This window comes from Natronoarchaeum philippinense (genome assembly GCF_900215575.1).
Lineage (GTDB): Archaea > Halobacteriota > Halobacteria > Halobacteriales > Natronoarchaeaceae > Natronoarchaeum > Natronoarchaeum philippinense.
On the sequence record NZ_OBEJ01000009.1, the window covers coordinates 1 to 45,294 of the forward strand.

Annotated in this window: 65 protein-coding genes and 1 pseudogene; 53 read left to right on the top strand and 13 right to left on the bottom strand. The window is 64.8% G+C overall.

What is annotated here, in order from left to right:
• The 28 genes from CRO01_RS16765 to CRO01_RS15925 all read left to right on the top strand — a co-directional run.
• Window positions 1–199 (top strand): hypothetical protein (locus CRO01_RS16765; protein WP_179747512.1); only part of this gene is annotated, 199 nt, incomplete at its 5' end.
• 20 nt (window positions 200–219) lie between these two features.
• The gene (locus tag CRO01_RS15795; RefSeq protein WP_097010138.1) at window positions 220–564 is read left to right on the top strand and encodes a hypothetical protein; all 345 of its coding nucleotides are present in this window, start codon (window positions 220–222) and stop codon (window positions 562–564) included.
• Between the two features lie 441 nt (window positions 565–1,005).
• Window positions 1,006–1,338 carry a hypothetical protein gene (locus CRO01_RS15800; RefSeq protein WP_097010139.1) on the top strand — a complete coding sequence of 111 codons (333 nt, stop codon included), beginning with the start codon at window positions 1,006–1,008 and terminating at the stop codon, window positions 1,336–1,338.
• Window position 1,339: 1 nt separating this feature from the next.
• Window positions 1,340–1,588 (top strand): hypothetical protein, encoded by a 249-nt coding sequence (locus CRO01_RS15805; RefSeq protein ID WP_097010140.1) that lies wholly within the window; start codon window positions 1,340–1,342, stop codon window positions 1,586–1,588.
• 159 nt (window positions 1,589–1,747) lie between these two features.
• Window positions 1,748–2,149 (top strand): hypothetical protein, encoded by a 402-nt coding sequence (locus CRO01_RS15810; RefSeq protein ID WP_097010141.1) that lies wholly within the window; start codon window positions 1,748–1,750, stop codon window positions 2,147–2,149.
• 14 nt (window positions 2,150–2,163) lie between these two features.
• Complete coding sequence (locus CRO01_RS15815) at window positions 2,164–2,802, top strand: hypothetical protein (RefSeq protein WP_097010142.1); 639 nt, start codon at window positions 2,164–2,166, stop codon at window positions 2,800–2,802.
• Window positions 2,799–4,418 (top strand): hypothetical protein, encoded by a 1,620-nt coding sequence (locus CRO01_RS15820; RefSeq protein ID WP_097010143.1) that lies wholly within the window; start codon window positions 2,799–2,801, stop codon window positions 4,416–4,418. Before CRO01_RS15815 ends, CRO01_RS15820 begins: the two co-directional genes overlap by 4 nt.
• A 6-nt stretch (window positions 4,419–4,424) precedes the next feature.
• Window positions 4,425–6,380 (top strand): anti-CBASS protein Acb1 family protein, encoded by a 1,956-nt coding sequence (locus CRO01_RS15825; protein ID WP_097010144.1) that lies wholly within the window; start codon window positions 4,425–4,427, stop codon window positions 6,378–6,380.
• Window positions 6,380–7,318: a minor capsid protein gene (locus CRO01_RS15830; protein ID WP_179747513.1), complete on the top strand. Its 939-nt coding sequence runs from the start codon at window positions 6,380–6,382 to the stop codon at window positions 7,316–7,318. Before CRO01_RS15825 ends, CRO01_RS15830 begins: the two co-directional genes overlap by 1 nt.
• A 4-nt stretch (window positions 7,319–7,322) precedes the next feature.
• The gene (locus CRO01_RS15835; RefSeq protein ID WP_097010146.1) at window positions 7,323–9,143 is read left to right on the top strand and encodes a hypothetical protein; all 1,821 of its coding nucleotides are present in this window, start codon (window positions 7,323–7,325) and stop codon (window positions 9,141–9,143) included.
• Window positions 9,143–9,649, top strand: a complete 507-nt coding sequence (locus CRO01_RS15840; protein WP_097010147.1) for a hypothetical protein — start codon at window positions 9,143–9,145, stop codon at window positions 9,647–9,649. Before CRO01_RS15835 ends, CRO01_RS15840 begins: the two co-directional genes overlap by 1 nt.
• A 3-nt stretch (window positions 9,650–9,652) precedes the next feature.
• Window positions 9,653–10,789 (top strand): major capsid protein, encoded by a 1,137-nt coding sequence (locus tag CRO01_RS15845; RefSeq protein ID WP_097010148.1) that lies wholly within the window; start codon window positions 9,653–9,655, stop codon window positions 10,787–10,789.
• 2 nt (window positions 10,790–10,791) lie between these two features.
• Window positions 10,792–11,037, top strand: coding sequence for a hypothetical protein (locus tag CRO01_RS15850; RefSeq protein WP_097010149.1), 246 nt, complete (start codon window positions 10,792–10,794; stop codon window positions 11,035–11,037).
• Window positions 11,037–11,396: a hypothetical protein gene (locus CRO01_RS15855; protein ID WP_097010150.1), complete on the top strand. Its 360-nt coding sequence runs from the start codon at window positions 11,037–11,039 to the stop codon at window positions 11,394–11,396. Before CRO01_RS15850 ends, CRO01_RS15855 begins: the two co-directional genes overlap by 1 nt.
• A gap of 12 nt (window positions 11,397–11,408) precedes the next feature.
• Window positions 11,409–11,786, top strand: coding sequence for a DUF4054 domain-containing protein (locus tag CRO01_RS15860; protein WP_097010151.1), 378 nt, complete (start codon window positions 11,409–11,411; stop codon window positions 11,784–11,786).
• Window positions 11,783–12,268, top strand: a complete 486-nt coding sequence (locus tag CRO01_RS15865) for a hypothetical protein (protein WP_097010152.1) — start codon at window positions 11,783–11,785, stop codon at window positions 12,266–12,268. The genes CRO01_RS15860 and CRO01_RS15865 overlap by 4 nt, the downstream gene beginning before the upstream one ends.
• 1 nt (window position 12,269) lies before the next feature.
• Complete coding sequence (locus tag CRO01_RS15870) at window positions 12,270–12,656, top strand: hypothetical protein (protein ID WP_097010153.1); 387 nt, start codon at window positions 12,270–12,272, stop codon at window positions 12,654–12,656.
• 124 nt (window positions 12,657–12,780) lie between these two features.
• A complete protein-coding gene (locus CRO01_RS15875; RefSeq protein WP_143824976.1) occupies window positions 12,781–13,314 on the top strand; it encodes a hypothetical protein in 534 nt (177 codons plus the stop codon).
• 197 nt (window positions 13,315–13,511) lie between these two features.
• Entirely contained in the window at window positions 13,512–14,765 is a 1,254-nt protein-coding gene (locus tag CRO01_RS15880; protein ID WP_097010155.1) for a hypothetical protein, read from the top strand.
• On the top strand, window positions 14,765–15,166 hold the full coding sequence (locus CRO01_RS15885) for a hypothetical protein (protein ID WP_097010156.1): 402 nt from the start codon (window positions 14,765–14,767) through the stop codon (window positions 15,164–15,166). The genes CRO01_RS15880 and CRO01_RS15885 overlap by 1 nt, the downstream gene beginning before the upstream one ends.
• Before the next feature lie 62 nt (window positions 15,167–15,228).
• Window positions 15,229–15,414 carry a hypothetical protein gene (locus CRO01_RS15890; RefSeq protein ID WP_097010157.1) on the top strand — a complete coding sequence of 62 codons (186 nt, stop codon included), beginning with the start codon at window positions 15,229–15,231 and terminating at the stop codon, window positions 15,412–15,414.
• A 21-nt stretch (window positions 15,415–15,435) separates the two neighbouring features.
• On the top strand, window positions 15,436–17,733 hold the full coding sequence (locus tag CRO01_RS15895) for a phage tail protein (protein WP_097010158.1): 2,298 nt from the start codon (window positions 15,436–15,438) through the stop codon (window positions 17,731–17,733).
• A gap of 2 nt (window positions 17,734–17,735) precedes the next feature.
• A complete protein-coding gene (locus tag CRO01_RS15900; RefSeq protein ID WP_097010159.1) occupies window positions 17,736–19,571 on the top strand; it encodes a hypothetical protein in 1,836 nt (611 codons plus the stop codon).
• 30 nt (window positions 19,572–19,601) lie between these two features.
• A complete protein-coding gene (locus CRO01_RS15905; protein ID WP_097010160.1) occupies window positions 19,602–20,057 on the top strand; it encodes a hypothetical protein in 456 nt (151 codons plus the stop codon).
• Between the two features lie 3 nt (window positions 20,058–20,060).
• Window positions 20,061–20,612, top strand: coding sequence for a hypothetical protein (locus tag CRO01_RS15910; protein ID WP_097010161.1), 552 nt, complete (start codon window positions 20,061–20,063; stop codon window positions 20,610–20,612).
• A gap of 55 nt (window positions 20,613–20,667) precedes the next feature.
• The gene (locus CRO01_RS15915; protein ID WP_097010162.1) at window positions 20,668–20,970 is read left to right on the top strand and encodes a hypothetical protein; all 303 of its coding nucleotides are present in this window, start codon (window positions 20,668–20,670) and stop codon (window positions 20,968–20,970) included.
• Window positions 20,967–22,298 carry a hypothetical protein gene (locus CRO01_RS15920; protein WP_097010163.1) on the top strand — a complete coding sequence of 444 codons (1,332 nt, stop codon included), beginning with the start codon at window positions 20,967–20,969 and terminating at the stop codon, window positions 22,296–22,298. Before CRO01_RS15915 ends, CRO01_RS15920 begins: the two co-directional genes overlap by 4 nt.
• 77 nt (window positions 22,299–22,375) lie before the next feature.
• Entirely contained in the window at window positions 22,376–23,443 is a 1,068-nt protein-coding gene (locus CRO01_RS15925) for a hypothetical protein (RefSeq protein ID WP_097010164.1), read from the top strand.
• A 17-nt stretch (window positions 23,444–23,460) separates the two neighbouring features.
• On the opposite strand, the gene CRO01_RS15930 is transcribed toward CRO01_RS15925, so the two are convergent.
• The 12 genes from CRO01_RS15930 to CRO01_RS16850 all read right to left on the bottom strand — a co-directional run bounded on the left by CRO01_RS15930 (window position 23,461) and on the right by CRO01_RS16850 (window position 31,581).
• Window positions 23,461–24,381: a tyrosine-type recombinase/integrase gene (locus CRO01_RS15930; RefSeq protein WP_097010165.1), complete on the bottom strand. Its 921-nt coding sequence runs from the start codon at window positions 24,379–24,381 to the stop codon at window positions 23,461–23,463.
• Window positions 24,378–24,515, bottom strand: a complete 138-nt coding sequence (locus CRO01_RS16770) for a hypothetical protein (protein WP_179747514.1) — start codon at window positions 24,513–24,515, stop codon at window positions 24,378–24,380. Before CRO01_RS16770 ends, CRO01_RS15930 begins: the two co-directional genes overlap by 4 nt.
• Window positions 24,512–24,883, bottom strand: a complete 372-nt coding sequence (locus tag CRO01_RS15935) for a DUF7344 domain-containing protein (RefSeq protein ID WP_245838564.1) — start codon at window positions 24,881–24,883, stop codon at window positions 24,512–24,514. Before CRO01_RS15935 ends, CRO01_RS16770 begins: the two co-directional genes overlap by 4 nt.
• Complete coding sequence (locus CRO01_RS15940) at window positions 24,880–25,182, bottom strand: hypothetical protein (RefSeq protein ID WP_097010167.1); 303 nt, start codon at window positions 25,180–25,182, stop codon at window positions 24,880–24,882. Before CRO01_RS15940 ends, CRO01_RS15935 begins: the two co-directional genes overlap by 4 nt.
• A gap of 175 nt (window positions 25,183–25,357) precedes the next feature.
• Window positions 25,358–26,686 carry a tyrosine-type recombinase/integrase gene (locus tag CRO01_RS15945; protein ID WP_097010168.1) on the bottom strand — a complete coding sequence of 443 codons (1,329 nt, stop codon included), beginning with the start codon at window positions 26,684–26,686 and terminating at the stop codon, window positions 25,358–25,360.
• A gap of 656 nt (window positions 26,687–27,342) precedes the next feature.
• Complete coding sequence (locus CRO01_RS15950) at window positions 27,343–27,801, bottom strand: hypothetical protein (protein ID WP_143824977.1); 459 nt, start codon at window positions 27,799–27,801, stop codon at window positions 27,343–27,345.
• 5 nt (window positions 27,802–27,806) lie between these two features.
• On the bottom strand, window positions 27,807–28,619 hold the full coding sequence (locus CRO01_RS15955; protein ID WP_179747515.1) for a ParA family protein: 813 nt from the start codon (window positions 28,617–28,619) through the stop codon (window positions 27,807–27,809).
• Window positions 28,620–28,941: 322 nt separating this feature from the next.
• The gene (locus CRO01_RS15960) at window positions 28,942–29,721 is read right to left on the bottom strand and encodes a hypothetical protein (protein ID WP_097010171.1); all 780 of its coding nucleotides are present in this window, start codon (window positions 29,719–29,721) and stop codon (window positions 28,942–28,944) included.
• A 128-nt stretch (window positions 29,722–29,849) separates the two neighbouring features.
• Window positions 29,850–30,374: a hypothetical protein gene (locus tag CRO01_RS15965; protein WP_097010172.1), complete on the bottom strand. Its 525-nt coding sequence runs from the start codon at window positions 30,372–30,374 to the stop codon at window positions 29,850–29,852.
• A complete protein-coding gene (locus CRO01_RS15970; RefSeq protein ID WP_097010173.1) occupies window positions 30,371–30,646 on the bottom strand; it encodes a hypothetical protein in 276 nt (91 codons plus the stop codon). Before CRO01_RS15970 ends, CRO01_RS15965 begins: the two co-directional genes overlap by 4 nt.
• Window positions 30,636–31,253 carry a DnaJ domain-containing protein gene (locus CRO01_RS15975; RefSeq protein ID WP_097010174.1) on the bottom strand — a complete coding sequence of 206 codons (618 nt, stop codon included), beginning with the start codon at window positions 31,251–31,253 and terminating at the stop codon, window positions 30,636–30,638. Before CRO01_RS15975 ends, CRO01_RS15970 begins: the two co-directional genes overlap by 11 nt.
• Window positions 31,246–31,581: a hypothetical protein gene (locus tag CRO01_RS16850; RefSeq protein ID WP_218839224.1), complete on the bottom strand. Its 336-nt coding sequence runs from the start codon at window positions 31,579–31,581 to the stop codon at window positions 31,246–31,248. Before CRO01_RS16850 ends, CRO01_RS15975 begins: the two co-directional genes overlap by 8 nt.
• Before the next feature lie 228 nt (window positions 31,582–31,809).
• Between CRO01_RS16850 and CRO01_RS15985 the strand changes: the two genes are divergently transcribed.
• Genes CRO01_RS15985 through CRO01_RS16000 form a run of 4 tightly spaced genes read left to right on the top strand, consistent with a single transcriptional unit; the run spans window position 31,810 to window position 33,329 of the window.
• Entirely contained in the window at window positions 31,810–32,199 is a 390-nt protein-coding gene (locus CRO01_RS15985) for a hypothetical protein (RefSeq protein WP_097010175.1), read from the top strand.
• A 5-nt stretch (window positions 32,200–32,204) separates the two neighbouring features.
• Window positions 32,205–32,627 carry a hypothetical protein gene (locus tag CRO01_RS15990; RefSeq protein WP_143824978.1) on the top strand — a complete coding sequence of 141 codons (423 nt, stop codon included), beginning with the start codon at window positions 32,205–32,207 and terminating at the stop codon, window positions 32,625–32,627.
• Window positions 32,624–32,944, top strand: coding sequence for a hypothetical protein (locus CRO01_RS15995; RefSeq protein ID WP_097010177.1), 321 nt, complete (start codon window positions 32,624–32,626; stop codon window positions 32,942–32,944). The genes CRO01_RS15990 and CRO01_RS15995 overlap by 4 nt, the downstream gene beginning before the upstream one ends.
• Window positions 32,934–33,329, top strand: a complete 396-nt coding sequence (locus CRO01_RS16000; RefSeq protein ID WP_097010178.1) for a hypothetical protein — start codon at window positions 32,934–32,936, stop codon at window positions 33,327–33,329. The genes CRO01_RS15995 and CRO01_RS16000 overlap by 11 nt, the downstream gene beginning before the upstream one ends.
• Window positions 33,330–33,528: 199 nt before the next feature.
• Here the strand turns inward: CRO01_RS16000 and CRO01_RS16775 are convergent, their stop codons facing one another.
• Window positions 33,529–33,696 (bottom strand): hypothetical protein, encoded by a 168-nt coding sequence (locus CRO01_RS16775; RefSeq protein ID WP_179747516.1) that lies wholly within the window; start codon window positions 33,694–33,696, stop codon window positions 33,529–33,531.
• Window positions 33,697–33,805: 109 nt separating this feature from the next.
• On the opposite strand from CRO01_RS16775, the gene CRO01_RS16005 reads away from it, so the two are divergent.
• The 21 genes and pseudogenes from CRO01_RS16005 to CRO01_RS16095 all read left to right on the top strand — a co-directional run.
• Window positions 33,806–34,003: a hypothetical protein gene (locus tag CRO01_RS16005; RefSeq protein WP_097010179.1), complete on the top strand. Its 198-nt coding sequence runs from the start codon at window positions 33,806–33,808 to the stop codon at window positions 34,001–34,003.
• A 286-nt stretch (window positions 34,004–34,289) separates the two neighbouring features.
• Window positions 34,290–34,562, top strand: coding sequence for a hypothetical protein (locus CRO01_RS16010; protein WP_245838565.1), 273 nt, complete (start codon window positions 34,290–34,292; stop codon window positions 34,560–34,562).
• A 225-nt stretch (window positions 34,563–34,787) separates the two neighbouring features.
• Entirely contained in the window at window positions 34,788–35,177 is a 390-nt protein-coding gene (locus CRO01_RS16015; RefSeq protein ID WP_097010180.1) for a PadR family transcriptional regulator, read from the top strand.
• Window positions 35,177–35,743 (top strand): DUF7344 domain-containing protein, encoded by a 567-nt coding sequence (locus tag CRO01_RS16020; protein ID WP_097010181.1) that lies wholly within the window; start codon window positions 35,177–35,179, stop codon window positions 35,741–35,743. The genes CRO01_RS16015 and CRO01_RS16020 overlap by 1 nt, the downstream gene beginning before the upstream one ends.
• A complete protein-coding gene (locus CRO01_RS16025; protein WP_097010182.1) occupies window positions 35,740–36,018 on the top strand; it encodes a winged helix-turn-helix domain-containing protein in 279 nt (92 codons plus the stop codon). The genes CRO01_RS16020 and CRO01_RS16025 overlap by 4 nt, the downstream gene beginning before the upstream one ends.
• Window positions 36,018–37,652 carry a hypothetical protein gene (locus CRO01_RS16030; RefSeq protein ID WP_097010183.1) on the top strand — a complete coding sequence of 545 codons (1,635 nt, stop codon included), beginning with the start codon at window positions 36,018–36,020 and terminating at the stop codon, window positions 37,650–37,652. Before CRO01_RS16025 ends, CRO01_RS16030 begins: the two co-directional genes overlap by 1 nt.
• The gene (locus CRO01_RS16035) at window positions 37,649–38,446 is read left to right on the top strand and encodes a hypothetical protein (protein WP_097010184.1); all 798 of its coding nucleotides are present in this window, start codon (window positions 37,649–37,651) and stop codon (window positions 38,444–38,446) included. The genes CRO01_RS16030 and CRO01_RS16035 overlap by 4 nt, the downstream gene beginning before the upstream one ends.
• Window positions 38,443–38,682, top strand: coding sequence for a hypothetical protein (locus tag CRO01_RS16040; protein WP_097010185.1), 240 nt, complete (start codon window positions 38,443–38,445; stop codon window positions 38,680–38,682). Before CRO01_RS16035 ends, CRO01_RS16040 begins: the two co-directional genes overlap by 4 nt.
• Window positions 38,672–38,845, top strand: coding sequence for a hypothetical protein (locus CRO01_RS16780; protein ID WP_179747517.1), 174 nt, complete (start codon window positions 38,672–38,674; stop codon window positions 38,843–38,845). Before CRO01_RS16040 ends, CRO01_RS16780 begins: the two co-directional genes overlap by 11 nt.
• Entirely contained in the window at window positions 38,845–39,426 is a 582-nt protein-coding gene (locus CRO01_RS16045) for a hypothetical protein (protein WP_097010186.1), read from the top strand. Before CRO01_RS16780 ends, CRO01_RS16045 begins: the two co-directional genes overlap by 1 nt.
• Window positions 39,419–39,880 carry a hypothetical protein gene (locus CRO01_RS16050; protein ID WP_097010187.1) on the top strand — a complete coding sequence of 154 codons (462 nt, stop codon included), beginning with the start codon at window positions 39,419–39,421 and terminating at the stop codon, window positions 39,878–39,880. The genes CRO01_RS16045 and CRO01_RS16050 overlap by 8 nt, the downstream gene beginning before the upstream one ends.
• A gap of 68 nt (window positions 39,881–39,948) precedes the next feature.
• On the top strand, window positions 39,949–40,140 hold the full coding sequence (locus CRO01_RS16055; RefSeq protein ID WP_097010188.1) for a hypothetical protein: 192 nt from the start codon (window positions 39,949–39,951) through the stop codon (window positions 40,138–40,140).
• Window positions 40,140–40,619, top strand: a complete 480-nt coding sequence (locus CRO01_RS16060; RefSeq protein WP_097010189.1) for a hypothetical protein — start codon at window positions 40,140–40,142, stop codon at window positions 40,617–40,619. The genes CRO01_RS16055 and CRO01_RS16060 overlap by 1 nt, the downstream gene beginning before the upstream one ends.
• Window positions 40,616–40,915 (top strand): hypothetical protein, encoded by a 300-nt coding sequence (locus tag CRO01_RS16065; RefSeq protein ID WP_097010190.1) that lies wholly within the window; start codon window positions 40,616–40,618, stop codon window positions 40,913–40,915. The genes CRO01_RS16060 and CRO01_RS16065 overlap by 4 nt, the downstream gene beginning before the upstream one ends.
• Entirely contained in the window at window positions 40,908–41,573 is a 666-nt protein-coding gene (locus CRO01_RS16070; RefSeq protein ID WP_143824979.1) for a hypothetical protein, read from the top strand. The genes CRO01_RS16065 and CRO01_RS16070 overlap by 8 nt, the downstream gene beginning before the upstream one ends.
• Window positions 41,574–42,161: 588 nt before the next feature.
• Window positions 42,162–43,367, top strand: a complete 1,206-nt coding sequence (locus CRO01_RS16075; protein ID WP_143824980.1) for a hypothetical protein — start codon at window positions 42,162–42,164, stop codon at window positions 43,365–43,367.
• Window positions 43,360–43,578, top strand: coding sequence for a hypothetical protein (locus tag CRO01_RS16400; RefSeq protein ID WP_143824981.1), 219 nt, complete (start codon window positions 43,360–43,362; stop codon window positions 43,576–43,578). The genes CRO01_RS16075 and CRO01_RS16400 overlap by 8 nt, the downstream gene beginning before the upstream one ends.
• A gap of 159 nt (window positions 43,579–43,737) precedes the next feature.
• Window positions 43,738–43,929 carry a hypothetical protein gene (locus tag CRO01_RS16080; RefSeq protein WP_097010193.1) on the top strand — a complete coding sequence of 64 codons (192 nt, stop codon included), beginning with the start codon at window positions 43,738–43,740 and terminating at the stop codon, window positions 43,927–43,929.
• Between the two features lie 181 nt (window positions 43,930–44,110).
• Window positions 44,111–44,434, top strand: a complete 324-nt coding sequence (locus CRO01_RS16085; RefSeq protein ID WP_097010194.1) for a hypothetical protein — start codon at window positions 44,111–44,113, stop codon at window positions 44,432–44,434.
• Window positions 44,427–44,660: a hypothetical protein gene (locus CRO01_RS16090; RefSeq protein WP_097010195.1), complete on the top strand. Its 234-nt coding sequence runs from the start codon at window positions 44,427–44,429 to the stop codon at window positions 44,658–44,660. The genes CRO01_RS16085 and CRO01_RS16090 overlap by 8 nt, the downstream gene beginning before the upstream one ends.
• Window positions 44,661–44,933: 273 nt before the next feature.
• Window positions 44,934–45,294: pseudogene (locus CRO01_RS16095) on the top strand (hypothetical protein); the annotation flags it as partial.

A 45,294-nucleotide genomic window follows, 5' to 3' on the forward strand; every position in this document is an offset into this window, starting at 1 on the left:
CGCCCACCAGCATGCAGAGGACGCCATCCGCAACCGCGAACCGTTCACGACGGCCTATTACGTACTTCGAGCGGCACGCATCTTCCGCGCGGAAGGCAAGCACGACGTCGAACTCGACCACCACCGACTGTTCGACGAGGTCGTCGATCGAACTCCCATCCGCGATGCGCTCACGCAGGCCGTGATCCTCGACGACTGACGGCGCCGGCCCACCCTAACATGTCCTCGGAGAACATCCCCAGAGAGCCGAGTGCGTACCGCCCGACGCTGCATTTCAAGGAACGCTTCGAGGACGCGTTCGACGACCACCGGCGCCACTTGGACGGCGACATCGTCCGGCGCTGTATCACGGACGGCGAGGTCGTCACGCAGGGCCGCAACGCCGCTCGGTTCGTCGAGGACATCGAGGGCGTCACGTACGCGATCGTCGTCAACCCGCGTTCTCGCTGTGTCGCCAGCGGGTACCCGGTCTCGTTGGACTGGGACAGCGCCGCCGAATCGGGGCGCTGGACCGAGTCGCAGTTAGAAGACATCAACGCGTTTCTCACGGACACATCCCGATGACGTCGTAAGTCCCAGACGGGCAGATCGAGGGCACTGCATCGCTTCGGGACCCGCTGACCCACCCAACCAGTCTCCCCGTGGTACCGGCCAAACTGTCACAGTTCTCGGTGGGATGACGCGGCGTCCTGACTCTGCCGGGCACTGTCCGCCGGCCCGATCACTCGTGGCACAACCGCGAGCCGGGCGCAGCGGCGGTCGCGGTACCCAATCCGTCCCGGTCACATGCTCCACCGAGCATCCCCTTTCGATACTGACTGCCCGACGCTGAGAAGGACAACCACCGCGAGCGCACAATCCGTTAGTTGTGGACCGCCGCGGCGATCGTCGGTTCAAATCCGACCTCGGGCGTTTTATCATGCACCTACCAGACGATGCGCGAGCCACTCGACCCGCTTGCGCACGATACGACCACCGCGTCGGCGTCGACGCCAACGATGCATCATGAGCACGACAACTCCCAGCCGGCCATGGTACTGCGTCGACAGGCTCGTCGACGAGTACGTCCGGATCGCGGTCTCGCAGGACGGAGGCAATGATCTTCGGATGCTTAAGGCGCTCAAGATCGTCCGCAGCATCCTCGTCATCGCGGCGATCGGCACGATCTCCATCTACGCGCTGTACCTCGGCGCCGACCCGACACTCGTCGCCGGCCTCAGCCTCCCGTCGCTCGCGGCCTACGCCGGCGTCGAGGCAGCCGACTACGGTGCGCTCGTCCAAGGCTTCCGCGAGGCACAGGCCAAATCGCAGTCCACCGACGACACGGAGGGGTCCTAAGATGCCAGATCTTCCTGACGGCGCCACCGAGGACGAGACCGAGCGTGACGGGTTCTTATCGTATGCCATCGAGTGGCACGCATTCGCCCACGGCGTCTACGACGGGATGCGGACGCCCAAAGCCCGCCCGGGCGAGCTCCCCGACATCGAGGACGTCCAGCAGGAACCGCACTACTTCAAGGGCGGCTACGTCATCGGGACGCTGCTCCAGCTCCTGATCCTCGCCGCCTTCGGCTCCGCACTGTTCTGACCATGACCTTCCGCTGTGTCGGCTGTGATCAAGACGTGCCCTTCGACCCTGCGGGCGAGACCGAGGACGGCGAACCGCTGTGTAACCCTTGCGACACAACACGCCCACGAGTTCGGACGCCGTGGGGGTGGACAGACTGACCAACGGCATCCTGCACGCATGACTAATGTCTTCGTCGAACCGGACGACACGGCAGCGCAGCTACGCGAGTACGTCCGGTCGAACCCCGGCGTCCGAAAGGACGAGTACGACTACGACGACGTCGACCCTGTCGAAGGCGCGTGCTACCTGCTCGCCGAGGCCTACTTCCATGCCACCAGTGGGCGCGACGCCTTCGATGTCTACCGCCTCGACTGGAGCGAGGTATCCCCGGACTACGAGGGCGCCCACTGGTTTCTCCGTCGCACCGCGGACGACATCGTCGTCGACCTCTCGCTCCCGACGCCGGAGGACGGCGTCGATGTGCCCTGGGACGTGGCGCGACACCGTGCGTTTATCACCGGCTACACGCCCTCGAACCGCACGCAAACCGCGCTCTCGGCTCTCGGACTGGAATCCTAGATGCAATCAACCCCATGAACGACGAGAGTGACGATGCTGAGCGCTGTCCGGGAACGAACCGGGAAGGCGAGCCGTGCGGCCATCCAGCCGGCTGGGGCACCGACAACGACTCGGGACCCTGCAAGTTCCATGGCGGCGCCGGCGGCTCCGGTGGCGCACGCGAAGGCGCCGGCGCACCCGAGGGCAACACGAACGGCGTCACGCACGGCGCCTACGCCGATCACAACTCGTACTACCAAGATGTCCTCGACGACGACCTCCGGGAGTTCGTCGACGACGTCTTCGCGGACTACCTCGACCGCTACCGTGATCTCCATGGAGACCCCCCGCTGGGGATCGAGTCGGAGCTCTTCCGTATCGCCGTCACGCACGCGAAGGACATCGGCCTCGATCGGTGGGCCGACGAGAAGCCCGAGGGACTAGAGAGCGGCCACCCGCTCGTTGACGAGGAGACCGAGATCGTGCCGATCGGCGAGGGCGAGATCGAGAGCCAACGACGGTACCGCGAGTCGGTCGTGCTGGCCGCGCAAAAGAAGCTCTCGAACGACCGCAGGATGTGGCTGAAAGACCTCGGGCTCCTGGAAGACCCTGACTCGCAGGACGCCCAAGCAAAGGAAGACGTTGCTGATGCCCTGCGCGATGTGTTGCAATGAGCACGACTACCAGCTCCGACGCCGGCGTCGACGTCGACACGATCCGCGAGGTTATGGCGCAGTACGCGCCGTCGACGGGCCCGGATCGCTACGCCCGGTTCATCGAGGACCTGCTCGACCTGGAGCGGACGTTCGTTCAGGACCACATCCTCGCAGCGCTCCACGAACACGAGCAGGTGGTTGTCTCGGCGGCCAACGGCGTCGGGAAGAGCTATATCGCAGCGGCGGGCGGTGTCGCCGGGCTGCACTGCAACCCGGACACGATCGTCAACGTCACCGCGGGGACGAGCGGGACGCTGAAGACGAACATCTGGAAGCCCGCCCGCAGCCTCTACCGTGACAGCCCGCTTCCCGAGATGTTCGGCGGGCGCACGATGGACGGCGACCGCGAGATCCGCACCGGTTTGGACGACGAGTGGTTCTTCGAGTGCGTCTCCCCGCGATACCCCGATGACCTTCAGGGCCCGCACAACGACCACGTCATCTATATCGTCGAGGAAGCGGACAAGCCCGGCGTCACGGCTGACCACATCGAGAGTGTCCGGTCGACTGCGACGGACGCTGACGACCGCGTCCTCGTCATCTCAAACCCGCCGGACGGGTCGGGAAACATCGTCCACCAACTGATCGAGAACGACGAGTGGCACCACCTCCAGTTCCCGACCTGGGAGTGCCACAACGTCCGCATCGACCGCGGCCTTGATCAGGGTGAGGAGATTGGCGGGCTCGCCACCACTCACAAGCTGCGGAAGGACTGGCGTGAGTACCACGACGAAGAGTGGCCCGGGCTGGAGCAGGCGATCCGCTGGTCGGATCCGTGGCTCGGCGCCGATCCCGAAAATCGCAGCGCTGTCCTCCCTGAGAACCTCAACGAACTCCCGAACGACGAGTTCCGCGAGGATCTCCACTCGTTGTGGTATCGCCGGCGCTGCGGGATCGTCCCGCCGGGCGGCGCCAGCGTGCTCCGGCCGATCGAGCCCGGCGATGTCCGTTCGGCGTACGACCGAAAGCCCGGCCAGGTCAGGGAGACGCCCCAGGCGGTCGGGATCGACGTTGCCCGGACGACGGACAGCACCGTGATGATCGGACTGCACGATCTCGAGCTGCGTGTCCACTACGCCGAGCAGGGCGACAACCACGAGCAACAGAAGCCCGAGGTCGTCGACGGGACGGCGTCGACGCCCGGGCTGAGCGAGTGGCCGAATCCCGATGTCGCCGTGGACAAGGGCTACGCACCCGGCTTCCACGACTACGTCAACGACCGGTGCCCGAACGTGACGGGGTTCCAGAACGGCACGAAGCCCGTGGCGATGACACGCTGGAAAGACAAGTGGGCAGAGGCGCTCCACCACTTCGGCGAGTTCCTCGAACAGGGCGGCAGTATCGCCAACTCAGAGCTTCGGAAAGAGGCACTGGCCGCGGCTCGCGTCATCCAGTACGAGGAACGAACGCTCGACAGCCGTGGGAAGAATGGCGCCGAAGTCTATCAGGCGACGTCGAAGGACGCGATCAAAGAGGAGCTCGGTCACTCGCCGGACTACCTCGACGCCGCGCTGATGGCGCTGTGGGTCGACCGCGTCGACTTCGAGGAAGAGAAGCCCTCACCAACTTGGTAACTTTTCATGAGTTCAAACACACAGAACGGCGAGCAGCCGGACGCTGGCGAGATCGCCGTCCGGGCGAACGCCGTCATCGACGGTCTGCGGTGGTCGCTCGCAAACGAGCTCGGCGATTCCGGGCATGACGACCGTGACTGGTACGACACCTTCGGCTGGCCGAACCGCGGCAACAACGCCGACTGGGACGCCGACAACTACTACGCGCTCTACCTGCGCAACGCCTACGCGTACGCCGTCGTCGCCCAGAAGCCGAAGACGACGTGGAAGCACGCGCCGGAGGTCCGCGATCGCGCCGATCAGGACGAAGACGCCCAGCGCGACCCGACCGAGTTCGAGCGGTCGATCACCAAGCTCGATCGAGAGCACGATCTCTGGCACTACGCCCACCGGGTCGACCGGATGGCCGGGATCGGCCGGCACGGGCTGCTGGTGATCGACTACGCTGACACGAACGGTCCGGAGGACTTCGAGGCGCCGTTCACTGGCGTCGAGAACGCGTCGGGCCTCGACATGATCAACGGCTACCGGGTCTACCCGGAGCCGATGATCGAGGACATCGAGTGGGGCGCGCCCGGCTCGGACCGCTGGGGTAAGCCGGTCGAGTACCAGATCGACCTCGGCGACGACGCCGACGCCGGCACGCAGGATGAGGAGAACACGACGCTCACCATCCACCACTCGCGGGTGATCGACGTCCCGGCGCGCGTCTTGGACGACGACGAGACGCGTGCCCGACCGCGACAGGAGCCCGTCGTCAACAACATCCTCGACATCGAGAAGGCGCTCGGCTCGACGGCCGAGCTGTCCTACCGTGCTGCCGACTACGGCCTGAACGTCAACCTCGACCCGGACAAGGTCGACACGTCGGGCGACGCGCTCGACATGATGGAGGAGGACCTACAGGACTGGTATCACGGTCTGCAGCCGTTCCTTCGCACAACCGGCGCCGAGGTCAACCGCCTTGGCGGCGAGGTGAAGGACCCGACTGGGATCGTCGACAACGAAGTGCGCGCGATCTCGACGCAGACGGGCATCCCGCAGCGCGTCCTCGAGGGCGCATCGCTGGGCGAGCTCGCCAGCGCCGAGAAAGACGAGCGGCAGTACCTCAGCATGATCGGCGAGCGCCAGCAGCAGTACGCCGAGCCCTACATCGCCCGGGCGGTCATCAACCACCACATCGACGACGGCGTCCTGCCGGAGCCTGCTGGCGAGTGGTTCGACTTCATCTGGCCGGACCTCACCGAGCTCTCCGAACAGGAGGAAGCCAACATCCAAGAGACGCGGTCATCGACGGTGGCCAACCTGCAGGCGGCGGTCCCGGGCCTGAGTGGCGAGCGCGCCGAACGGTTCGTCGAGAAGGGCGAGTTCCCCGAGCGCGAGGACACCACCAGTAACGCACCGCTCGACGAGGACGACCCGCGCGTCCAGCAGTCGTTCCAAGCGCTCACCGGCACGGCGAACGCCACTCGCTACGAGGCCGGCGGCTGGGTTGCGACGCCTGACGGGAAGGGCCTCGTCGACGACGCCGTCCAAGAGGGCACCGTCGACGGGATGGAGGCCAGCAGCGAGTCGCCCGTGTACGCCGTGATCATGCTCGATGAGACGGCGGTCAACTTCTACCATGCCGGTGACCTCGAGGCGGCCGAGGGGCCGGACGTCGACGTTGCGGACCCGGCGGCCGATGTCGTAGAGGCGAACAGCACCACCAGCACGCTGGCCGCGTGGCTGGATGTTCTCGGCGCCGACATCACGGCCAACGACTGGTCGATGCCGCCGTCTTGGCGACAGTCCGAGACGCCGGCGCGCGTGATCCTGCTGGATGCGTGGTCGTCGATGGGTGCGCAGTTCGACTGCGGCGGCGCGTGCTGCATGGGCGAACTGAAGGATGAGGAATTGTGTGCCTCAATGAAAGATTCCGCGTTGGGGACCACTGCTTGGAGAGGGGGATGGGCCGACTGATGGCCGCCACGCACACCCACCCGCCGACGGCCAACCGACGAGGGCGGGCGACGTCGACGGTCGTTGAGGAGCAGTTCCTCGACGAGATGCGGCGGCGCTGGCGTCGCGTCCGTGGCCTCGTCCGGCGGACGATCGGCTACGAGAACGACGCCCTCGGACTGCGTGCGAACGCCGACGAGCGCGAGGCGTTCGACTTCCCGACTGACCGCGGGAAGACCGAGCAGTTCGTCCGGTGGCTGCGCCGGGCGCTGCGCGACGAGATCCTCGCGCCGATCGACGCCGACGCGGTCGCCGATGGCAGTCACTGGACGGCGGCGTACATCCGGTCTGCGGTCACCCGAGGCGCCAACCAAGCGACGGGGTTGCTCTTCCAGCGCGGCGCCAGCGTCGAGAACATCCCCGACGCGGAGCTGCCCGAGCGCCCGATCTACGCCAAGACGCTCCGCGATCTCTACACGCGGACCTACGAGAACCTCGAATCGATCACCGATGAGGCGGCGCCGCAGGTTCGGGAGATCGTCACGCGGGGGTTCGCCGAGGGGTGGCACCCGCGGAAGATGGCGCGTGAGGTGACCGGCGAACTACGCGACATCCAGCGGACGCGTGCCGAAACCTTCTGCCGGACGGAGACGATCCACGCCCACAGCGAGTCGACGCTCACGACCTACGAGCGCGCCGGCGTCGACACCGTCAGTCACGGCGAGTGGCAGGCGACCCAGGACGACCGGACGTGCTCGTTCTGCCGGCGGCTCTCCGGCGCCGCGCTCGCGATCGACGAGATGCGATCGGGCGCCGTCGAGTGGCGCGGCCAGGTCTACCGGCTGCAGCCGCCGGCGCACCCGAACGGTCGGTGTGTGATCCTGCCGAGCGTCGGTGGCGAGCCGCCGACGTCGCCGCTGGCCGAGCGCGTTCCGGGAACTGTGCTTTCAGGAGCCTGATACCATGCACTACACACTCATCGCGAACAGCGTCGACCCCGAGCAGGTGGAAGAGCGGACGATCGACGGCGATCGCCACCTGGTCGCGAAGAACGTCACCTTCATCCGGCCGATGGAGCTGGCCGGCGGGTACGTCCCCGAGCAGTCGGTCGCCAACTCGGCGCCGGCGTGGGACGAGCAGCCGCTGACGATCAACCACCCGAAGAACCTCCCCGACCGGCCGTGGTACGACGACGATCACGGCGGCTTCTACGTCTCGGCCAACGACGAGGAGGTCCGCCGTCGGAAAGTCATCGGCCACGCCGAGAACCCGTCGCTGAACGACGACGGGTCGGTCTCGGCCGACCTCGCGCACAACGCCGATCGCCTCGAGGCGATCGCGAACGGCGAGGCCGTGGCCCGCGAGGACGCCGAGGCGGCGACCGAGCTCCTGGAGGCGCTCGAGAACGGCGACCCGTTCGACGTCTCCAGCCAGTATTTCCCGCAGCCGCTCCCGCCGGGCGAGTACGACGGCGAGCACCGGGAGGAGGTCGAGGCGATCGCGAACGCCGACAGCATCGCGATCCTCCCGACCAAGCCCGGCGTCTGTTCGCTCGAGGATGGCTGTGGGTTCAAGCCCCAGCAGGCGACGGCCAACGCGGGCGTCGTCCGGGCGCCGGTCGCGAACGCCGACCAGGCCGATGACCCTCACGGCGAGGACCTGGGCCGCGACTCCACCGGCAACGCGACCAACTACTCCCTGACCGACGTCAGCCCCGACGACGTCGACGAGTGGACGGATGACGAGTGGGACGGCAGCGACGCGATCGCCGGCCTGCCCAACCCATCCGAGGACAACGAGGCGGGTGATCTCCTCGACGCAACGCACGCCGTCCACCCGACCGGCGAGAGCAACCGCGATGCGAAGGCCAACTGGAAGCTCCCCTTCCGGACGGCGCCGGACGCCCCGGTCAACACGCGGGCACTGGTCGCGATCGACGCGGCGCTCTCTGGCGGTCGGGGTGGCGTCGAAGGGCTCGGCCAAAACGTTGCGGACGACGTCTCCGAGTGGGTCGGCGAGATGCTGGAGGCGGCGCCGGACGACATCTTCGGGTCGACCGATGACGGCGAGCCCTCGGCGAACACGCTGCTCTCACTCGGGAAGCGGGTCGCGTCGACGATCGGGCTGACAGGATCGAGCGGAGACGAGCCGGCGGAATCCGGTACGGAATCTGGCGTCCCGGAAGGTGGCTACGAAACAGCCCCGACCGACAGCAACCCAGATCGCGGCAGTTCTGACCCGGGCGACGACCCGGGAGCTACCATGGAACGAGACACTCTTATCAAGCAGATCACGGCGAACAGCGAGATCAAGCGCGAGTCGCTGGAGGGCATGGGCGACGCCTGTCTCCAGTCGACTCACGAGCACATCGTCGCCAACGCCGGCGGAGACGGTAACGGCGACGACGATGACGATAACGGACAGGCAACGAACACTGGCGGGCAGACGATCGCCGACCTGACCGTCGACGAGCTCGGAAACGAACTCGCCGACCAAGGCTTCGTCACCGAGGACAGCCTCGAGGACGTCGTCGCCAACGCCCAACAGCAGACCGAGAAGGAACAGCGCGTCGAGCGGATCGTCGCCAACTCGGCCGAGTACGACGAGGACGACAAGGACGATCTCATGGACACGCCCGAGTCGGTCCTCGCAGACATCGAGACCGGGCTGTCGAGCAACAGCACACTGCCCGGCGCGACCGGTGCAGCCGACCGTGCGACCGCGAACGCTGGTGGCGACGACGCTGACGAGTACCCTGACGGTACCATCGGAGGTGGTGCCTGATGGCGAAGTCGATCACCGATGTCGCGGGCCGCACCTACGGCGAAGCGCGGTACAAGGAGGGCGAAGCGGGCAGCGATCTCACGCCCGGCGAGCTGCTCGTCCAGACCGGGACGAACGCGGACGGCGAGCCGATCTACGACGCCGTCTCGACGGTCGACAAGCTGGGGCCGGAAGCGCAGTTTGCGATGGTCCCGTCGACGCCGCCGGCGCGCGACGTCTCCGACGCAGACCCGATCGAACAGACGATCCCCAGCGGAACCCTCGTCGAAGTCCGGGTTTTCACCGCCGGCGAGACCGTGCAGAACGCACTGCTCGCCTCCGGGTCGGACCTTGCGACGGCGTCGAACGCGAACGTCTCGCCGGGTGACCGACTCGGCTCCAACGACGACGGGTCGCTGAAGATCACGACGACCGGCGGCGCTGCCGTGGCCGTCGCGCGCGAAGCGAACGACAACTCTGGCGCGGCCGCGGGAGAGCGTGCCCGCCTCAACGTGGAGGTGCTCTAAATCATGCAGGCTAACACTGGAACGCCGAACGATCTCGAACCGCCGACGCAACTGCATCGGACCGCACTGTTCGGGCAGACGCCCCAGCAGCGACAGCAGGCGCGCAAGCAGATCCGCGCCAACTCCGAACGCGGCCCGTCGTTCTGGGAGACGCTCGACGGCGCGTTCACGATGGGCTACCTCAACCCGCAGCCCCAAGCCAACGCGTCGCCGCGGGCCAACGCCCAGCTCTTCGACTACGACGAGTGGGCGAACCGCTCCGACGAGATCATCGACGAGGTCGACCTCGAGCTCACGCTGCTGGACGACGCCCTCGGCATCGACACGGTCAACAGCGACCTGTCGTTCACCGTCTACACCGAGCAGGCCGAGTCGAACATGCAGACCGAAGCCGAGGTCAGCATGGACGGCCAAGCGAAGGGTGACGAAGACGGCACCGCGACGCTGCCAGTCGGCGTCGCCCAGCCGATCATCCACGTCGACTACTCGATCGGCGCCCGCGATCAGGCGCAGTCCCAGAACATGGGCTCGGACAAGGAGGCGCGGAAGGCCGAAGAGGCCGGCCGCCTCATCCGCGAGAAGGAAGACGAGATCATGCTGAACGGCTGGGGCATCGACGTCCAAGGCCCGAACGGCGGGACGTTCTCCGTCGACGGCTACCTCACCACCGACGCCCGGATCACGGGCTCGGCACCGGGCACGTGGACCAGCTCGTCGCTGTCGAACGTGCAGGACACCGTCGAGCAGATGGTCGAAGAGCTCGAGACGCTCGGCCCGAACAACGACCGCAACCTGATGCCGCGGTCCCGAGGCGTCTACCTCTACTACAACCAGACGCACAACAGCGTCCTCGACAAGGCCGACCCGCGCGGCGACGGCAACCAGTCCGTCCGCCAGCGCCTCCAGCAGGACCATCCGTACGTCACGCTGCGTGAGACGCCCTTCATCCCCGACGGCGAGGCAGTCATGGTCGTGCGCGACTCGCGCGTCATGTCGGTCGTCAACGCGCAGGGTCCGACCAACCTCAGCTGGGAGCCCGGCCCGATGGCGACCCGGTACAAGGCCCTGTCGAGCCGCGTGCCGTTCTTCCGGTCGACCTACGACGACATCCTCGGCGTCGTCAACTACGACGGGATCTGACGATGACGCTCTACCACAGTGACGTCGACGACGGCGTCAACGGTGACGAGGGCGTCGAGCAGATCATCGAGAACCACCCCGACTACGCAGAGTTCGACGAGGAGGGCCGTCTCGTCCTCACGCTCGACGATCTCCAGCGCGAAGAAAAGCGGAAGTCGCTGCTCTTCGCCGCTGCTGCGGCAATCGAGGCGTCGGACGAGTACGACCTCGCCACCGAGCCCGAAGTCGAATGGGTAGGTGGTGAGTGATGGCGGACTACCGCTGGGTGGGCGCTCACGCCTACCGCGATCACCGGAATGATCGCGTCATCGAGCCCGGCGAGGAGATCGGCGACGACGCCGAACGGATCGTCGCTGCTCACCCGCACGATGTCGAGCAGATCGACGCGGACGACGCCGGCTTCGAGTCGTTCGAGGACGGCATCGAGACGGTGCGCGACGCCGTCAGCTTCGATCCCGCCGAGCGCACGAACGACGAGATCGCCGACCTCGTCGAGGACATCGACAACCGCGAGGAACTCGCCGCGATCCGCGACCTCGAGCAGCACGAGCAGAACCGCTCGGGCGCGCTGGACGCGATCAACGACCGACTCGACGAACTCGAGTAACAACGTTACAGCATGGCAGTCCAACCTGACGACGTAGCCGACGCACTCGGATCGACAGACCTCGCAGACAGCCAGCTACAGGCGCTCATCGACGCCGCCGGCCGGATGTACGACCGGCGGATCGAGGGCAAGACCGTCGACGCCGAGGCGCGTGACGACGTCGTCACGCAGCTGGCCGCCCACTTGGTCGCCAGCGGTCCAGAACGCCAAGTCAGCTCTGCTGGCGAAGGCGGCGGGAACGTCTCTTTCGAGGGCGAGACCGGCGAAGGACTGTCGGGAACGACCTACGGCCAGACGGCTGTACTGCTCGACCCGACGGGGTCGCTCGCCGGCGCCGACAAACCGAGCGCCTCGATCGACGTGCCCAACGCGAAAGGTCTTGACCGATGACCAACTTCGACTTCGACATCCGTGGCGTCGGGGCCCACAAGCGCGAGCTCCAGGACGAAGCAGCGGACTGGAGCAAGCCCTCGGGGACGTGGCACGTTGGCACCGCGGTTGAGTACGGCGTGTTCCTGGAGTTCGGCACCTCAAAGATGGATCCGAAACCGTTCTTCCGGCCGGCGTTGGCGGAAGCCGAGCGTGACCTCTCGGCGTTCGTTCGTGATAACACGGAGACGTCGCTGGAGCAGATCGACGGGCCACGAGAGCTCGTTCGCGTCATCGCGCTCGCACTCGAGCGCCGCGTGAAGGAGATCATCACTGAGAAAGGACTGGTCGACACCGGCGTGCTCCGTGCGTCAGTGCTTGCGGTGCCGTCGTCGCCGAGTTCGTTGCCAGACGCTGAGGATTTCGACCCGCCCGAAACCGGGTCGTTGCCGGCAAACGCCGGGCAGGATCTCGTCCAGCGCAACATCGAGGTGAGTGCCTGAGATGGCTGGCGACCGTATCGCCGACGCGCTGCGGCGCGTCCACTCCACCGAGCTCGCGAACACCTCGATCGAGGTGTACGAGCCTACGACCACCTACAGCCAGGGCGACGGCTGGACCGTTTCCTATCCCGATCTCCCGAACGCAGCATACGACGCCCGCATCGACTCGCCGAGTGCGGACAGCGACCGGGACCGATCCGGCACCACGTCGGAGATCGACGTCATCGTGCGCGTCCGCGACGACACCGGCCAGCAGTGGACTGGCTGGGGAGAGGAAACCGAGGCCCCGGTTCGGATCCGGGATGCCGCCGACCAGACCATGTACGAGGTCCAGGACGACATCGACCAGCACAACGGCACGATCGAGCTTGAGGCGGTGGGGGTCTAACCCGGATGCCAGACACAACCCTCACCGTCCACAGTTGCACGGAGTGCGGCGCTAAACCGATGAACTGCAACTGCGTCGCCGCCGGTGCATGGAGATCCGTCACGGTAACAGCGGTGATCGGCCGATGACGAAGACACGACTCTCTGACAGCGCCGAGCAGGTCTTCATCGACCAGGCGCTGCTCGAAGACTGGGATCCTGCCGGCGCCGTCGGCTACGACGTCCACGCGAGTCCCGGTGAGGAGGCGTTCATCCCGGTCGGCGAGTCTCTCGAGGACGTCGGCGAGACCTACCCGTCGCTGACAGTGCAGCGGACGAACGAGACGGCGCCCGGCAGCACTGGCTACAATTTCATCACGGCCGAGGGGCCTGGCCAGGATCGCACTGGCCAGCTGCTCGTTACGGCGCGGGCCGAAGCCAGCCAGGAGGGCTACACCGGTAACTCGTCCCAGCATGATCCCGTCGACGCAGAGGATGTCGTCGACGAGCTCATCAACGAGGTCGAAGACGTCTGCCTCGCGAACGCCACGCCGCTGGACACCGAGTTCAATAGCCTCGGCTCGTACCGCGGCGCCGATGCACCGGACGACTACGACGCGACGCCGACGGTGTTCCTCGAGCAGTGCGTCGTCCTCTATTCCTGGAGTCGGCTACCCTGACTCCGTTTCCAACCATGTTCATCCAGACCAGCAATCAGCAGCTCCAGAGCCTCTACAACGAGGACCTGATGGGAGACGACTACGACCCCCCCGGGCGTCGAATTCTCGTCGAACGGCGTGGCGCAGGTCACCCAGGAGGTCGGCGAGCGGCTCGTGGAGCACTACGACGACATCACCCCGAAGGAGACCGATAACGAATGAGCCTATCTGAATCACAGAGCGGCACGACAGCAGAGTCTGGCGCGCTTCCCGGGCGCTACGAGTGGGTCGAAGAGCCCTCGCCCGGCGCAGTACCAACCGATCCGGAGTGGAACCGATTCTCCGACGTCATCCGGACGTTCGAAATGGACGTCGGCGCGACGCTTGCCCGACAGGATAGCCTCGGGACGCCCGACGCGGTCGACCATAATCGCGGGCCAGAAGAGCCGGAGGCGACGGTCGGCTACGACCTCCAGCAGTTCCCCGTCGACGGCAGCGGCAACCCCGTCGACGCATCGGCGTACGGCATCCTTCGCGACCAGTACAACGACCTGCTCGGGACACTGCTCGCGGTCGGCCGTCGCGAGTACGGCGGCGGGAACGACGGCGCCGGCGTTCGCGAGTACTCTGTCGTCCGCGGCGCCGGCGTCGACTCTGTCTCCCCGACGCTCGACCCGTCCGGCGAGCAGCCGATCCTGATGGAGCTCGGCCTGACCACGCGGAAGAATCGTTCCTACAAGATCCACCAGCCGAGCGCAGGGACGACGCTCGACATCGTGTCGACAAACGCAAACGACACGATGGACATCACGATCGAGAGCGAGGACGGCAGTACGACCGAGACGATCGCCCTGACCGGTGATACGGCGGTCACGACGACGTCGACGTTCAGCGACATCGACGCGATCTGGCTCGCCGACAACCCGGAGGGCAACGTCACGATCTCCGACGGGTCCGGTACGACGCTCTGCGAGCTGACCGGCGGCCTGGAGTACAGCGACGATGACCAGCCGGTCGACGGCGACCGGGGCGTCCCGCCGACCGGCGCCGGCAGTCACGCCAGTGCCATCGGCTCGAGCTTCGAGCACTTCGTCGGCGACCGTTTCGAGCGGCCGGCTGGCGAGGCGGTCCGGGCGCGGATCAACTCGGCGTCCTGGACGGTGGAGAACAACATCAACACACAGGCGCTCCACCAGACGCGCGCGCCGGCGCTCGACGCTGGGAACCGCGATGTCTCCGTCGACGCCGACGCAGCTGGCCCGTACGTCAGCCACAAATCGATGATGGAGAGCCTGCAGAAGGTCCAGCAGGATATCGAGCACGAACTCTCGGGTGGAACCGTCCGGTTCAAGAACGGCGTCCCGACCGACTCCGCAACGCGGACCATCGAAGCCGAGCAGGCCGTCGCGAGCGTCTCGGAGACGTTCGGTTGCTCGGGCGATCCCGCGATCGAACTGGAGGCGAGTAACTGATGTCTGAACAGGACACAACCCCGTCGATCACGGAGGTAGCGCACGACCGCGACGGCGATGGCGAGCTCATGGCCGTCACGGAGGACGTCGAGATCCACGGCCAGGAGTACGAGGCCGAGATCTATCCGGCGACGACTGGCCAGCGGAACGAATGGACGCAGCGCCTCGAGGGCGAGGACGAAGAGCTCTCCGATGAGCTGACCGCCGAACTCCTCGACGAGTTTGCTACACACGAGCCCGAGGACTTCGGCGCCGACTCGTGGGACGACGTCCGCCCGGCCGTCACCGACGCTCTCGGGAACGCCATCCTCGCGAAGATGTTCGATGCCGAAGACACCGACGAGTTCGTCGAGGCACTCGAGGAGGCCGCCCAGGGAGCGACCGAGGGAAATCAGGACTGAGCCGCGTCGAACTCCGAGCGAGCTTCGACGCGTGGCTCCACAAGGAGTGCGGGCTCACGTTCATGGACGTCGCCGAGTACACGCCCCAAGAACTCGCCCGGCTCCAGTTAGGCTTCATCATCAGGGAACAGCCGCAACAGAACGCCGACCACTCTGGGACGCACGCCAGTTCGCGGAAACGCGAACTGCAACGCGGCCAGCAGAAGGCCCGCCAAGAGATGCTTGACGATCTCGGCGTCGAGGCCTGACCGACACGACCACCTTTTATCATGCCCGGAAATCCACTCCACGCAGAAGTTACTGCAGATAGCGCCGACTACGTGAGCGCAGTTGAGGCCGCGGTCCAGAGCTCGGAACGACTCAGTGACGAAGCAACCGAGACAGCGGCCGCCATGCATCTCCTGCAAGGCCGCGTCGAGAAGGCCGGCAACGAGGCGCTGGCTGCCGGCGCGAAAGCAGGCGCGTCGAGCAGCGGCTTCTCGTCGCTCGCGGCGTCGGCGGCCTCGACGCAAGTGTCGTTCAACAGCTTGAGCGCCGCCACGCTGACGACGCTGATCCCGGCGCTGCTGGCGCTCTCGACCGTGATGGCGCCACTGCTGGCCGCGATGGGCGGCTTCATCACCGTCGCCGGCTCGATCGCCGGCCTCGGCCTCGCCGGCTTCATCGGCGCCGTCGCAACGAACGGCGAACAACTTCAGTCCACGTTCGACCAACTCACGGCGACGATCCGATCGGAGTTCGCTCCAGTCTTCGATGAGTTCGCTCGCGTGCTCGACACGCTGATGCTGTCGCTGATCGACACCATCCCCGAGCTCGTCCCGGCCCAAGACGTGGTTCGGGAGCTGGCGAATCAGTTCCTCGCGCTCGGCGAGTCGATCATCGGCTCGTTGCCGGCCTTCGCGGAGATGGCCACCACGCTGGCAACGCGATTCTTGCCGCCGTTCGTCGAGTGGACCGAGGGAGTCCTCCCGCGCGTGCCCGGGATGCTGCAGAACCTGATCCCGGTGATGCTTGAGGTCGGCGCGACGCTCGGCCCACTTGCCCAGTCGTTCGTCGAGATCGCGCCGACGATGACAGAGTTCGGGACGCGCGTCCTGAACATCGTCACGCCGGCGCTCACGATGGCCGTCCAAGCCTTTGATCGCGCGATGGACGCGGTCAACAGCCTCGACAACAACGTCGCTTCGTTCGTCTCGACGATGACACTGGTCTCGCCGGTTTTGGCGAAGGCGGCGCTCGCGCTCGCCAGCATCAGCAACCCGGCGGCCGCGGCGGCGGTGGCGATCGGGACGCTCGGCGCTGCGTGGGCGACCAACGTCTACGGCATCCGCGACGCCACCAGCGAGGCGCTCGAAGAGACCCAAGGCGTGGTCACATCGCGCTTCGAGGCCATCGCTGAGGCCGTCCAAGATGTCGGCAGCCGACTCTGGAGCGGTATCCTGAAACCGGTGCTGTCGCTGATCGAGCGCCAGTGGAGCGTCCACGGCCGGACGCTCATCCGTGAGGCCCAGCAGACGTTCGGGACGATCCAGCGGACGATCAGCCGCATCCTGCGCGGCATCTACCGCACCACGGTCCGGCCGGTGCTCCGGCTGATGACCCAAGCATGGAACGTCTTCGGTGACGACATCATGAAGATCGCCGACGCGGCGTTCGGGACGATCCTCACGATCGCCGAGACGGGGATGGACCTCATCATGACGGCCGTGACGGTCGGGATGCAGGTCCTCCAAGGCGACTGGGAGGGCGCGTGGAACTCGATCGTCGGCTTCGCTCAGCGAACGTGGCGCCGACTGGTCACGTGGCTCCAGACGGACGCAATCTCGCTGCTGACCGGCGCGTTCGGGCTGTTGATCACGGGCGCACAGACCGCGCTGAACTACCTGATCGGCACCGGCGAACGGACGCTGTACGGCGACATCAAGAACGTGCTCGGTGCGATCGACACGTACCTCATCGGCACCGGTGTCAGCCTGATCAAGGGCGCGTTCGGGACGATCGTCAGCAGCGCGAAGACGGCGCTGGGCTACTTGATCGGCACCGGCGAGGGCACGCTGCACGGCGACGTGACGGGCGTCGTCGGCGACATCGTCACCTACCTCACCGACGAGTTCGGCCCCAACGCAAAGGACGCGATCGTCGGCGCTCTCAGAGGGGCTGGCGAAGCAGCTGCCGAAGCGCTCAAGCAAGCGTTCAATCACGCCGTCCCGTCCTCGATCGGCATTGACGAGGTCGAGATACAGGGCCAGACCGTCGTCCCAGAGAAGCGCATCGACCTGCCGCAACTCGACACCGGCGGGCTGATCGAAGAGGAAGGTCTGTACGTCGGCCACCCCGGCGAGCGCGTGCTCAACCCTGCCGAGACGCGTCAGCTTGAGCAATTCGACCAGACCGCGATGGCTGGTGGCGAGGTTGACGTCGAAGACGATGTCCGCCGCGCGCTCGAGCAGGCTGATCGGACCGACGTGGTCGCGCAGAAGCTGGACGCGCTGATCCGCACGATCGAGGAGGGGATGGACGTCGACGTGACGATCGAGGACAGCAGCGGCCGCCACGACCCATTCTGATCATGGTAGGAATCTCACTCCGGATCGACGGCTCGGATGGCACCACGAAGACGACTGTCTCGGCGCAGACCGCCAACAAGAAAGAAGAGCTGAAAGGCGAGATGGCGCGCGCCGAAGTGGAGCTCCTCCGGAGCGCGTGGGCCGACGTCGAGGACGTCCTCGACCGGCGGAACGACCGGCTCATCATCGAGAAGCCGGACGGGTCAACGTTCTTCGCCGGGCGGTTCGACGAAGATCGACGCGGGAACGGCAGCGTGACGGTCTCGGTCGAGTCCTACGAGCTCGACGCCAAGCAAGCCGAGCCGACGGGGGCGAACGTCGTCTACCAGAACGTCAACGACAGCACGATCGTGCAGGACCTCATCGATCTCGTGCCGACGCTCTCGGCGGGCACGATCGACACGCTTGCGAGCAACCTCTCGATGTCGTTCAGCTACGCCGAGCCCAGTAAGGGCATCCGCAGCGTGGCCGAAGCGACCGGCGCCGAGCTGCGGTACAACTACGACCGGACGATCGACTACGTCGACCGCCGCGGGACCGACAAACCCGGCGTCGTGCTTTCGCCGAGCGAGCAGACGGTGGTCGACAACCCGCGTATCACTGAGGACGCCCGCGAAGATGTCACGCACATCCGCGGGTTCGGCGCCCAGAGCGGGCCGGACCAGATCACTGCGACGGCAACCGCTGACTCCTACAATGGCGGGCGCCCGAACTGGAAGGAATACGAGAACAAAGAGATCAAAGCCGTCTCGCGGCTGCAGCGGATCATCGACCAGCGCATCAACGAGTACGACGGCGAGCCACGCCATCTCGACATCGACACCTCGGCCGTCGGCGTCGACGTTGCGCTTGGCGACCGCGTGACCGTCCAGATTCCTGAAGAGAACATCGACCGCATGCTACGAGTCATCAGCCGCCGATCAGTGCTCGGAACCGCCGGCGCGGTCCTCAAGCTTGTCACATCGAACCGCCTGCTGACCAGAGACGATCAAAACCAGAAGGCGCGAAAGGACCTGCAGCGGTTCAACCGTGGGTATCAGGGCTACGTCGACCGGAACACGGCGCCGTACGGCCCCGAAGTCGCCGGCGACGGCAACCCACGGGAGATCATCGTCCCTGACTGGCCGGACGACATCGTCGACGAGCAGTTCGTGAATCTCGTCGTCCAAGGGTCGGCGTGGCGATCTCCGGTGACGCCACTGTCGCATGATCACTCGGTCAGCATCGCCGATCACAGCCACTCGGTCAGCATCTCGGGCCACCAGCACGAAGTGGACATCCCGGGCCATCAGCACGACTACGAACAGGCCGTGCTCGACCACCGACACACGCACAACGACTACGAGTTCCAAACCGGACAGACGGACGGGCACGACCATTCATATCAAAACGGCTTCGGCTATGTCACCCTACAGGACGGGACCTTCACACGGGCGAGTGGAGGCGTCCTCGGCGGATCGTGGTCTACGACTTCAACCACGACTGAGAGCGGCGGCTCAACAACCGAGACGACCAAAAGCGGCGGGGCAACCACGACAACGACAAGCGACGGCGGCGGGACAACGACAACGACCGACTCATCTGTCCCGCTCTCGCCAGAGATCACCACGACGTTCCAAGGTAATTCCTACTACCCGACCGACGTGACGATCTCGGTCAACGGAACCGACATCACAACTGTTTCCGGAGACAGTTCTAGCAGCTGGTCGGAGACGGTCGACCTCACTGGAGAACTGACGCCGGGGCAGAACACGATCACGGCGACGCCGGCGACGCGGGGGCAGATCAACCTCATCCTGTCGAGCGAACTCTTCCGGCGCGGCCGGAGCTCGGCCTAACGCAGTCGGCTTTTAGCAGCAGAAGCAACCATGCCACAGCAACTACACACCACCGGCGAGGAGTTCGAGCGGAAGCGTATCGAAGACTACAACGCCCAGAGTCGAGGGCTGCCAGCGTCGGCAGATGTCGGGCTCTACAACGACTCGACGGATCAGCTGGCGGACGCCGACGACGTCGGCGCGATCACCACCGAGCCTGCCGGTGCAGCGTACTCCCGGGTCTCGGTTGACTTCGCGTCGATGGCTCCCGAAGAGACGAGCGATCCAAACTGGCAGCTGACTCTTCCCGACGTCGCGTTCGATGTCAGCGATAGCGACCAGACCGTGGACTCGTACTTCCTCGTCGTGACGTTCACGAGCGAGACAGCGGGTGACAGTGGCGACAACCCGCATCTGTACTACACAGGTGCGCTGAAACGCGAGGAGAATCTCTCGGACATCGCCGGCGAGTACGTGATGCGGGATGGCGGCTTGGAGGAGGACTAACTCATGCCCACGACACAGATTAGCGACGCGATCGTCTTTCCAGAGGACAAAGGAACCGGCCTGCCGAGCACGTCCGACGCGGACTACTCCAGCGCGGGGCACTTCGGCGGGCTGGCGGCACAGAGCAACAGCACCGACTACGTCGAGGCCGGCATGGGGTTCACGCCGGACTTCGGAACGCCAGCGCTGGACATCGGCGCCGGGCTGGCGTACATCCGTCACGAAGCAACGGTGAATGTCCAAGACGATGTCGGCGACTACATCAACGACTGGAAGCAGGGGATCTCGCTCGCGGTGCAGGTACCGTCGGTGAGTGGGCTGGCACTGACTGATGGCGCGACGAACCACGTATTCGTAGCGCTGGATCTCTCGTCGAACAACGGCGCGGAGTACGTGATCAACACGACCGGTGATGCGCCTTCGGCGCCGTCACTGAAGATCGGGACGGTGGACACGGCGAACGACACGGTCGAGGAGCTGAACCGTGACCCGGATCTCAGCTTTGAGGTGGCGAGTGGCGAGGAGCTCGTGCTTGAGGACACTGCTAGCCAGTGATGCCAGATGCCCCGAAGCTTATATCGGTTGGCTAGAGTTTTCATGATACCACACTATGCCGGATTTCACGCGACGGCGGGCACTCGAAGTGCTCGGCACAGGGGCGACGACAGTGCTCGCTGGCTGTTCGGGCGACCCAACGAATACTGAAGACAAGCCGAACGAGACAGCACCGCCAGAGCCTGAAGAGCAGTCTGTTGGGGATCTGGAGGATGTCCTCGTCATCGAGGCCGCGCAACAGCACACGTTGCGAGCCGACAGCGGTGAGGTGTACGATGCGGTGGAGATCCACGCCGACGGGGCATTGGCGTTCGAAGACGGTGCGGCACTACAACTGAGAGGAACCAACGACTCATGACGGACATCAAGATCGTAAACGAGAACGGGAAGATCGTGGGAAAGGACGTCGAGACTGGCGAGACGGTGCCAATTGAACTCGGCGAGACAGTTTTGGACTCGGTCAGTACAGACGAAATAACGAGCAGAATCCAGATCGACGCGGGCGACGATGCGCAGTCGATGATCGAATCGGCCACGGGGCCAGCATGGATTCAGGTAGAGCCGGGTGCGACGTTCGATATCACGCCGCCGTTCGAGCCGCCGGCGTCAACTTTCATCGACGCTGGAACGTCGTCACATCATGCGCCGGTAACGACGTTCCAAAAAGTCGGTGACGGCGACATGATGAGTGTCCCCAGCGGACTCTGGCTCCGCGGCATCGAGTTCGACGGGCAGCGGTCGAGTTACACAGGCAATGGCCTCGTCGACCGGAATTTCGACGGCCAGAACATCAGGATGGTCGGCTGCACGATTCGGAACATGGCGGGTCACTGCCGTGTGCATGACGCGGCAGCTTACTGCTACTACGAGAACGACCGGTTTCTGGATTCGGACGGCTACGCGATCCGCAATATCACAACCGACCACGACGGGTTCCGCCGCAGCACCCTCATCAACTGCCGGTCGTCATTCACCGGCGGTTTCCTGAAAAGCGAAACCTCGGATCGGTTCAACGAGTACCGAAACATCCGCGTGACGAGTCAGAACGGGCCAGGAATCCACATCGACAACAGTGCTGAAGGTGTGCTCAAGCACCACCTCTTTACCGGCCACATCAACGATACCGACGGCCCTCACGTCTACGTCGAAAGCGGGGGCCTTGTCGAAACGGACTTTGGAGTGTCGATGGCGAATGGCGGACGGAGTGTCTCTGTCCCGACGACCGCACCAGTCGGCGGCATCGTCCACGTAGAAGGGTCCAGCCAAGAATGCCGGATGACTTTCTCAGCTGGCCGCTTGGGTGTGACGGGATCAGACGCCGGCGCGGGAATCTCGAACCAAAGCGGCAACAATCTGCGCGTGCTCGCCACCGGAGCTGACGCCACAGGCAGCGAAACGATCGAGGGGCAGGTCATCCTGACCGCGATCGACGTTGAGAGGTTTGCAATGGCGCGCCCCTCGAATTTTAATGGCTCGGCAGGGTACGCTCTCGACGGCAATTTCCCCGGAGAAGGACGCCTCGTCAACTTGGACGACGGCCAGAGCTATTACTTCGGCTGGTGGGGCAACCCGCCAGAGGCCAGCCCGGCACAGGGGAGCTTCTACGTGGACTCGGGGAGCAACACGGGCGATGGGGAAGCGGGGATCGGGATCTACGACGGGTCGGCCTGGACGTACACGAATTGATCACTGCTGACGCGCGTTGCTCATTACGGTACTTGACAATCTGGGCAGTCTGACACGTTTTCAGTACACGATACATCATGTCCCAACTCGGCACTTCACAACTCGGCGAAGAGCGCCTCGGCGCCCGACCACCACGAGATCAAGACGGCCGACTCGGCCGGTTCAACTTGGGCCGTGTCCAGCTGGGCGAGACGACGCCGATCGCTGTCCGTGAGGCGCTCGCAAGTTCGGCGACAGCTACGTCCAAGCAGTCGGCGATCGCGTCGCTCACGGCAGGCGCCGAGTCAACGACTGCGACAGGGACGCCGCAGCAGTCCTCGATCGCGTCGATCGTCCGGTCGGCGATCACAACGTCGGCCGCAGCGACGCCGGCGGAAGCGTTCCGATACTTCCGCGACTGGGAGATCGACGGCATGACCGTCGAGACCGTCACGAAGGACGGCACGAAACGCGCGGAGCTCACAGCGAAGCGGCTCTCGCTCTCGTTCGAAGTCACGCGTGACAACCTCGACTACTGGCGGCAATACGACCGGACTGGCGATCTATCGATCACGACGGGCTACGGCGGCTCGTTCGATGTCGTCGATCGCGCTGGCCGGGCTGGCGCCGTCGAAGCGGTACCGCCGACAGATTACCAACCACCGTTCGACCGGGCAGACTACTACGTCAACAGCTACGAGGAGAGCCAGCTTGCCGCCGATCGCTTCGAAATCTCGCTCACGCTCCAGCGGACAGAGAACCGAGAGACCAGCTTCCAGATGGCTGACGAGGCGGGTGAGGACTGGCTGCTTGAGTTCGGCGTCGCAACGGTCGCGCTCGAAAACGAGCAGGTTCGGCGGTCCTCGGCTGGCGGCAGCCGGACCGGGATGCGCGTGACGCTACCGCTGATGCTGACGGACGACCAAGCGGCCGCAGTTGCTGAGTCGGCTGCCTATCCAGACGCCGTCGTCGAGCGGTCGGTTCCTGATGGCGAAGACTTCGTTGAGGACACGAGCGGGGGTAATCAGACCGTGACGATCACGCCGCCGGCGTCGGCGGAGATGGATACAGGAGACTACGCAATCCAATCGTGGCGGCTCTCGTTCGGTCGGTTCGGCGAGGCGCGTTGGAGTGTCGAGTTAGAGTTGCGGGAGATGAAGAGTTGAACAGAGCCAGTGCGAGGTTACCGCGTCTGGATCTGGTTGAGTTGTCGCTGGGTGTTGTCCGGCGTCGAGGCGATGTAGCGGCGGGCGGTGCTGATCTGCGACCAGCCGAACATCGCTTGGAGCGCCGGCGCGGCGAGGCCCTTCCCGGCCAGATGCGTCGCAGCAGTCGCTCTGAGGCCGTGCGGGTTCGTCGTCTCCTCACTCAACCCGTCGGCTTCCCGCAGCGCTTCGTCGACGCGACGGTTGACGGCTTGGCGCGATCTCGTCCACTCGTCGAACCGGTCGAAATACTGTTCGAGCACGAGCTCGGCACGCGAATCGAAGTCGAACGGCACCGACCGGGCGGCGTTCTCTGTTTTCGCGGTCCACATCTGCTCTTCCGCTTCGTCCTGCGTCACCTCGTTTTCCTGTTGGTAGCGGCGAGCGACATCGTCGAGCGCCTCGCGGACTTCGTCGACGTCGTCGACGGCGCCCGCGTTCGCCAGTAACTCCTCAACCTGCCGGTCGAGAGCATCCTTTCGGAGGTCGCCGTCGATGTGGATCACGTGGATGGTCTGAAGTTGGCGCTGGAGTTCGCCGGGCAACGAGGGCATCTCCGAGAGTTGTTCTTGCAGGGCTTCGAGGCGCGCCTCGGCCAGCGACAGCTGTGAATACTCAGCGCGCTGGGCGGCTTGCTGGCGGCAGTAGCCACAGATCCCGCCGTCCTTGCCCTTCTCACACGGGAGATGGAACGGGATGTCGATCATTCGTTTGCGCCAGTTCACCCAGTCGCCTTTCATGTGGCAGATTTCGCCCGGGCGAAGTCCGAGGCGGCCGCCGACGAACGCGACGAACCGTGCCTCGAGGCTGCGCAGGTCGCAGTCGATCGCTCTGGCGCCTTGGAGGAAGCGCTCGAACTCGTAGTCGTCGAGCGCGTTCTCTTTGCTGTGCGTCGTCACGCGTGATCACCGGCTCGGCGAGGGCCGATGCAGAGCTGCACAGGCTCGACGTCCAGATCGTCGACGCGCTCGCTACGGCGCTGGTTGATGGTCGCCGGCGCCGGCGTGGGCGCATCGGCTGACTGGCTGCTCACTGTTCTCCCTCCGTTGGCTCGTAGCAGTCGGTGGTGAGCTTCCGGACGTGCTCGGCCAGCGAACTGGTCGAGTCGCTCGGGGCGACCTGCTTCGACCGGTCGTTGTAGTTCACGGCGCCGAGCTCGTCCAGCTTGTCGAGATGGTTCTGCGTGAGCGCGATATAGACGCGCGTCCGCTGCTCGCCGGTGACGTGGCTGGGGTCGATCCCCTGCTCGATCGCCGCGATCTCGACGGCGAGGTCACCGGCAGCAACCGGGCCCTCTGCGCGGTCGAGCGAGAGCAGCGTCTGGCGACGCCGCGAGTTCGCAACGGCCTCGAAGGCGTCGTCGGGCTCCATCGGGATGCAGCCCGCAGCGGCGGCGGTCATCGTCCACCTCGTGCCAGCTGCTGGCCCGCTGCTGTGAGGAGGACGATACAGTCGACATCGTCGCCGACGATCTCGACGTAGCCGCCGGCGGCCAGTCGGTTGAGCCGTTCGTCGATCTCTCGCAGCTGGAGGTCGCTCTCGATCGAGAGGTCCCGGCGGGTGGTGGCGCCGTTTCGGTCGGCGGCGAACTGTGCGATCTTCTGCAGTCGTGGGTCACGGTCCGGGGTGAGCGGGCTGTCCTCGTACGCCTGAAGGACAGAGTTATCACTCTCCGGACGGTTAGTCTCGCTTGCTGTCATTGCGGCAGCACGGCCGGTTCCCGGTGTCACAGCACCGGGGCCATTTCAGGCGACCGTGTCAATTCTGGATAGTTGCCACGTTATAAAGTATATTTGTATATTTACTCAGCGCCCGCGAAACCAGCGGTTTGAACAGGCGTAGAACAGCGGAAACGGCGGGTGGTTAGGGTCGCACTTAGTCGGCGAGTTGTTCGGCGTGCTCGATGTACGAGGGCAGCCGGTCCCAGAGGTCGTCACGGCGCTGGATGATCGGCTGGAGCCGGTCGAGCGCCCGGAGGTCCTCGGCGTCGACGTCGCCGTCGACGATCAGGTCCAAGAGGTCAGCGCCTTCGTCGGCAACGGTCGGCTCGACGAGCCGCGGCGCCTGCCCCAGCTCGGCGATCGTCTCGCCGGGACACCAGAGGCACTCGTCGCGGTGCCGTGGCGTCCGGCGGCCGCAGTGGTCGCAGACGACCGGAACGATCGGATCGGGATCTTCGTCGTAGTCGATCTGTGCGCCGTCGGCCATCGCTATGTGCTTCCGGCTTTCCGACCCGAAGACAGCGATGTAGTGGGCGACGACTCTCGACCCGCGGGACCAGCCGAAGTGAAACTCGAGGTCGCGCTGGCTGACGTAGCGACTCGCAGCGAGGATGCTGGCGCGCGACTTGCGGAAGTGCTCGGGGTTCGCCGGCTTCGTGACCCCTGCGCGCTCGGCAGCCCGCTTGATGTTTCGGCGGATGTCTTGGTAGCCGACGTGCTCGTCGTCGTACCGTTTCGTCCAGAGGTACGTGTCCGACCGAGGGCCGCGATCGGTCGCGTTCGCCGGGTGAGCTTCTTCCATCCACAGCCGGACGTACGGCGCGCCGACGTCGACGCGGACGGTGCGGGCGAACGTCTTCGAGTCGGACTCGATTGACACGAGGAGGTGGTCGCCGCGGTCGTCGATCTGGCCGAACGTGAGCTCCCAGAACTCACTCATCGGCCGGCAGCCCAGCGCCCAGAGCAGCGCGGTCATCGCTTTCTCGCGCTCGTGGTTGCAGTGCTCGATGATCTCGACGATGTCGTCCCAGAACAGCACTTCCGAGGGTTCGGGTGCGGGCTGATCGTCCTCGACGTTGCCGAGCTCGACGGCGCCGAAGCGCTCGGGGTAGTCCTCGTCCGGCGCGTCCGGTGCGAGGAAGCGGCCCCAGCTGCGGAGCGCCGAGTAGTAGTTGTCGAGCGTGTAGCCGTTGTCGTACTCGCCGTCAACCCAGCGGACGATCGCGTCGATCGCGTCCTCGCCGGCGTCGGGGTCGAGCGTCTCAACGAGCGCGTCGGTGTGCTTGGCGAGCCGGTGCAGGTGTGAGAGGTAGCTCTCGTGCCGGGTGCCGCTGATCTGGTGTTTTGCGCTGGACGTCCGGTTGTGGGCGTCAAGGGCGTCGTGGTAGTCGAGGAGTCGTTGCCGTTCGGTGTCGCTGATCTCGTCGTCGCTCCGGATGTGCCGGAGCCGTCTGTCGATGACTTTTTGATAGTCGTCTTGCATACTCGTAACTGTTGGATGCGACCGCGCTACGGTGGGTTGCTGCGTGGCGGCGCGGTCGCGCTGGTTGGTTGGTGGGCGATGCTCGGGCTGCGCTGGCACGCGGCCCAAACTTACTTAATGATCTGAAGCCCTTATATAACCTTGCCGTAAGGTAATTCGAGCTTACTGCGAGAATCAGTAGACAGTGACGAGGCGTGTAGTGTGTTTTCTCTGGTATTGAGTAGCAAGACGTATTTAAAGAGCAATTGGCTGCTCAGGGGAGAAAGCATTTCCCGATCGGCCGTGCCGTATCGATCATGCCCTCGATCGAAGAGTTGCTCGTTGGAGTCTCGGTCAGCTGCGGCGTCGTCGGACTGGCTTGCATCGCTATCGGTCAGTACATCCTCCTGTTCGCGTAAGTGTGGCCACTTGGTAACATAAATAAAATAATCCTGCATCCTATCCCTAAATCGCAGTAGACAGTCGCTACGAGTGACTGAGCGGCGTCTGGAGCGGTGGACTGGGGGTGTTTTCCCCGGGTTGAGCCGCCGAAAACGTGGGCCAAAACCCCGTCGTTTCCGATGGAACAGCCCCGATAAAGCGTTATTCGATATATCGAACGCGAACAGCAGATCACTCCAGCCCGAGTTCGTCACCTCGGTAGTCTTCTGCCATCGTCAGCTGACCATCTCCCCGTACTCGTCGTAGGCCGCTTCGAGATCGAGGTACGCTGCGATCGCCTCGAGGTCTTGATGTCCGTGACGGAACGCCGCAGCGTAGAAGTCGTTCTTCAGCGGCTCGTCGCGGTCAGCGAGGTTGCACAGCGCTTTGATCTGCCGGAACGCGGTCTCCAATTCCTCTTTCTCGTCCGCCGGGATGTACGCTTGGACGTTTTCACGGCTCGCCTTCACGCCGTCCTTCCCATCGGTCCCGGTAGTGCTGTCTTCGCTGTCGTTGCTGTCAATCCCATCATTACTGGCACTGCTGGCTACGTCAGTCATACTATCATTCTCGTCAGAGACATCATTGCCGTCTTTACTGTCCTGCTCGTCGTTGCCGTCGTCGGTCGTTCCTTCGTACTCGTCTTTCAGGTCACCGAGGCCGCTGAAGCGGTCGCGGGGGTCGTCGTCGGCCATCGAGATCACGCCCCGTCGATCCGCTCGTCGAGCGTTGCGGCGAGTTTACGGTAGCGGTCGCACATCGCGTTCTCAGGATCGAACTCGAACAACGTCTCGCCGTGACGCCACGACCGTGGAATCGCAACGCGGTAGCGGACTTCGAGAACCTCCTCACCGTCGTCGCTCTCTTGGAGTAGCAGCTCGTCGTCGAACTCGGGCCGAAGCTCCTCGAGGATGAATTTTTTCTCGTTGTTGTCACGCGCGACGTTGACGAAGATGCCGGCGATCGAGACCTCGTCGTCGAGGTCTCTCCGAATCGGGATGACTTGGTTTTCCATGAGCTCACTGAACCCGTCCAGCGCCTCGCCGGCGGGCATCAGCGGCACGAGCACATTCTTCGCGGCGATGATCGCCGAGTCGCTGACGCGGTTGAGCTCCGGCGGCGAGTCCAGCACGACCCAGTCGTAGCCGTCCTCGACATCGTCGAGGAACTCTTCGAGGCGCAGGAACCACGCGCGGTCGTTGTTCAGGTCGTCGGAGAGATCATCCATCCGGCGGTTGGCCGGGATCACGTCGAACGGCCCGCGATCGCGGATGATCGATGTCGGATCGGCGCCGTCGACGGCGTCGTCCTGTAGCAAGAACTGGCCGATGTGGTACTCAGCGTCGTAGGCGTCCTCAAGGCCGAGCCCTTTCGTGAGCCCGCCGCGGTGGTCGAGGTCGACCGCGAGGACGTCCTCGCCCTGGTCGGCGAGTGCGGCCGCGAGGTTTGTCGCCGTAGCTGTCTTCCCGGTCCCGCCCTTGAATATCGCCGTCGTGATGCGTTTTGCTGTCATGATTGGCAGACCCGGCATAGACGGCAATCCCATCATTACTGGGATTGCTGTCCTGCCTGTCACTACCGGGAGTGCTCTCACTGATGGATCATAAAAGCGCGTCAGACGCTCGTCGGCCGGCGAGGAATAGATGTCGAAGCGGTGCGTCAGTCGTCCGCCGGCCGGTCAGTCCCCGTATGTAGACAGTGGTGGTTGCGTGTCTCAGTCGATGAGATTATATGACTGGCCGACGCCACTGTAGGCTGTTCCAGACGGCGCTCTGGAGCCGTTGAAGTTGGCGTCCGCACCACACGATGCGGTTTCAGATGGACGCTTCTGCGGTCTACTCTTCGAGCTTCCGTCGCGCGGAGTTGACGCGCTCCGAGACGTTGCTCCGGTTGAGCTCCGACGCTTTTGCCCAGCCCGTCTGAGAGTAGCCAAACCGCTCGACGGCGAGGTAATCGCGTAGCTCCGACGCAGTCAGTTCCCGCGCGAGACCGTCGTACATCGTCGGTTCGCTGTCGTCGGGCTCGGCGATGGTAAGATATCGCTTGTTGCGCTTGTTGCGTTCGCCAACTCGCGTCCCGAACTGGACGATCTCCCAGCCATGCGGGAGTTGATGTTTGTCGAGCGAGAACGCCGAGAACTCCGTACCGGGCTCCCACGACACGCGCACCGCAGCCCGGCCGTCGGCAATCGTGTCGGTCTCGATCGTCCAGTCGATGGGCAGGCCTCGATTGTCCTCCAACGCCGCCGCAACGTCGTCCTGCTCGCGGTCGTGATCCTGCTTGTCGCCGCCGTCGGTCCGCAAGTCTTCGTCGCTGTCTCCGGATTCGATCTCTTCGTCTTCGTCGTCTTCGATTGGCTGGAGCGAAACGCCACTGCCGTCCTCGATCTCGGCGTTGATGTAGCCCGCGCTGACCTCGTGTTCCTCGCCCTCGTCGGTCTCGATGACGACGATGGTCTGCTCCATCGTGTTGCTCGGGCCGAGGTGCTTCGTGACCTCTTCGATTTCTAGAACCGTAGCGTCGGTTTCGACGATCTCGGCATCCGTCGTCTCCAGCGTAAACTCGTCGGGGATGCTGATGTAGTGAACGCGGTCGCCGGCTTCGAGTTCGTGCATTGTGTTCGACCTCTATGTAGTACATAGGGGGACAACCACTTATAGTTTGTGGTGTATAGGGGAACACACTGGGAGGAGTGTGGGTGAGAGGGTGGCCGGTTCGGTCAGTACCGCTCGCAGACTTCTCATTAGACATGTGGATCATCACCCGGATAGTGCGCGCCAGTAGTGCGGCGGGCAGTCTCGCGTTGCTGTTCGCGGCGCCGTCGAGCAGCACGGATCGGCTCGGGCAGCTGCGCATCTCGGTCTTGCCCACCAGCGTCGGGCTCGATCGACGAAAGCGCAGACGACACTGCTGAAGCGAACGCATCAGAGAACGCTTCCGCAGCGTTCGCCATCGCGTCGATCAGCGGGTCAATCGCGGTCTGCATCGCGTCAGTGAAGACGCGGACGTGAGCGTTCACGACCACGACCAACGAGATCGCGTCGCCGGCGCCGGCGTCGATCTCTTGCTGGACGATCGGCGGGACGACGATCCGGTCGCGCCGGTCGGTCGGCAGCATCGATCGGGCCAACTCCGTGGCTCGGAACTCGTCCGGCGTCAGCGAGAACTCTGGGGCCGCGCGTTCGAGCACCCAGTGATCGCCGGCGTCCAAGATGCGGTACTGGAGCGCCTTGCTGTCTCGATCGATCGACAGGCCGGTCTCGGTCATAGCTCCACCTCGTCACGGAGGTCGCCCGCCGGCCGGAGCGTCGGCAGCTGCGTTGCGATGCGGACGCGGTGGGCCGCGAGCGCAACGCCGAGGAAGTACGCCACTGCGAGGACGCCGAATGCGACGAGGGCCAGTGCATCGAGCCCATGGATCGGCGTCGCTACAGCGCCGAGGCACGCGGCGGTGGCCCAGAACGCCACTCCGAACGGGCAGACTTGCTCGGCAAGTCGGGCAGTCTGGTAGAGCACGCTACGGGGCAGGTCAGTCAGCATCGAGCATCGCCTCCTTGGCTTCCTGAACGCGCTTGTACTTCTCGACATCACCATCGCCAGTGTCGGGATGAAGGTCCGCCGACAGCCGACGAGCGACAGCTCGTACGACCTCGTCGGGCGCGTCGGGTGCGACACCGAGGATCTCGTGCGGTGGTTCGGTGGCCTCGATCACGTCCTCGTCGTCGGCCGGCGGCAGACGGGCGTTGGCGAACTCGCTCTCGCCGGTCTCAACCGGTCGCTGCTCCATCTTGCGCTTCTCGTGGATGTAGAGCCCGACCGTCCGGACGTTGTCTCGGAGCTTCGTGTAGCGGTCGCACGCGACGGCGTACTGGTTGCCGTCCATCGACCACCGAACCACGACGCCCGGGTCGTCTGGGTTTGCGCGGCTGTAGGGGCGCTGGTCGCGCTGGCGCTGCTGGGCGGCTGTCGAAAGCCGCCAGTCATCGACGCCAAGACGGTCGAGTTCGGCTTCGAGATCGTCGAGCGCCTGTGCGAGCGTCACGTCGTATTTGCGATTCCGTTCGCGCTCGCCTGTGGGGGTTCGCGCGAAGTCGGCCGGCCAATCGATGCCGCTGCTCTGGTCCGGTTCGGCGGTCGCGTTACTCATCGTTTTCCCCGAGTGCCTCGCCGATGCGATCAGCTGCACGTCGTGCTGCCTCTGGGTCGCTGCGTTCGAAGGCGCCTTGGAGGCCTTGATAGGCTTCTCTCACAGATTGTAGGTCAGTTTCTGGCGAATCACAGACATCGCGCTTGACCATCTCGTAGACCTCGGGGAAGTGCTCTTCGAGGATGTCGATGTCGCTGCCGAGCTTCTTCCGAACGCGATTTCGAACCAGCGAGCGGACTTTGTACTCGTAGTTGTCCGACACATCACGATCGCCTGCAATGATCTCCTGCTCGGCTTCGGTAAGCAACGCGCGGCCCTCTTCTGTCATTGAATCTGCTGTTTTAGCTGTGGCCATGTAATACCACATGTCGTAAGATACACGCACGCGCCAAATAGCTTACCCCTAACTCGTATACACACTCAGCAGTGTATACGATTATTCGTAAGTATTAAGGAAGTGGCTGATAGAGATGTAACTGAAGCGCGGGACGCCTCGGGAGAAACTCCCGGGGACGGTGCTTCAGACACCGACCCCGCGCCCTCAAAGAGAGCAACCATGGCTACGAAACAGAACGCCAAGAACTTCACGCAAGACGTCGACCGAGAGCACTTCGAGATTCCCGCCGAGTGGGCCTACGCTGGCTCGCATGAGACGGTCGACGAAGAGACCGAGAACCGCTACTACGCCGAGAAAATCTGCGTTGAGACCCACCTCGAAGGCGAGCGCGTCAGCGCAACCGAGATCGATTACTCCGAGGACGTCTTGATGTGGGTTCGCTACGAGCACCCCGAGACCGGCGACCGCGTCGAAGAGGCCTACCGTGCCGCGGCGATCGAGCGCGATGGCGAGATATACTACACCCCGAAGGTCGTCCGCAAAGGCGGCCCGGACAAGTTCAAGACGAGTATCGCAGTGCCGAAGCGCCGTACCGAGGAGGGACGGTGATCACGATGCAGGACATCTGCCGCGACGCACGCAAGCGCCTCAACGAGACCGCGCGTCATCAGGCCGAGCAGTTTGACTCGGTGATCCTCCACAACCACGTCGCCGAAGGGGTTCCCGAAGACAGTGACCTTCGGCGGCTCGTCGATCTCGCCGAACGAAGCTACGCGCTGGCAGCCGACACTGACGACGATGAGATCGACACGGCGGCGTTCAGCGCCGGCGCGGACCTCAACGACGCGGCGACCGAGCGCGTCAACGACGTCGTGACCGAGTTGGTCGCCGAACTGGACGACGACGCGATCGCGGCCGCCCGCGACGAGCGCGACCGGTTCCTCGAGGACGATGAAGACGATGGCCGCGAAGAGCCGACCCGCTCCGAGCCAGCCGACTTCGGCGGCGGCGAGTCCACGGGGGTGCAAGACCTATGAGCGACGACCTACCCCCAATCAAGATCGGCGACCACGTCACTGACCGCGAAGACGACGAAGACAGTGCCACGATGCTGGTCGTTGGGCTCGACACGCTTCGGGCCGACGCGTACGAACTCGGCGACGGCGGCCCGACCGTCGCGGAAGTCAACCCCGAGTACCCCGAGACCGACGACGTCGTCGAGGTGATCTTCCCGCAACGGACCGACTTGGATGTCGACAAGAAGCGCTACGCCTACCCCCGCGAACGGCTCTCACTGGAGACGCCACTACACGACCTCGAGGACGAGCAGGAGGTGAACGCCGATGCACAGTGACCGCCTCGATCGGGCCGCCATCGAGCAAGCGATCTGCGGCCGGGAACTCCCGAACGATCAGCCCGAGCACTGCCGGCGCTGTGGTGGCGAACTCTGGGAGGGGCAACCCGCCACGCTTCGCGTGACGCGGACGACCGGCGAGACGCGATGGGAGATCGTCGGGATCTGGTGTCCAGTCTGTGCGCCCCACGAGTTGGAGTCGAGTACGCTCGGCGCCGAGGACACACTCGTCGAAATCGAGATCGCGGCCGGCCAGCTGCATCCCGAAACATGGCTTCAAGCTGTCCGCCCAGACGTGATCGACACGGCGAGTGCTCACGACGAAGGTGGCACAGACATCGATGTCGGCGCCGTTCTCATGGAGGTAGCTGATGGCGGCGAGTAACGCCGGCGGGAGTGAGCTGCTACTCGGCCTCGAGCGGAACGCGCGAAACCATCCGACCGGGAGGGTCTACTGCGAGTGCTGCGATGCTGTTGGCGAGCGTCCCGACGAGGTCAGCCATATGGTGGACTGTCCGCTGGCGGACGACTAAGACAAAACGGGAGAGTTGCTGTTTTTGCGGGCTTACTTTAGCGACGAAGAGTTAGTCAGCTACTACTGTCTTCGCCGCAGTCGCATTTCCCGACAGGTGTTCTCTTAGCGCAGTCCGGACAATCTCAGACTGCGGTACGTCGTACGGGACCTCGTCCTGCTCCTTCTGGATGAGTTCTTCCAACTCATCGTCAATTCGGACACTCAACTGCTTCGCCATTGTTGTTGCAAGTGTTGTTCCCCAACACAAATAAGCCTAGGGCCTACAGCGAACACTTCAACCCCGCTGCACCACAAGTATTATACTGCAACACAAGTAATACAGAGCCATGCCGGGAGATGACGATAAGTTCATTCACGTCCGCTGTTCGCCGGCTCTAAAGCGGAAAATCCGACTCGCCGCGGCAGCAGCGGAGTTGAATCAAAGCGACTTCGTCCGGTCGCGGCTCGGGGACATCGCTGACGACGAATTAGAGGACGTGAACATCGAGGAGTTGCTCGACAGCGAAGAGATCGCCGAGGCATAGCTCGCCAATCAACTGCAGACCGCCGCGCCCCCACGCGGCGGCCAAGAACACCAATGCGCATCCGATACCACAAACCCCCGAGGCTTGGTAATGCGGCCGGTACTTGCGGCTTCGCTGTAGTATCACGAGGATACTACACGAATGCCCGCCAGTACGCCGCGTTTACTTCCACTCGGGTCGGGGTTTGCAAACCGCGAGACGGCGCCGCGGTCGGATGGGGTTTCACTTTCACTCCGGCGGGTAATCAGTTTGATAATAACCGCTCTCGTCAGAAGCAGTTGGTACCATGGCGAAAGTTAAACGCGCCGACGGGAGTAGCGTCGAAGACCGGCGGGAGACCATCCAGATCAACCGGTCAGATGACATTGATCGGATGCGTTTCCGCTGTCCGAACGGCCACACGCGGTGGACGCCGACAAACTCGCACGTCTACTGCTCCTCGTGTGGCAAAGCACGCGACTCCCACCGGGATGCCGACCCCGAGCACTACGAGCTCCTGGACAAGAAGACAGGGGAGCTCATCTCGTGGTCGCGCATCGAACTCATCGACGGGCGCTGAGACCGCCCACCCCGGAAATACAACCCTCACTTACAACACAGCCGCGAAAACACGCCAGCACATCACGACACTAACCGACCGCGTCGGCCCATTCCAAAAGTTCGACGCGGCCGGTTCCAAGCTGTCGTGGTCCACTGCCGGTCAGGTCGCATTGTCCACCGAGCAACCCGTTGGCCTGCTGCGGGCTCCCTAACGGGAGGATCAGCAGGCAACCGCAGTAGACACATGACCCATTCCAACGCGACAGATAAAAGCGCTCCCCCATCGAGCGAGCGCCAGTCCATCGAGCAACCGAACACGAACCAAGCCACAACTACGCTAGCAGCCCACGATCTCACGGCGTTCCAGCGGCACATCCTGACGGTCCTCGACGACGGTCGGCAGCACGGCCTCGGCGTCAAGGCAGACCTCGAAGACCTCTACGGCAAAGAAGTCAACCACGGTCGGCTGTACCCGAACCTCGACGAACTGGTCGGGCTCGGCTTCGTCGACAAGAGCGATCTCGACGGGCGCACCAACGAGTACGAGCTCACCGACGCCGGCCACGACGCGCTCGTCGAGCAGGCCGAGTGGGAACTCCAGCGCGTCGCCATCCAGAACGAGGGTGATGCCTGATGCTCGGCCGGATCATCGATGCACTCACCGGCACCCGCACGGAGGACGCTAACCCGCCCGAGCAGAACCACGACATGTCCGTCGACATGGCGGTGACGCCCAACACATCGCTCTCCCTGAGCGAACTCGGCGAGATCATCACCAACGCCTGTCGGCGCGACATCGTCGAGATCGTCAACGACCACTGTACCGAGACCGGGCAGGCAGTCGGCCTCGGCGATCTCGCACGCGTCGTTGCCGCACGCGAGAACGACAAGCAGCCCAGCGAGATCACCAGCGACGAGCGCAAGCGCGTGTACGTCGCACTGTACCAAGTCCACCTACCGAAGCTCGAGAGCATGGGCGCGATCGCCTGTAACGACAGCCATGATGCGATCGTCCCGACGCCGGAGACGGCCGGCATCTGCGAAGCGCTCGTACAGCTGCGCGAACTCCAGACCGACCCGGACGACGCACCAGCCATCCCGCCGACAGCACTGACCACAGAGCGACGCCTCGACGATCTCGACCACTACGACAGCGCCGTCGGACCAGTCGCTGTCGGCGACGGAGGTGACGAGGCATGACGACCGACCGTGACTGGGAGACGATCGGCTGGGTGCAGTCATCGCAGTACCGTGAGGACGTCCTCGAGGCGCTGACGGCGAGCCCGAAGACGCCGTCGACGATCGCCGAGCAGACCGACGACGGTATCGCCCACATCTCGCGGGCGCTCCGGAGCCTGCGTGAGCGCGATCTCGTCGAGCTGCTGGTCTCAGAGGACTGTCGGAAAGGCCGCGTGTACGGGCTGACTGACGCCGGCGCGAAGATCGCCGGAGAGATGCAGGAGGTGAGCGTCTGATGCACGGCGTCGACGGCGTCTGTCGCAACTGCGGCGAGGACCCGCGCAAGATATACAGATGCCAAGAATGTGGCACGCCGGACCCGCTTGATGGCGATCAGGAGGACGACGAGGAGACCACAGGCCAGCACGTGATGGCCGACGGTGGTGAAGAGATCGAGGAACTCGCGGTCGAAGAGGATGCGACGATCGCCGAGTTCGCGGAGATCGCTGAGGAGAAGACGCGCGGTGTGGACTTCCTCGACGAACTCGACGACGCCGAGCTCACGCTCGCCGAGCTATCGGCGTCCTACGTCGACGCCGATCGGATGCTGCGGACGTTCGCGGTCAGTGCTGAGGGGTTCGACCCCGACGACTACGACGAGCCTGCCGACGACGAAGCGACCGACGCGGGCGACGTGCTCCGCGACCTGTTCGCGCACGCGTTCCGGCACCAGGCCGACTGGTCGGAATGGCGCAAGACGCTGATCGTCTTCGCTCTCGTGGAAGGCGTCTCGAAAGCGACGCTGCAGGCGGCCCATCGTGAAGCGGCCGACATCGTTGGTCCAGACGCCGCGGCCGACGAGTTCAGCGAGGCGCTCGAAGCCGCGATCGAGTACCGCGACGAGCTCGACCAGACCGACCGAGAGGTCCGGACTGACGGCGGCGTCGAGCACGAGCGGGCAGACCCGCGGGCTGCCGAGCGGATCGCGGGCCCCGACTGCGAGTACGAGGACTGCGACGCCGAAGCCGATTGGCTGGTCGAACTCGAGCTCAGAGGGAGCTACGTCGGGTTCGTCTGCTGTCAGGACTGCAGCAAGACCAACCGCCTGTACGCCCGCGAGAACGAACTGTACCGGAACGACGTTACTGACGAGGCCCGCGGCACGGTCGATGTCGAGTTTGAGGAGATCCGCGCCGACGGCGGAACGGGTCGTTGGGACGGCCTCGAACAGCGCGTCGAACGCATCGAAGACGAGCTGGGGATCGACCCCGAGACCGAGGCGTTCCGCGATGCGGTCCACAGAATCGACGACCGCTCACGGTACCCGCTCGAACTCATCGACATAGAGGGCGGCGATCAAGAGACGGCGCCGGAGGCTACGCTGTCGGCCACCGATACGATGCGTGGCGTGGATCTCGACGAACTCCGCGAGCAGTTCGTCGCTCTCTCGGTCGACGGGACGGACGGCGACGTGACCGTGATGGTCAGCGGTCTCGTCGATGCGTCGGCGGGCGAGCCCGAGCTTCGCGCCGACGGCCTCGGCGAGGATCTCGACGACCACACCGACGGCGTCGGCACACCAGATGGCGAGGGCAAAGACCTCGGCGATGCGTGGGCCGGTGGCAGCGAGGCGACAGCAGCCCGGCGAGCATTGCGAGAGGGCGTCGTCGAGTGCGCCGGTGAAGACGGCGGGGCCAGTGTCGGCGACGTGATCGACCACGCGACCAAGAACACCACTGCCGAGATCCGGATCATCCTCAAACAGTTGCGGCTGTTGCTCCAGCAGGGCGACCTCTACGCACCAGACAATGGGACGCTCCGGCGGACGCTCGCCGACGGCAGTGGGATCACCCCCGCCGATCTGCAGGTGGGCGACATCGCGGCGACGTTCCGTGGCCCCGGCGGCTTCGACGGAGGTGAGTCGCAGTGAATCGCGGTCGCCTCCGAACGTCCGACCTGCCGATCCGCGTCGACGAGATCACGACATCGGCTGCCCAGCAGACGATCGCCGGCGAACCCGAGTGGGCGCTGACCGTGCGCCGCCGCAGCGAGACGACATCCGGACGCAAGTTCGTCACCGGGCGGGCAGCGCTGCGACGGGAGATCGAGAAAGATGTCGCCTCTGTCAGCACCAGTGACGACGGCGTCAGCATCAACCAGCGGCTGCAGCGCGACCACACCACCGAGTTCGGCGTCTGGATGGCCGTCGATAACGGCTGGGCGATCGTCTCCGACGACTGGGTCGCCGGCGTGCTCGGCCAAGTGATCACGCCCCACCTCAAAGACACCAACCTCGATCTGCGGGGGCTCTTGGCCGACCTCGAAGAGCCGGATGTCTGGCAGCTGGGCTTCGCCGGCCGTGGCGTCGCAAAGGGCGGCCGGAAGGGCGTGCTCTATGGCAGCCACGTCAACGAGGATCCCGAGATCGGCGACGAGCTGATGCACACGCCGCTGAACGAGCTCGGCGTCGAGCACATCTACCAGTCTGGACAGGCCAAGGCCTATTTCGCGGCATCGACGGCCTACGTCGAACTCTACGGCGGCGACTGGTCGGACCAGCAGTTCGTCGACTACGTCGGTCAGCACGTCGTTCGGCACGTCAAAAACGACGGTCGAGCGCCGGGCGAAACTGGTGAGGGCGGCGGCGCCGGTGTCGACGAGAACCAAGAGACGTTCGACGAACTCGACAGCGTCAGCGTGAGCGACGGAGGCGATTCGGCATGAGCGCCGAGGACTTTCTCCTGGAGGCCGCCGCCGAGGACGGCGTCTCCGTGGGCCGCGAGGACGACCAGCTAGTCGTTCGCTGCACCGACCACACCGAGGAGCGGATCGACACGGAGGTCGTCCACGATCTCGCCCACGAGCACGGCATGATCGTCGAGCGGACGGTGTCGGACTTCGACGCCGGCGCCGTCGACGTGGTCATCCCGATCCACCGAGGTGAGGCCGATGGCGAGTAACCGCCGCGCCCATCCCGGCGCCGTCGACGGCGTCCTCGGCCACGCCGGTGTGGGCGATCAGGACACGACGTGCCCCAACGGAAACGAGGGGTGTCCCGGACCGAACAACCCGACCGGCGAGTTGCCGTGGTCGGTGTGTTTCCTGAACGGAGGCGATGCCTGATGGCCCGCTGCGAAGCCTGTGGCGGCCCGATCCGGGAAGCACTGGGCGGCACGGGACAGGCCGATACACTGATCGACGTCAACAAGTTCCAGTTCGACGATCGCGTCGGTCGCCGGAAGGCTCGCCGGACGCACTTCTGCAGCTATGAGTGTGCCATTCGCGGGCTCGAGGACGACCTCATCCTCGAGCGCGACGACCCGACGCTCTGGGTCGACCGGCGTGGCGACGGCCCAGAGAACTACCCCGATCCCGAGACCGAGCCGCTGGTCCGACGTGCCAAGGAGCTGCTGGAGACAGCGCTCGACGGCGTCGGCGATGACTACGCGCTCGATCTCAACCTCTCCGAGGCGATCACGCTGACCGAGGAGACGCTCGACGTCCTTGCCGACAGGCCCAGCCCGGACGAGCGCGTCCACCTCGCGGCCGGCGACGCACTCGCGGACATCTACGACGGCAAGCGCCGGCACGCTGCGGTGGGCGACGCCGTCATCGAGTACAACATCGGCGACCGGCTGGGGCTGGTCAACGCCGAGGTCCTCGACGCGCTCGGCGAAGAGCTGGAGGTGAGCCCCAATGAGTGAGCCCCGGCCCGGCGTCCCGAGCACCGAACACCCGGGAGACCCGCAGAAGGGCGCCGCGGCGTTCTTCCTGGTCACGCAGCTCCCGGCTGCTGTCGGCACGCCTGCTGAGGACCTCGTCGATGTCTGGACCCACGAGTGGGACGACGAAGACGAGCGCTGGGGCGTGGCGTTGAACGGCACCGGACAAGACCGGCTCTGGTACGGCTCGCTGTACTTGCTGGGTGACGACCAGACGATGTCGGTCCGGCATCCCGCAGGGTCGGCCGTCGTCACGATCGGCCAGCAGGCGATCGGCGTTCTGAAGCCAGATCACAATGAGTGGCTCTGCCCCGAACCGGACGCGATCCCGAACTGGGAGCAAGCCACGCTGTTTGCGATCCACGACCACCTCAACGAACTCGGCCACGACGTGCCGAAGATGGAGGAGCTCCTGGAGGTGAGTCCCGATGCCTGAGCGCTGGGACGATCGGCTCGACGAGCTGCTGGACGATCTCGACACGCGACTGGAGGAGGTGTCGCCCGATGCCGAGTGAGACCGCTGCCGGTGGGTTCCTCACCGCGGCGTTCGGTCTGACGGCGACGATCGCCGGCGCCGCGATCACGATGACCGGTCGACGACAGCCGGGGCTGCTCGGCTGGGTCGGGATGCTGCTCGTCGGCATCGGACTGACGCTGACCGCGCTCGGTTTTGGCGTCGCTGGGGGTGCCGTCTGATGGCGGCCGAGATAGAGCTGGGCCCAGCGCCCACCTCGGAGAACGTCATCGACCTCGGGCTGCACGAGGCGTTCGCCCGCCTCGAGGAGCTCGTCAGCGAGGCGTTCGACGCCGCGCTCGACGATGCCTGCCCACCGGACGCGACCTCAGAGCTCGCGCTCGCACACGTCACGATCCGGCCGTTCGCTGACCACCGCAAGGCCCGGACGGACTGGCTGGCCGGGACGATCCGCCGGCGCGTCGCTAACTGTGATGCCCATCTACATGACGCCGAAGCGGAACTCGGTGGGTGGGATGGGCAGCTCCGCGACGCCCGCCAGCTGTGCTGGTGCATCGCCGAGGCACTGCCCGACGGCCGCATGGAGGGCCGTGGGCGCATCTCGCGGTGTGCGCGGTGTCTGGGGGTCAACATCAACAGCACACCGAACACGCTACCCTGCCCGGGCTGCGAGCAGCGCGATCGAGGTGGTCAGTCGTGAGCGACGACAGCGACACCGTCTTCGTGCGCTCGCAGCGCGGGGGCGACGATCGCCGCCCGCACCACACTGACCGCAACTGCGACCGGCTCCAGCAGGCCGTCTCCGTGCTCGAGAAAGAGCGGAGCGTCCTGCCAGACGACCACCCGGAGTGTTCGGTCTGTGCTGGCGAGCGCGAGAACGACATGAGCACCGGGCCACAGCTCTGCAGCAAGATCGCCAAGATGAATCCCGAGGACGTCGGGCTCTCACCGCTTGGCGAGCGTGCCGACCAGCCCGGAGGTGCCGCCGATGACTGATGTGCTCGCAGACCTCGACGACATCAGCGTCGGCGATCAGGTCGACGTCACGGCCCACCACGACTACGCGTCGCCGCTCGACGTCGTCGCCGTCGACGGTCCGGACGAGTGGGCGGTGCCGTACGGTTCGGACTGGCGCACCGCCACGCTGCGCGTCGAGACCTCGCGCGGGACGATCTACGAGATCGGCATCGACTCCGGCGCCGGCGAGGTTGCGACGCTGTTCGCGCTCGACGACGGTGCGCGCGGCACGCGGTACGGCGCCGTCGAGCAGCTGGCGCTCGTCGAGGACGACGGCGACCAGGACGAAGACAGCGACGAAGAAAACCCCGGGACGGCGCCCATTACAGATGGTTGTAATGGCGATGACGGCGCCGGCGCGGACGACGAGCTCACGTCGCCGGCGATCGACGCTGAAGATCTCGTCGACACACTCGAGGAGGCCAGCAACACCGACGACAGCGATGCCGGGCCCACACTGCCCGAGAGCGTGACAAGCGAGGAGATCGAGGCGGCCGCCGACAAGTGCGACTACCTCGACGGCGTCGCCGAGGAGTTGGACGTGACGCCCTCGAAAGCGCGGTCGTTGCTGGTGAATCACGGCCGCTACGCCGATATCTCCGAAGCCTCGCGCTACCGTGGAGGTGTCAGCCAATGACACCAGCGTCAGACGCGCGGCTGACGAGCAAACAGGTCAGAACGCGAGCCTTTATAGGCCACGACTCCGTCCCTCTCCGTAATCAGGACAGGACGACACTGAGGACGCTGCGGTTGGCACACCCGTCGCTGGGGAGTGTCAGAACCGGGAGTAGGATATCTGGTTCTGGGACGCCGGGCGACATAAGTTTACCGGACAGCAGTAGCTGTGCGTCTCTCCAACACGGCGGCCTCACTGTGACGCGATCACGGATTGTCGATCACCCAGCCGAGAGTGCCGTATCTACGTCCACCCAGACAACCATGCCAGATCACGACCACCTCACGACCACGCTGCCGGACCACCTCAGAGAGAAATTTATTTTTTCGAACGCAGCCACGACGCTGCACGCCCCCACAGCAGCCAGACCCACGAACCACCGCGTTACGGCTGCTTCCGCCCGCATAGCCATACCAGAGGTAGCTGCGCTAAGTGGAGGGGGTCGGTTGACCCCCTCCCCTGCCTCACAGCACCCTGCTGTGAGTGGTGGTGGTACAGCCACCGCCCTCACAGCACCCTGCTGTGAGCAGGGTAGCGGGGGTGGTCGAGATGCGTGAGACCGTGATGCTGGACTGGCGTGTTCCGGAACGCGAGTGGCAGACCTTCCGTGATCACGTGGAGTCTGAGTTCGGCAGCATCGACGGCTATCTCGGCCGAGAAGCGGAGCGTGCGATGCGGGCCTACGCTGACGCCGATGGCTACGACGCCGTCGAGCAGAAGATCGATCGGCTGGTTGAAGCAGCGGGGCGCCGTCCGGGGGCGGCGTCCAAAGAAAAAAATTCCTCGCTGGCTGACCAGCCGCGGACACGTGTCACAGCTCGCGTCGACGAAGCGGTCAAGGACGAGTTCCGCGCCGTCGCAGCTGAGGATGACGACCCATTCGGAGTTGTGTTTGCCCGTGCGATCCGCGAGCATCGGGAAGGTGGCCGTGCCGATCGTCTCGAGCGGAAGCTTGACCGTGTGATCGATGACGCCGAAGCGATGCTGTCCGAACTCGATGAGAGTGACAGCGAGGGCGGCCTCGGTAAGGTCGACCGGAATGTCATCACGATCTGCCAGCGGCTCAACCGGCAGTTCACCGATGACGAACTCAACAGCGAGATCCATGATGTTGCTGGTCGCGGACAGCGGGCATCCGAGCCGACGCTGGAGCGCTACCGTGAGCTCGTGATCGAGCGCCTCGGCGTGGAACCCCACCCCAATGCGTCGCATGTTTGGCTCCCCGAAGATGAGGCGGCGGGACTGGTCCCTGACGGGACGCCCGAGGAGTGTCGGAAGCCAGTTGACCACCTCGATCGTGATGCCCGCGCTCGCAGGATCAAGCTCGCACTGGGCCGTCGTGCAGCAAACCGATCGACTGGCAAAGTCACTGCTCGGCGGCCGAGCATCCAAGAGGACATCCTCGAGGACGTGCCAGCGAAGTCGACCGTCCTCGATTTGATGGAGGAGGTTGCGCTCGCGGACGGCTTCAGCATCGACCGCTCACGTGATAAGGCCGCACTCCGGGTCGATCTCCGTGCCGTCGGTGACGCTGATCCGGACCTCTTCGAGACGATAATCGACTACCGGGACGCCGAAACAGACTCGCTGCTCGGCGACACGACCGAGACGACGGTCTCCGACTACACGGCCTCGACTGAGTCGACGGTGTCGCCTGACACTGCGTCTGACCGGATGGACCAGCTAACCGAGTCGATGACCGACGGTGGTGGCCCCAGCCGTGAGCAGTCTGAGGACGGTGATCGAGATGTCTGAAGCTGGTGTCGGTCATATCCCGCTGCCGTACATCGACACGTCGAAAGACACGTGTCCTGTCTGCGGCAGAGAGTTCAACGCAACCTTCTCGACAGTCGGATCAAAACTCACAGCTCCTGATGAGGGCGATTGGTGCATCTATAATGGCGTCTTCATTATTCATGAGGAGCTGAAATACTGGGATAGCAACTCCAACGGAGGCGATTCGTGATGTCTGAGGGCGTCCTCTACCGTTGTCCCGGCTGTGAGATACCGATTACGGACAGGAGCAAGTTGGACAAACACGGCGAGGACTACAAGTGCCCGTCGTGCTGGCACACGGTGGAACTGAGTTCACTACGTTCGGGCACCACTCCGGAGGCCGATCAGGATGCAGAGTAACGAGACGCTCCGTCGCTGTACTCGCTGCGGCAAGCCCGTCGAAGACGAGCCGTATCTGAACTGGGTGCTCCACTCGTGCCGGCACTGTTGCTACGAGGCCGATGGTCGGTTCCGAGACGGCGGCACCTACCGCAAGTGGCGCTACTTCCCGCGCTGGCATCTGAACGGTGGTGAGCGGTGATGGGCCAGTCCTACATCTGCTCGCGCTGCTGGGCTACCAGCAAAGCCCTCGACGAGCATCCGATCACTGGACACAGCACGGTCCACACGGGCTGCCCGAACTGCGCCACCGCAACGACGCACGTCGCCGAGGGCCGCGCCGAGCACCATCTCCGAGCACGACAGCAGGAGGCGCGATCTCGATGACGACGCGCTACGACACTGCCCACTCGCCGCTCACGAACGACGAGCTGATGACCGTCCTCCGGGAGGCGTGGGAGGCGGGCGACCGCGACATCCTCGAGGGCGGCGTCGCCACGACGACGATCGCCGCCCGGATCGACATGGGCAAGTCTGGCACCGAGAGCCGACTGCGTGAGCTCTGGGAGGCGGGCCGCATCACAGTCGTCTGGGGCGCCGATCCCGACACCCATCGTCCGCGTCGCAGCTGGGCACCAGCCGATGAAGTCGACCAACCCGGCGAGGACCTCCCGGGCGACACGCTGCGAGGTGACCACAGTGACTGATCAGTCGGAGATCCCAGACGATGTCAAGACGCTGCCTCACACGGCCAAACTCGTTTACCGCGTACTGGCCGACGCGGATGAGCCGCTGCGTGCCACTGAGGTCGCTGACCGCTGTGCGATCCCCGAGCGCACGGCCCGCGACGCCCTGCAACGTCTCGCCGAACAGACCAATAGTGTTGACCGCCGTCCGATCACCGGCCGCGAACACTTGTTTTTGGTTGCCTGATACTCTACGAACGCCGCAAGATGTTGCGGCGTCTGTGGGTTTGATACTGTTCGGACACCATTTCGTTCAATAACGCGAGCATTTTCCTGAGCGCGTTCACAGCGCGCTGGGCCGATAGCTATGAGTTCGACAACACAACCCAACGGCGCCGAAGAGGTGTACGAGTGCGCACACTGTGGCGGTGACCGCCGGGCGTCGACGTCGGTCGCTGGATCGTTCTGTTCGTCCAGCTGCCATCGCGCCCACAAACGAGAGCGGCGTGCCGGCGAGATCATGGAACTCCTCGAGCACGACCACCGGTTCTGCAAGACCTGCGGGCGCCAGCTGAAGACGGTCGACAAGCCCGCGACGGCGTCGGTCGTCGTCGGGCCCTCAAGCCATCAAGAGTGGGACTACGCGAAGGACGTTCTGGTCGGCTGGCAGTACCGGACTGAACACGCCGAGACGGGCGAGATTTCACTGGATGTCGACGAAGACGGAGACCGACCGATCGTCGAGCGCGGCGTTGCAACCGGCACGATCTGCGAGTGCGGCAACACCGCCCACCAGCATGCAGAGGACGCCATCCGCAACCGCGAACCGTTCACGACGGCCTATTACGTACTTCGAGCGGCACGCATCTTCCGCGCGGAAG

What these genes read in the sequence shown, in the direction of transcription:
- CRO01_RS15795 (WP_097010138.1), top strand. Translation starts at nt 220, where the DNA reads ATGTCCTCGGAGAACATCCCCAGAGAGCCGAGTGCGTACCGCCCGACG.
- CRO01_RS15800 (WP_097010139.1), top strand. Translation starts at nt 1,006, where the DNA reads ATGAGCACGACAACTCCCAGCCGGCCATGGTACTGCGTCGACAGGCTC.
- CRO01_RS15805 (WP_097010140.1), top strand. Translation starts at nt 1,340, where the DNA reads ATGCCAGATCTTCCTGACGGCGCCACCGAGGACGAGACCGAGCGTGAC.
- CRO01_RS15810 (WP_097010141.1), top strand. Translation starts at nt 1,748, where the DNA reads ATGACTAATGTCTTCGTCGAACCGGACGACACGGCAGCGCAGCTACGC.
- CRO01_RS15815 (WP_097010142.1), top strand. Translation starts at nt 2,164, where the DNA reads ATGAACGACGAGAGTGACGATGCTGAGCGCTGTCCGGGAACGAACCGG.
- CRO01_RS15820 (WP_097010143.1), top strand. Translation starts at nt 2,799, where the DNA reads ATGAGCACGACTACCAGCTCCGACGCCGGCGTCGACGTCGACACGATC.
- CRO01_RS15825 (WP_097010144.1), top strand. Translation starts at nt 4,425, where the DNA reads ATGAGTTCAAACACACAGAACGGCGAGCAGCCGGACGCTGGCGAGATC.
- CRO01_RS15830 (WP_179747513.1), top strand. Translation starts at nt 6,380, where the DNA reads ATGGCCGCCACGCACACCCACCCGCCGACGGCCAACCGACGAGGGCGG.
- CRO01_RS15835 (WP_097010146.1), top strand. Translation starts at nt 7,323, where the DNA reads ATGCACTACACACTCATCGCGAACAGCGTCGACCCCGAGCAGGTGGAA.
- CRO01_RS15840 (WP_097010147.1), top strand. Translation starts at nt 9,143, where the DNA reads ATGGCGAAGTCGATCACCGATGTCGCGGGCCGCACCTACGGCGAAGCG.
- CRO01_RS15845 (WP_097010148.1), top strand. Translation starts at nt 9,653, where the DNA reads ATGCAGGCTAACACTGGAACGCCGAACGATCTCGAACCGCCGACGCAA.
- CRO01_RS15850 (WP_097010149.1), top strand. Translation starts at nt 10,792, where the DNA reads ATGACGCTCTACCACAGTGACGTCGACGACGGCGTCAACGGTGACGAG.
- CRO01_RS15855 (WP_097010150.1), top strand. Translation starts at nt 11,037, where the DNA reads ATGGCGGACTACCGCTGGGTGGGCGCTCACGCCTACCGCGATCACCGG.
- CRO01_RS15860 (WP_097010151.1), top strand. Translation starts at nt 11,409, where the DNA reads ATGGCAGTCCAACCTGACGACGTAGCCGACGCACTCGGATCGACAGAC.
- CRO01_RS15865 (WP_097010152.1), top strand. Translation starts at nt 11,783, where the DNA reads ATGACCAACTTCGACTTCGACATCCGTGGCGTCGGGGCCCACAAGCGC.
- CRO01_RS15870 (WP_097010153.1), top strand. Translation starts at nt 12,270, where the DNA reads ATGGCTGGCGACCGTATCGCCGACGCGCTGCGGCGCGTCCACTCCACC.
- CRO01_RS15875 (WP_143824976.1), top strand. Translation starts at nt 12,781, where the DNA reads ATGACGAAGACACGACTCTCTGACAGCGCCGAGCAGGTCTTCATCGAC.
- CRO01_RS15880 (WP_097010155.1), top strand. Translation starts at nt 13,512, where the DNA reads ATGAGCCTATCTGAATCACAGAGCGGCACGACAGCAGAGTCTGGCGCG.
- CRO01_RS15885 (WP_097010156.1), top strand. Translation starts at nt 14,765, where the DNA reads ATGTCTGAACAGGACACAACCCCGTCGATCACGGAGGTAGCGCACGAC.
- CRO01_RS15890 (WP_097010157.1), top strand. Translation starts at nt 15,229, where the DNA reads ATGGACGTCGCCGAGTACACGCCCCAAGAACTCGCCCGGCTCCAGTTA.
- CRO01_RS15895 (WP_097010158.1), top strand. Translation starts at nt 15,436, where the DNA reads ATGCCCGGAAATCCACTCCACGCAGAAGTTACTGCAGATAGCGCCGAC.
- CRO01_RS15900 (WP_097010159.1), top strand. Translation starts at nt 17,736, where the DNA reads ATGGTAGGAATCTCACTCCGGATCGACGGCTCGGATGGCACCACGAAG.
- CRO01_RS15905 (WP_097010160.1), top strand. Translation starts at nt 19,602, where the DNA reads ATGCCACAGCAACTACACACCACCGGCGAGGAGTTCGAGCGGAAGCGT.
- CRO01_RS15910 (WP_097010161.1), top strand. Translation starts at nt 20,061, where the DNA reads ATGCCCACGACACAGATTAGCGACGCGATCGTCTTTCCAGAGGACAAA.
- CRO01_RS15915 (WP_097010162.1), top strand. Translation starts at nt 20,668, where the DNA reads ATGCCGGATTTCACGCGACGGCGGGCACTCGAAGTGCTCGGCACAGGG.
- CRO01_RS15920 (WP_097010163.1), top strand. Translation starts at nt 20,967, where the DNA reads ATGACGGACATCAAGATCGTAAACGAGAACGGGAAGATCGTGGGAAAG.
- CRO01_RS15925 (WP_097010164.1), top strand. Translation starts at nt 22,376, where the DNA reads ATGTCCCAACTCGGCACTTCACAACTCGGCGAAGAGCGCCTCGGCGCC.
- CRO01_RS15935 (WP_245838564.1), bottom strand. Translation starts at nt 24,883, where the DNA reads ATGACCGCCGCCGCTGCGGGCTGCATCCCGATGGAGCCCGACGACGCC.
- CRO01_RS15940 (WP_097010167.1), bottom strand. Translation starts at nt 25,182, where the DNA reads ATGACAGCAAGCGAGACTAACCGTCCGGAGAGTGATAACTCTGTCCTT.
- CRO01_RS15945 (WP_097010168.1), bottom strand. Translation starts at nt 26,686, where the DNA reads ATGCAAGACGACTATCAAAAAGTCATCGACAGACGGCTCCGGCACATC.
- CRO01_RS15950 (WP_143824977.1), bottom strand. Translation starts at nt 27,801, where the DNA reads ATGGCCGACGACGACCCCCGCGACCGCTTCAGCGGCCTCGGTGACCTG.
- CRO01_RS15955 (WP_179747515.1), bottom strand. Translation starts at nt 28,619, where the DNA reads ATGACAGCAAAACGCATCACGACGGCGATATTCAAGGGCGGGACCGGG.
- CRO01_RS15960 (WP_097010171.1), bottom strand. Translation starts at nt 29,721, where the DNA reads ATGCACGAACTCGAAGCCGGCGACCGCGTTCACTACATCAGCATCCCC.
- CRO01_RS15965 (WP_097010172.1), bottom strand. Translation starts at nt 30,374, where the DNA reads ATGACCGAGACCGGCCTGTCGATCGATCGAGACAGCAAGGCGCTCCAG.
- CRO01_RS15970 (WP_097010173.1), bottom strand. Translation starts at nt 30,646, where the DNA reads ATGCTGACTGACCTGCCCCGTAGCGTGCTCTACCAGACTGCCCGACTT.
- CRO01_RS15975 (WP_097010174.1), bottom strand. Translation starts at nt 31,253, where the DNA reads ATGAGTAACGCGACCGCCGAACCGGACCAGAGCAGCGGCATCGATTGG.
- CRO01_RS16850 (WP_218839224.1), bottom strand. Translation starts at nt 31,581, where the DNA reads ATGACAGAAGAGGGCCGCGCGTTGCTTACCGAAGCCGAGCAGGAGATC.
- CRO01_RS15985 (WP_097010175.1), top strand. Translation starts at nt 31,810, where the DNA reads ATGGCTACGAAACAGAACGCCAAGAACTTCACGCAAGACGTCGACCGA.
- CRO01_RS15990 (WP_143824978.1), top strand. Translation starts at nt 32,205, where the DNA reads ATGCAGGACATCTGCCGCGACGCACGCAAGCGCCTCAACGAGACCGCG.
- CRO01_RS15995 (WP_097010177.1), top strand. Translation starts at nt 32,624, where the DNA reads ATGAGCGACGACCTACCCCCAATCAAGATCGGCGACCACGTCACTGAC.
- CRO01_RS16000 (WP_097010178.1), top strand. Translation starts at nt 32,934, where the DNA reads ATGCACAGTGACCGCCTCGATCGGGCCGCCATCGAGCAAGCGATCTGC.
- CRO01_RS16775 (WP_179747516.1), bottom strand. Translation starts at nt 33,696, where the DNA reads ATGGCGAAGCAGTTGAGTGTCCGAATTGACGATGAGTTGGAAGAACTC.
- CRO01_RS16005 (WP_097010179.1), top strand. Translation starts at nt 33,806, where the DNA reads ATGCCGGGAGATGACGATAAGTTCATTCACGTCCGCTGTTCGCCGGCT.
- CRO01_RS16010 (WP_245838565.1), top strand. Translation starts at nt 34,290, where the DNA reads ATGGCGAAAGTTAAACGCGCCGACGGGAGTAGCGTCGAAGACCGGCGG.
- CRO01_RS16015 (WP_097010180.1), top strand. Translation starts at nt 34,788, where the DNA reads ATGACCCATTCCAACGCGACAGATAAAAGCGCTCCCCCATCGAGCGAG.
- CRO01_RS16020 (WP_097010181.1), top strand. Translation starts at nt 35,177, where the DNA reads ATGCTCGGCCGGATCATCGATGCACTCACCGGCACCCGCACGGAGGAC.
- CRO01_RS16025 (WP_097010182.1), top strand. Translation starts at nt 35,740, where the DNA reads ATGACGACCGACCGTGACTGGGAGACGATCGGCTGGGTGCAGTCATCG.
- CRO01_RS16030 (WP_097010183.1), top strand. Translation starts at nt 36,018, where the DNA reads ATGCACGGCGTCGACGGCGTCTGTCGCAACTGCGGCGAGGACCCGCGC.
- CRO01_RS16040 (WP_097010185.1), top strand. Translation starts at nt 38,443, where the DNA reads ATGAGCGCCGAGGACTTTCTCCTGGAGGCCGCCGCCGAGGACGGCGTC.
- CRO01_RS16780 (WP_179747517.1), top strand. Translation starts at nt 38,672, where the DNA reads ATGGCGAGTAACCGCCGCGCCCATCCCGGCGCCGTCGACGGCGTCCTC.
- CRO01_RS16045 (WP_097010186.1), top strand. Translation starts at nt 38,845, where the DNA reads ATGGCCCGCTGCGAAGCCTGTGGCGGCCCGATCCGGGAAGCACTGGGC.
- CRO01_RS16050 (WP_097010187.1), top strand. Translation starts at nt 39,419, where the DNA reads ATGAGTGAGCCCCGGCCCGGCGTCCCGAGCACCGAACACCCGGGAGAC.
- CRO01_RS16055 (WP_097010188.1), top strand. Translation starts at nt 39,949, where the DNA reads ATGCCGAGTGAGACCGCTGCCGGTGGGTTCCTCACCGCGGCGTTCGGT.
- CRO01_RS16060 (WP_097010189.1), top strand. Translation starts at nt 40,140, where the DNA reads ATGGCGGCCGAGATAGAGCTGGGCCCAGCGCCCACCTCGGAGAACGTC.
- CRO01_RS16070 (WP_143824979.1), top strand. Translation starts at nt 40,908, where the DNA reads ATGACTGATGTGCTCGCAGACCTCGACGACATCAGCGTCGGCGATCAG.
- CRO01_RS16075 (WP_143824980.1), top strand. Translation starts at nt 42,162, where the DNA reads ATGCGTGAGACCGTGATGCTGGACTGGCGTGTTCCGGAACGCGAGTGG.
- CRO01_RS16400 (WP_143824981.1), top strand. Translation starts at nt 43,360, where the DNA reads ATGTCTGAAGCTGGTGTCGGTCATATCCCGCTGCCGTACATCGACACG.
- CRO01_RS16080 (WP_097010193.1), top strand. Translation starts at nt 43,738, where the DNA reads ATGCAGAGTAACGAGACGCTCCGTCGCTGTACTCGCTGCGGCAAGCCC.
- CRO01_RS16085 (WP_097010194.1), top strand. Translation starts at nt 44,111, where the DNA reads ATGACGACGCGCTACGACACTGCCCACTCGCCGCTCACGAACGACGAG.